Below are 45,155 nucleotides of genomic sequence, written 5' to 3'. Positions count from 1 at the left end.
CGCCCCCGGGGGGGGGGGGGGGGGGGTGGGTGTCTTGGGGGTGCGGGCGCGCGGGCCCCCGCCCCGGCGGGGCGCCCCCCCCCCCGCGGGGGGGGGGGGGGGGGGGGGCCCCCCCCCCCCCCCCCCCCCCCCGACCCCCGACCGCAGGAAGGAACACCGCCATGTGCCAGACCGCCTCACAGCCCCGGCAGTTCACCGCAGCCGATCCCCGCTCGGATGCCTCGCCGATGGTCGACGCCATCGTCATCGGCAGTGGTTTCGGCGGTGCGGTCGCCGCCGCCCGTCTCGCGCAGGCAGGGCGCTCGGTGCTCGTGCTCGAGCGGGGACGCCGCTTCTCGCCCGCCGATTTCCCACGGGGTGACCAGCTCTCGGACGGCTGGCTGTGGAACGCCGGACACGGCATCTACGACATCCGATGGCTGGACCGCATGCTCAGTATCCAGGCGGCAGGTTGGGGCGGCGGATCGCTCGTCTACGCCAACGTCTTCGCACGGCCCGCCGCCGAGGTGTTCGCCGACCCGCGCTGGGACGAAAGTCGCGCCCCGCTCGACCCCTACTACGACCTCGCCGCCCACATGCTCGAGGTGTCGCCTGTCACCGCCGACCCCGCCACCGGCGACATCCCCGGCCGCGTGACGGCGCTCGAAGGCCTCGCCGCTCGAATCGGTCGCCCCCGAGGCACCATCCGACCCAACCTCGCCGTCAGATTCACGGACGACCCCGAGGCGACGGTCACCAACCGATACGGGGTTTCCCAGCGCGGCTGCTCGTTCTGCGGCGAATGCGTCGTCGGATGCACGCGGGGTGCGAAGAACAGCCTCGATCTGACCTACCTCGCCCTCGCCGAAAGACACGGCGCACGAGGAGTCACCGGCGCCGAGGTCGACCGGATCGAACCGCTGGACGACGGCTACCTCGTGAGCTGGTGTGAGCACGGCACAGGGCAGCGACGGCAGAGAAGCGCACGGTTGGTGATCGTGGCGGCCGGCGCTGTGGGAACAACCGAACTCCTGCTTCGTCAACGTGACGTCCTCCGCACCCTGCCCCGCCTGTCGCCGCGGCTCGGCGAGGGGTTCTCCGGCAACGGCGATGCCCTCACCTTCCTCAGCCGCCCCCAGCGAGACCGTGGCGAGCAGCGCGGCCCCACCATCACCACAACCACCATCCTGGACGTCGAAGAGGACGGCTCACCGGTCTGGTTCCAGGTGCAAGACGGTGCCGTCCCCGAACCGCTGACCACGCTGCTCTCGAACGTGATCCGCGAAGCGCTGCCCGGCGGCACGCGTCACCACCGAACCGCGGCGCGTCGGCGACGCGACACGCTCGCGCTCCTGCTCATGGGCCGAGACTCCGCAACCGGCAGACTCACGCTGGACCGTCGTCACGAGGCCACGGTGGCATGGGACGCGAAAGCGAACCGGCGCCTCACCCGCGCACAGTCTCGGGTGGGAAAGGTCGTCCGGCAGCACCTCGGTGGCCGCGCCTACGCCAGCCCCATCTGGTCTCTGCTGCGCACCCCGATCACCGTCCACCCCCTCGGCGGGGCACCCCGGAGCGACCACGCCCAGGACGGCGTCATCGACCGGTACGGCAACGTACACGGCTACCCCGGGCTGGTCATCCTCGACGGTGCCGCCGTTCCCGCCGCAACCGGCTCCAACCCGTCCGCCACGATCCTCGCCCTCGCCGAACGCAGCATCGAGCACACCATCCGCACGACCGGCACACCCGACTGGCGCGCCCCCGAATGGGACGAGGTCCGCCCTACCCCCGCCCCCGAAGACGAAGCGTTCGCCGCCATGGCACAGCTCAGAATCCGTCACGCAGGAGACGGACTCCGCTTCCGGGAACGACTCACGGGCACCGTCCAGCTCGGCCAGCAGGTGCAGGCGACACTGCACCTGGCGGCCGAGATTCCCAGCTGGGATCGATTCCGGGCGAGCTCACGGCATCCGTTGACCATCACCGGAACACTCGACATCGCCGGGGTAGCCACCCACCAGCCGGTGCGCGGTCGACTGGAGCTCTTCCCCGACGGGGAAGACAAGGCCATGCGGTATGTGTTGGACAGCCAAGGAGACGACGACCTCCCCATCCGGCTCGTCGGCCACAAGGCGGCGCCGACCCTCCACAGCGCCTGGCGACCGCTCACCACGCTGCATCTCGAGCTCGACCTTTCACGAGCCACCGATCGGGAGGCTCGCATTGCCCTCGGGACGGCCCGCATATCCGTCATCGACGTCCTCCGACTGCTCCGCTCCGTCGAGGGAATGGCATTCACCGGAAGCCGACGGAGAAGAGTCGCTCGACGTTTCGTCGCCTTCTTCGCCCTCCGAACACTGGGGAAGGTGACCACCGGATGCCGCCGGCGCCCGCCATCTCGACCAGCCCACGACGGCCGGCGCCTCGACGAGGAGCACACGCGCCGCGGCATCCTCGGTGATCGCGTCCACGAAAGCGTGGCAGTCCGCGCGCAGGGAGCGCGGAGGCCGGTCGACTCTGCGTCTGCTCGAGCGACGACAGCGGCAGCAACCCTCTCGTGACCGGCTCGCTTTCCGCGAAGGGCACATCGCGAGGCGGGCGATGACGTAGACAGCCGCCGAGGCCAGATGAGCTCCGCCGAGCGCGGGACCGTGGCCCTCGTGGCTCGTAGGGGATTGCTGCGCACCACCGCTCGGGATTGCGCCGGAGATCCCCCCGCGAGATGGTCAGCTCTCACGGAGCGGGGGCCGACGGTGCAACAAGATCTGCTCGCTCGCAGCGACGTAGCCATGGAAAAGGTCGATCACATCGCCCAACCGCTGCTGCGCGGCTGAGCCCTCTCGCACAAGACCGCGGCCGGCTTCCAGTGCGCTCACGAGCGCACGAGTGCGTTGCTGCGAGGACGCGAGCAGAGAGTCGAGACCCCCAGCCGCCTCGATGAGGATTCGCCTGCTCCCGGGCTGAGGGAGCGAGCGCGCCAAACCCCAGGAGATCAGTTCGCGAGTGGATGTGCTGATCTGCCCTTTGCTCAGGCTCACGCGATCGGCGAGGTGATCCAGCGACACCGGGTCCTCCTCGAGAAGGAGTGCCCCGTACACCCGGCCCGTAGCCCGCGAGAGGCTCCATGACGCCATGAGGTCGCCCACCGCGTTGATGAAGTCCGCGTCGGCGGTCATCGCTGGCCCTTCAGGGAGGTGAGGAATCGCGTGATGGCCGCCGTCACCGCTTCTGGGGCGTCCTGGCTGGGGACGTGCCCGGCGCCTGGAATCAGGACCTCACCGATGCCCTCGTGCGCGGCCCAGGCGGGCATTGCCTGAGCGATATTGCCCGTACCGTCCTCTTCCCCCCGGATCAAGAGCAGCGGTACGGGCGTGCGGTATCCCGGATCCGGGGCGACGAAAGACGTCGTCGCGGCCCAGATGGCCAGAAAGTCATTCTTCGGCACATGGGAGAATGCGCGACGCAGATCCGCTTGGGCGGCGGGGGTCACCGCGGAAGCCCGTGCCATGACTCCCGGCAGCGACCCCGCAGGGATGAGCCGAAGACCGGGCGCAGCGAGCTTCAGCAACCTCCGCTCCCACCAGCTCAGGGGACCGGTATTCCACGTGGAGTCGATCACGATCAGCGCCGAGTACGCGGTCGGTCGACGACGCACGAGCTGCTGGGCGATGTTGCCGCCGAGGGAGTGCCCGATCAGCGTCGGCTCATCCAGGTCGAGAGTCCGGATGAGGTGTTCGACATCGGCAACGAACTGTGGCCCCGTGATCTCGGCCGTGTTGGGCCGAGATCGTCCGTGCGCTCGCATGTCCCACGTCACAACCCGGTGCCCATTCGCCCGCAAGGCGTCTACCTGGTCGTCGAACATCACATGGTCGGCCCCCGCACCGTGGAGAAACAGCACCGACGAACCGCTTCCGCCCCCATCGTCGACGAGCACATCACAACCACCCAACGGCACCCGGTGGGACATGTTCACCATATTCCAAATGTAGCGAACCTAGGTCCTGTGCGCGCTGGAGGATGCCGTTCACGTGCTCAGGCGCGCCGCGCGCGACGCTGGCGAGCCCGGCGGGGGAAGATCCGTCGAGCCATCCGACAGGAGGCTCGCCACGGGTGCGTCAGATGTCGGGGCTGGTGAGGTACCGCTGCAGCGTGGGGGCGATCGCGGCGATGAGTTCGTCACGGGGCATGTCCACGAGCATGGGCACTCGCAGGATGTACCGGGCGACGGCGACCCCGAACAGGTGGGATGACGTCAGCGCGATGCCTCTCATGCGGCCCTCCCGTCCGGGTGGGAACGGCGTCGTCTGCTGGACGCGGCCGCCGATGACGTCGAGCAGCATGCCGATGCCGTGGGTCGACGTGATGGCGGTGCGCACGAGCCCCTCGAAGATCGGGCGTGTCTGCTCGTCCTCCCAGAGCGAGAGGTAGGTGTCGGCGACCCGCACGCCGATACTCTCCGGCGGCCCCGCGAGAGCTTCCGCGATCCGCTGCGGAATCACGGTGCGGTCGGCCACCGTGGTGGCGAACAGCGCCTCCTTGTCGCCGAAGAAGTGCCGGATGAGGCCCGGGTCGACCCCGGCTCTCGCGGCGATGGAGCGGACCGAGACGGCTTCGAACCCCTGCGCGGCGAACAGGTCGCGAGCGGCATCCAGGATCGCCTCGCGCGTGCCGCTGCCCGCGCCTCGCCGCCCGGGGGAGCGCTGCGGAGGGGTGTCTTTCGCCGTAGTCATCGCCTGACTCTACCCCGCGAGGAATTAATTCCCCACGCGAGGAATTACTGCGCTACGCTGTCGTCGCATCGACGAAAGGACGCGCCATGACCAGCAATCCCGTGATCGACGTGACGTCGCTCACCAAATCATTCGGGCGCTTCCGGGCGCTCACCGACATCGACCTCGAGGTGCGCGCGGGGGAGGTGCATGGGTTCCTGGGCCCCAATGGCGCGGGAAAGTCCACGACCATCCGGGTCCTGCTCGGGCTGCTGCGCGCCGACGGCGGTTCCGCGCGCGTGCTCGGAGGCGACCCGTGGCGGGATGCCGTGGCTCTGCATCGGCGTCTGGCGTACGTTCCCGGTGACGTCTCGCTCTGGCCGAGCATGAGCGGGGGTGAGGCGATCGACTTGCTGGGCGCACTTCGCGGTGGTCTGAACGAGTCGCGCCGGAAAGACCTCGTCGAGAGGTTCGAGCTGGATCCCACCAAGCGCGGGCGTCAGTACTCGAAGGGGAACCGGCAGAAGGTCGCCATCGTCGCGGCTCTCGCCTCCGATGCCGAGCTGCTCATCCTCGACGAACCCACGAGCGGGCTCGATCCCCTGATGGAGGCGGTGTTCCAGGACGTCGTGGCGGAGGCGAAGACGCGCGGAGTGACCGTGCTGTTGTCGAGCCACATCCTCGCCGAGGTCGAGACCCTCGCCGACCGCATCTCCATCATCCGTGCCGGTCGCACGGTGCAGACGGGGACCCTGGGGGAGTTGCGTGGTCACGCCCGCACGGCGATCCACGCCACCGTCGCCCAGCCGCCGAGCGCGGCGGCGCTCGCGCTCCTCCACGACGTCCACGTCGAGGGCTCCCACCTGCGCGCGACCGCGGACGCCGCCCACATCGGTGAGGCGGTCACGGCGCTCGCTTCGGCCGGCCTCTCGGCGTTGACCGTCGAGCCGCCGTCGTTGGAGTCGCTCTTCCTGCGCCTGTACGAGTCCGAACCCGAGGCGGAGGTCGCGCGATGAACGGCACGGTCGCGGGCACCGGTCCGCTGCTTCGCGCTTCGATCCGCTACGACGGGCGCCGCTCCTTCGTCCCGTGGACGGTGGTGGTGACCGTGCTCGCGGCATCCTCGGTTCTGGTCTTTCCGTGGATCTTCCCCGAGGAGGCCGACCGCGCCGCGCTGGCGACGGCCGTCGGCGCCAACCCTGCCCTGAGCCTCATCCTCGGGCCGGCGTTCGATCTGACCACCAGCGATGGCTTCGCCGCGTGGCGATCGTTGGCGCTCGGGGGCTTCCTCGCCGCGTTGGGCGCCATCTTCACGGTGGTGCGGGCGACACGCGAGCAGGAGGACTCGGGTCAGGCGGAGCTCCTCGCGTCGGGTGTGCTGGGCCGGGCGTCGCGTCTGCTCACCGGGGTGGCGATGGCGGCGATCGGGTCGCTCCTCGTCGGGGTCGTCGCCGCGGGTGCCACCGTGGCGTGCGGGGGAGATGTCGTGTCATCGCTGCTGCTCGGCGCGACGTTCACCGCGACGGGGTGGATGTTCACCGGCGTCGCGGCGGTGGCGGGGCAGGTGGGGTCGGAGGCGCGCACCGCGAGCTCGTTGGCGGTCGGGGTTCTCGGCGTGCTGTTCGTGCTGCGCGGGTTCAGTTACGCGGTCGAGGCGCCCGAGTGGACGCTGTGGGCGAACCCCCTCGGGTGGATGACGGAGACGCGACCGGCCAGCGGCGATGACGCGTGGCCGTTGGTGTGGGCGGTGGTGTTCGCGGCCGCGTTGGTCTCGGTGGCGTTCGCGCTGCAGGCGCGTCGGGACTTCGGGCAGGGGGTGATCGCGCCGCGGCCCGGCCCCGCGCGGGGGCGTGTCCGCTCGACCGGAGCGCTCGCCGCGCGGATCAACGCGCCGTCGGCGGTGGTGTGGGTGGTCGCGTTCCTCGCGCTCGGGCTCGTCTTCGGGTACTTCGTGACGTCGATCCAGGATCTGCTCGGCGACAATCCCGCCGTCGCGCAGGTGCTCGCGGCCGGGGCCACCACGTCGGACGAGCTGGTGTCGGCGTTCCTGCTCACGGTGGTGAGTCTCCTCGGCATCCTCGCCGCGATTCCGGGTGTGCAGGTCGTGCTGCGGATGCGAACCGAAGAGGTGGCGGACCGCGCAGAGCCCGTCCTCGCCGCGGGAGTCCACCGCTCGACGTACCTCGGGAGCAACCTCGTGGTGGGGCTCGGTCTGTCCACCGCGTGCGTCGTGCTCGCCGGGCTCCTCGTGGCGGTTCTGGCGGCGGGCGCGGACATCGGGATCACCTTCGGGGATGCCATCCAGCAGTCGCTCGTGTCACTGCCTGCGGTGTGGTCGCTCGTCGCGGTCGCTGCGGTCGTTTTCGCGGCGCGACCGCAGGTGGCGGTGGCCGCGTGGGTGGGTGTCGTCGCCGCGTTCGGCCTCACGATCCTGGGACCGACGTTCGATCTCAGCGATGAGGTTCTGGCCATCAGCCCGTTCTGGCACATCCCGGTGATCGAGGAGGGGGCCGACCTGACCGGCGTGTTCGGAACCGTCGCCGTGGTCGCGCTGCTTCTCGGGCTCTCGTTCGCCGCGTTCCGGAGGCGCGATATCGCTCGGTGAGCGGTGCCGCGCGGAGTCGGGGGCGGGGCGGGGAGAGCCGACTAACCGCGCCCTTCGTTCCTGCGGCGTCGGAGCTTGAACAGCTCGCCCGTCCGCACGATGCGCAGCAGGGTGACGAGCAGGAGCCCGCCCGCGAGGTTCAGGCCCAGAACGGGCAGGAACCACAGCAGCCAGTCGAGGTAGGTGATCGGCGCCCCGCTGATGATCGCGCCGAAGGCGAACAGCGAATCCAGGATCGAGTGGAACAGCTGAAAGCCGGCGAGGACGAATCCGCCGGCGATGGCCGCCACGATCTTGGCGGGCTCGGATTCGGTGCCGGCTTGCATCCTCGTCATGAGCGTGATGACGGCACCACCGAGAATCGCCAGGGCCGCGAACTCGAGGCTGAAAGGCGCGTCGACGAAGTGCTGTGCGGTTTCGGCGAGCAGCGGATGCCAGTCGGGAAAGGCCGCGACGATGATCGCCATGATCAGCCACCCGCCGATCAGGTTGGACAGCAGCGTGCCGCCCCAGAGCTTCAGCATCTGCGCCGCGGTGCCCTCGCGGGCCACGAGCGCGGCGACCGGCATGAGGAAGTTCTCGGTGAAGAGCTCGCTGTGGGCGAGGAGCAGGGCGATCAGGCCGACGCTGAAGCCGAGCCCCGCCAGCAGATGGTCGCCCGTCTCGTGAAGGATGCCGAGGTAGACGAGCACACCGATGCCCACCTCGACCCCGCCGAGGAATCCGGTGACGAGGGTCGCGCGGAAGGTCCGGTGCAGCCGCTCCGCGCCCTCGCCGACGACCTCCTCGAACTCGACCTCGATCTCTTCCTCGACCGCCGCGTCGTTGGAGCCGTCCTGGCGTCGTTGCTCTGCACGTGCTTCGCGCGATTGGCTCATCGGGCCATCCTCGCAGTCGCACGTCGCGGTAGGGCCGCGGGGGCACCCGCCGCCGCGCACCGCTCGCGACAACCCCGTCTACGGCACCCAGTACCCCACCGTGCAGAGCAGTCGCGTTTCGTCGTCGGCGTCCGCAGGCGGCTCGATGGCCGGAGGGAACACGCCCCACTGCCGCCACTCGTCGGCGTGCGGCACGACGTGCTCGTCGAGTCCGGCGATGAGCTCGGGGGAGAGGTGGTACGGGATGCCGAAGTGCTTCGCGATCGACCAGGCCTGGAACGCGCGATACATCGACAGGTGTGCGAAGCCCTCCGCCGCCGGGTAGTCGCCGTAGGTGAACCGGAACGTCTCGGCGAAGTCACCCGCGCGCACCGCGGCCGTCGCGGCGTCGTTGAGAGCGTCGTAGGAGGCGATCGGGTCGTCGCCGAGGAGGTCGGCGTCGACGAACGGGTCGCCGTCGGCGACCGCGCGGCCCGCGATCACGTCGGGAATCCACGCCTCGTCGTAGGCGTGGCATCCGATGATGTCGACCAGCGTGGGCGACGGGAGTTGCGTCCACTCCTGCGGCGCGGGCGCCGAGAAGTCGGCGGGATCGATTCGGTCGATGACGTCGCGCAGCGCGGCGTCGGAGTGAAGGAAGAGTTCGTCCGGTTTCATGGCGCCGACCGTACTCCCGGGGGCCGACACGGATCAGGCCCCGGGAGCACGTCGCTCCGCGCTCGCCGCGGGCGAGGAGAGTCGGCATCTCCGGCGGAGTCGCGAGGAATTGGCATCCCGAATCATGTTCTGTGCGGGATGACGAGGGCAACGACCGTCAGGCGGCGCTCGACCTGCTTGACGCGGTCGCCTCGCGCGAGAAGATGCTCGTCCCCAACATGGGTGGGCACACGTACGCCCCGGCGTTCCGCGACACCGTACACCGCCGAATCTTCGCCTGTGCCGGGGACCGGCGACGGGGAGCGGGAACGGTGGCGAGGAAGGTTCCCGTGAGCCGACGCGGTGGTGGCGAGCGCCGACTGCGCATACCAAGCGCCAGGGCAACATCGGCAATAGGACTTGAGGTCGTGGCTGGGGGATCAGGCAACGAATCGGTAACGACCTTTTGCGTCAACGCGTTTGACGCTCCTACGGTCACATCAAACGTTTGACGCGGGTTCTCGCCGTAAGCGTCAAACGATTGATGTCGAAGGAGCCGTCGTGATCACGTTGAAAGACCTCGCTGCTGCGGTGGGCGTATCGCCCTCCGCCGTGTCGCTGGTGCTCAACGACCGCCACGCCGGCCGAGTGAATGCGACGACAGCGGCCCGCATCCGTGTGATGGCTGCAGACATGGGGTACATCCCCAACCAGCTCGCGCGAGGACTCAAGACCAAACGCACGCACACGATCGGGGTGTTGTCCGACCAGGTCGCCAGCGTGCCCTTCGCTGGGCGGATGCTTGAGGGGGTGCAGAGCGAGGCATGGGACAGCGGTTACCTCGCGATGATCATCGACACCACCGATCGGGCCGAGATGCTCGACCAGTCGTCGCGCGCTCTGCTACAGCGCGACATCGACGCCGTGATCGTCGCAGCGCAGTTCCATCGTCAGGTCGATCTCCCCGTCATTCCGCCGACCCTGCCGGTGGTGGTGCTCGACGGGTTCGCCGCCGCTGACGCCGTGGCGGACGGCGTGGTTCCCGATGAACGCGGCGCCGCCTTCGACGCCACGACCCACCTGATCGGACACGGCCACACGCGCATCGCGTTCTGCACGGTGCAGAGCGGAACCTTCGTCGCCACGGAACTGAGGCGCGCCGGATACCAGGATGCCCTTGACGCTGACGGCATCGTGGGCGACCCGTCGCTCATCGTGGATCTGCCCGAACCCGCCACCGCCGCGGCGTATGCGCCGGTACGACGGCTCCTCGAGCGTTCCGACCGGCCTACCGCCGTGTTCTGCTTCTCCGACCAGATCGCCTTCGCGGTCTTCCAAGCGGCGGCCGACCTCGGCCTACGCATCCCCGACGACCTGTCTGTCGTGGGCTTCGACGATCAGCGGTTCATCGCCGATGCCCTGCGACCGGGGCTCACGACGATGCGCCTCCCCCATCACGACATGGGCGCATGGGCGGCCCGCCGGGTAATCGACCGCATCCACGGCAGGGTGTCGGCGCCGCCCGGCGTGACGACGTTGTCATGCCCCCTCATCGAGCGCGGGTCCGTGGGTCCTCCGCCCCGAACCTAGCCACGACCCCGAACCGTCCGACCGTGCACGCGCATGGCCGGTATCCGGCGCGCCCGCGGAACGCGGCCGCCCCCATCAGAGGAGAGAAATGAAAGCGACCAAGCGCAGTGCGGCGCGTGTCGGACTCGGCATCCTCGCCGCGACCGTCGTGTCCGTCTCACTCGCCGGATGCGCCGGCTCCGGCGCCGACTCCGGCGACAACACCTTCACGATCCTGCAGTACGAGAACCCCGACTCCGCTCAGGGACAGGGCTGGGCGCTCGCGCTGGAGTTGTTCAAGGAGAAGCACCCCGATGTCGAGGTGGACTATCAGACCACCAGTTTCGACGCTGCCCGCCAGAACTCGAAGATCACGCTCACCGGCGGAAACGTCCCCGACGTCATCGAGTTCAACAAGGGCAACGCCGATGGGGGCCAGCTCGCGGCACAGGGACTGCTCGAGCCGCTCACCGACGTCGTCGCCGAGCGCGGGTGGGACGAGAAGATCACCGGCGCCATGCAGGCCTTCGCCCAGTACGACGAACAGGGACTGGCCGGATCGGGCGACTGGTACGGCATCCCGAACATCGGCGAGTACGTGATGTTCTACTACAACAAAGATCTGTTCGCGCAGGCGGGTATCACGGAGGAGCCGACCGATCTGGCGAGCTTCGAGGCGGCCATGGACAAGTTGGTCGCCGCGGGAATCACGCCGATCTCGTCGTCGGCGGCCACGAGCCAGGGCTTCAACCAGATGTGGGTCTGGTACTCGCTCGTGTCGGCGGCCGCCGACCGGAAGTCGATCGACGACTTCATGTTCCTCCGTGAGCCGGTCGATTTCTCGGCAGCGCCCTGGATCGACGGGGCGAAGAAGTTCGAATCGTGGATCGACAAGGGCTATGTCGGTACAGAGCTCGGCGGACTCAACTTCGAGCAGGCGACCGTCAACTTCTTGAGCGGCGAAAAGGCCATGCTGATCTGGAACCAGGGCGAATTCGCGCGCATTCGCGAGCAGGCACCCTTCGAGTGGGGCTACTTCACGCTGCCCGGCGCGAACATGCAGATGGGCTCGAGCGGCCACCTGTGGGGTGTGCCCGCCAACGCGACCAACAAGGAGCTCGCGTACGACTGGATCGACATCACCCTCAGCGAAGAGGTGCAGAACAAGATCGGCCAGCTCGGCGGACTTCCGCTCGCCGGTGACGCCTCCACCATCGAAGACCAGTTGACGCGCGAGTACACCGAGCGCTTCAACGAACTGCTGGATGCCGACACCCTGAGCTTCTACCCGGACTACCCCGTGCCCGGCTTCCTCGACTTCATCCAGTCGGGGATGCAGGCGATGTCCAACGGCAACACCTCCGCCGACGAGTGGACCGCCAACCTGCAGAAGTTCTATGACGAGGGCCGCGAGACCGCGCTCGCCGGCTGACCCCCGGGCCCGCCCGCTGGCGCGGGCGGGCCCCCTTCCCGGAGACACCACACCATGAGCGACACAAAGCGCGCCTCCTTGGAGCGACGGGGTACCTACTGGCTCTACCTCTTACCCCTGGCAGCCGGGTTCCTCGTCGTCGTCGCGGCGCCGTTCGCGATGAACGTCTACACGAGCCTTTTCCACTGGAAGGGCGGGCAGAGCCCGATGCGGTGGGCGGGGCTCGAGAATTACGCGACCCTTTTCGCGGACGAGACGTTCTGGCGCTCTTTCCAGAACAGCATCGCGATGATCGTCGCCATCACCGTCATCCCCACCCTCATCGGCATCCTGCTGGCCGCCCTCCTGTTCGACTATCTGGGGCGCCGCTTCGGCGATCGCGCGATCGCCGTGCTGCGGGCGACGTATTACCTGCCGCAGATCCTGCCGATCGCGGTCGCGGGGTTCATCTGGTCGACGATCCTGAATACGCAGCAGGGCTCTTTGAGCGTGCTGCTCGAGAGCATCGGGATCGCGTCGCCGCCGGACTGGCTCGGCGACCCCGCGATCGCGATCTACTCGGTCATGCTCATGCTGGTCTGGCTGCAGATCGGCTACCCGGTCGTCATCTTCATGTCTGCTCTGCAGCGCGTCGACCCGGAGTTATATGAGGCGGCGGAACTCGACGGTGCCGGGTGGTGGCGGCGATTCCAGGCGATCACCGTTCCGCAGATTCGCCCCGAGATCTTCGTCGTGGTCCTGACGGCGACCATCGCCGCGCTGAAGGTCTTCGCTCCGATCCTCATCCTCACCGGGGGAGGGCCCGAGAACTCCACCGTGGTGCCCTCGTACTACGCGTACCGCAGCTTCTTCGAACTGTCCCGCGTGGGCTACGGCTCCACCATCGCCACGGTCATGTCGGTCGTGATCTTCATCGTCGCCGCGGTGATGCTCACCTGGCAGCACCGCGAGAGCCGGAAGGAACGCCGCTGATGTCGGCCACCATCACTCACCGCACCCCTCGCCGGAGCCTTGCGAACTGGGCGATGCTCGTCGTCGCCGGCATGTGTTCGTCGCGGGCTGTCAACCGAGGGGTTTCTTTCCGCGGAGCAGGCGCTGGTCCTGCAGACGATTAACGGGTTGCGGGATGCCGCTCAGCATCACCTGTTGGAACTGTCGGAGGGCCAGCTTTACGTCCACGCGCAGTCCGGGGTTACGTTGTTCCGAGACCTCCTTCGTGCGGTGTTTGACGAGAATCTGGCCACTCTGCTTCCAGAGCGTGCCCTGCCGATCTCGACCATTGCGCCGATCGACCCGATCACGATGTTCGCCGAAGAGGTCGAAGAGGTGCGACGCCTGCTAGCACCTGGCCGCCGGAGACGCGCAGAAGCCGCTGCGAAGCTTCGCGGGCTTGCGATCGTGAACGGCGCGCTGGAGGGTGAGTTTATTCAGCCAAGCGAGAGGCAGTTGTCCCGGCTTGGTGAGAGGCTGATGTCAGGTTCGAGCTTCGATGACCTCTTCCCGGGAATTTCTGTCGTCGCGTTCAACGCCGATGGAGAGGGCGCTGACGTCAGCCTGCGCATAACAAAGAATGAAGGGATCCCGGTTCACTTGGTTCCTGAAGGAACCTCTGCCGGTGGTGTTATCGCAGTCAAACGGGTCGATGAGCTCGGCTTCTACAACCTTTCACACAGCGATCTTGCGAGGAAGCTCAAGCTCTCGCCGATCAAGACGACCGCAGCGATCGCGGTTTTGGATCTCAAAGACGATCCGGACTGCTCGAAGGCCTTCAAGATTGGGCGCTCTGTGTTCCAGCGCTACTCGCAGAAGTCGATTGAGCGCATCAAGACACTTATGGAGGATCGCGGCGTCGACGATGTGTGGGCCCAGTACCGGGAGTTGCGGGCGGCGAAGCGAAAGCAGTAGAGCAGCTGCGGCGTGGTTTGCGTTAGGAGCCTGCGTGCGTGCGTGGCTCCCTTTGCTATGGCGTATAAGGCCGAAGGGTCGCAACACCTGCGGCAGGTGTTGCCCTCGCGGGTGCGGCATCGGCTGGATTCGGTCGAGGTGTCGGCGGTGGGCAGCCAGGGGAGGCGCGATCGCTTTCATGTCCCTCGGCATGTTGCTCCCGCTCGCGCGGGCGGTTCGCGGCTGGGTCGCGGTGCGCTACGACTGCCTGCCGCGGAGCGGGGGCGAGGCCCAGCCTCGGCGGAACGAGCCCGACCACCCCGTGGCATCGGATGGCCGCTGGTACGTGCTCGGGCGGGATCTCGAGCGGGATGAGTAGCGGGTTTGCTCGGCGGATCGTTGCGACCCCGAGTGGCTCAAACGGTGCTCCGCCCGTGCCACGGGTCGTGCAGGGCTGTGACATCGGCGCATCCGTTCATGGGGTCGCGCACGAATGAGGGCTCTGCCGCGGGAAAGTGCCGTTCCACGAGCCGGCGCGGGACGTGCTCCCCTTTGCGGGCGACGGCACCGTCGCCGCAGTCAACGACGAGTGCGGCATCCTTGAGGCGGGGCGTGGTGGTGGGGTGCGCTCGCCGCATCGTTCGGGAGGTTGATAGCGATGGAGGTCTTGAGGCGGCCGGAGCTGGCGGGGGCGTTCGTGGTGTAGGCGACGCACTTCGCATGGGCAGGCTCTTTCGCGGAGGAGTCCCGGCGAGGAAGCTGACGGGATGACCCAACCCCTCCGCTATGGCATCAACGTCTCGCTCGACGGGTGCGTCCACCACGAGGCGGGCCTGCCCCCGGACTCCGAGTCCATGGCGTTCTGGACAGACGAGCTACGCCGCTCCGACACGCTCCTCTACGGGCGCGTCACGTTTGAGCTGATGGAGGGCGCGTGGCGGCGGCCCGCGTCGGGACAGTGGCCCGACTGGATGGATGCCAGCGAGGTCGCCTTCGCGGAGGTGATGGATCCGATGCGGAAGGTCGTGGCATCCACCGCCCTCGACACAGTGGAGTGGAACGCCGAACTCCTCCGCGGGGACCTCTTCGACGCGGTGCGGCGGCTCAAGGAGCAGCCAGGGCGGGGGATCTCGCTCGGGGGCGTGCGGCTGCCGGTGGCGCTCGCCGCGGCGGGGCTCATCGACGAGTACACGTTCGTCGTGCATCCGGTGATCGCCGGTCGCGGACCGCGGCTGCTCGACGGCGTGGAAGTGACGCTCGAGCTGATCGAGCGGCGGGAGTTCCGGTCCGGGGTCACGGTGCAGCGGTACCGGCCCGCGGCGTAGCGGGGGCCCCGCGCACCGTGCCGTGCTGCGAGCCCGGGATGGAGTACGCCAGGCCGAGCGCGCGCCCCGCCATCTTCCCCAGCTAGTCCGTCGTGCTCTCGTCGATCACCCACATGCGACGCAGGGGGATGGTCTCCTTGATCGCGTCGGGCATGACCTCGTAGTGCTTAAGCAGTCGGTCGACGATCTCCTCGGCATCCCATACCGCGACTCGAAGGCGCTGCGCGTCGACCTTCGCCTGGGCTTGCGCGGTGAGGCCGCCCATCGCGACGAGGAGGCCATGGTCTGCCTGATGCTGGCCGACCACACCTCCAAGTTGGTCGAGAACCTCGGACCCGACGCGGCTGGTCTGCGACTTCACCTGCACGATGATGGTGGGTGCGGAAATGCCGAGGACTCCCGAGCCGGCGATGATGTCGATGCCGCCGTCCGCCCCTTTCGGCGGGACCTTGCAGGTCATGCCCTCGGCGCGCAGGATCTCGGCGACGAGATCTTGGAGCGCGTGCCCCGCGAACTTCTCCTTGATCAGGGTGAGTATCCGGTCTCGCGAATAGCGGATGATGTCTTGGCCGTTACTCGCGATCGCTTCGTCCGTATCGACGACGTCATCAGCCGTCTTCGACATTGCCAACGAGACCCCCGGTCGTGCGCCAGGGTCGGTTTCTGCGCCCCGCAGCACCCTTCCCAGCCGGAAGGCCGCGTCATTTCGACTGATCTGCACAACCGTGCTGAAGGCACCGAGCGAGTAGAGCAGATCCTGGTTGATCGCTGCCCGTGCCACGTCGGGACGCTTCCAATGGACGGCTCGAACGTGGTTCAGAACGCCGGTCCCGGGCAGATATTGGTAGGGGCCGGTCACGACGCCGAACGCGAGCCGGCCCACGCTCTTGAGCGGGAGCACGACGATATCGCCGATTGACATCCGATTCGCGAAGGCGTTGAGCTGTGCCGCGTAGTTGCCGACCGCTTTCTCGCCCTTCTCGGGCATCGCCGGAGAGACAAGCGCCCGCATGGCGGGCAGGTCCTTCGCCACGGACAGGTCGCCGACCTCGCTGAAATCGACCGCGGTGTAACCTTTCTCAAGCATCCAGCTGTCGAACGCGTAATTCTTCGATCCCCGAACAAGCCAAGCCCTCGGCTCCGTCGTCCCCATTGTCCGAGCTTATCGACTGCGTCGACGAGCCCAGGGGAGTGCGGCGCGGGCGAACCCGCACCGCACTACGCCAGTCACTCTGCGGCGACGGACACACTCCACGTCACGCCGAACCGGTCGGTCAGCATCCCGAACCCGGCGCTCCACGCCGACGCGGCGAGGGGCTCGATGATCGTGGCATCCGCCGCCAGGGCATGCCAGTAGCCCTGCAGCTCGGCGAGCGTGGGCGAACTGATCGAGACCAACAGGGCCTGTTCGGTGATCGTCGTGTTGTTCTCGCGGCGGGTGGAGCCGCCGGCGATGCCGCCCTCGGTCTGGTCGGGGATGTCGTACGCCATGAGGTGGAAGCCGTGGTCGGCGGCGACGAGGCCGAACACGACCTTGTCGGCGCTGGGGATCTCGGCCGGCATCCCGAAGTCGGCGTACGTGTTGATGATGGAGTGGCCGCCGAAGACGGACTGGTAGAACTCCCGCGCCGCTCGCGCGTCGCCGCGTCGACGGGGCGATGGCGGGTTCAAGTGCCGAGTCGATGAGGCGCGCTGCCGACGTCTACTTCGCCTCGCTTTCGATGAACGGGGGCACTCAGAATAAGTTCTGAACTATACTGGCTTCCATGCTCACCGCGACCCGCCCGTCCCATGCATTTCAATCTTCCGAACTGAGTCGGAATGCGCGAGAGGTGTTCGCTGCGGCCGAGGACCATCCCGTCGATGTGACTCGACGGGACGGCGAGGATCTGGTGCTGATGAGCCGTCGCGAAGCCGACTCGCGATCCAAGCTCCTTCAGCTCGCAGGAACGCTCATCGCGGTTGCCACTGATGACGAGGGCTCGCTTGTCGAGCGAATGGCGAACCACCTCCCCTGGATGCTTGCCCTGAAGCCCAAGGACCAGGAGCAGTGTGCTCGAGAACTGCTATCGGCCGCGCGTGCGTCATTCGCTACAGGTCAGGCCCACCTGGCCATTGCTGAACTGACGGCATGGTACGAAACCGCGACGGCACTCGCCGCTGGTCTCACCCTCTCGGACATAGAACCCTTCGACCAGCCGATTGCTGCGGAGCCGATGGACGCGGAGACCGCCGTCTGAGATGGCGGCGGCAAAGTCGAAGAAGTCACCCAAGACCAAAAGCGTCCCAGAGCCGCTTCGGTCACACGAGTACGCCATCTTCTACGGCGACGAGAAAGCCGCTCGGGGGTGGAGGGATCTCAAAGCGACGATCCCCGGTCCCCTCGCGACCGTTCATGCGTTCCTGACGCGGTCGCCGCAGAGCGTCACGCCAACGAACTACAGACTGAAGGCGGAACTGTCGACCTGGCGAGGCCCAGATGACCGCGTGCATGACGTTTGGCAGCACAAGCCCACCGCGCAGGGAACTGCCCGAATCTGGTTCTACGTGGACGGACGAATGGTGGTTCTCCTCAAGGTCTTCACGGCTCATCCCAACGCAACGAAATAGTGGCCGCCGGGACGCGGAGAAAGTAGGGCGGTTTCCGCCCTAGACCGGAAACACTGTGGATGCCATGACGACGACCGCGCGGCTGCTCACCCTTCTCAGCGCAGCGACCGGAAGGTCTGGCGGATGTCGTCGACGAGCAGCTCGGGCTGCTCGAGCAGGGCGAAGTGCCCGCCGCGGGCGACTTCCGAGAAGTGCACGAGTGAGGGGTACCGACGCTCGGCCCAGCGACGCGACCGACGGACGTACTCGCCCGGCATGACGCTGAGTCCGACGGGTACGGTCAACGGCGCCTCGATGGTGCCGGGGCTCGACCAACCGCCCCGGCCGGACTCCCAGTACATCTGCGCGGCCGAGGCGCCGGTGTGCCCGGCAGCCAGTACAACATCACGTCATCGATCATCTCGTCGAGCGAGAAGAGGGCTTCGGCGTCGCCGTGCTCGTGGTGCGAGCCGCCCACGTCCTGGAACATCGCGTAGATCCATGCCGCGAGTCCGACGGGGGAATCGGTCAGGGAGTACCCGATGGTCTGAGGGCGAGTCGCCATCTGCTGCGAGTAGGCCGACAGCGTCGTCGCTCGTCATCAAGCGCCGGTCTGCATTGTCGACACGAAGTACAAAGTGCTCACTGACGGCACGGGAGCGCCGCAGAGCGGTGACGTCTATCAGATGGTCGCGTACGCCCTGGCGTTGAACGTTCCGACCGCGCACCTAATCTACGTTTCGGGTGATGTGGTCTCACGGACGATCGCCGTGCCGGCGGCGCGTGTCGACATCTGCGTGCACGCAATCACGCTAAGTGGCGATGTCATGGCGCTTGAGGGAGAGATGGTGCGGTTGGCGGAAGCAGTTGGGCGGTGACCGTGACGGCCAGTGCGGCGGAGCGTCCTATTCCTCGTCTCAGACCAGGTGATCGATTCGAGACGAAGTGCGGACCAGGGCGTGTTGCTAAACGCTGGACGGAGGCGTGTGCGTGAGCCTCGAGTGAATACGCGCTGTGAGGGCTCGGATGAGGTGTGAGCTGTGACTGGCCCGTTGTTCCCGGTGGCGAAGTCGACGGGTCGTCCGCCGGTGGATCGGCGCATCTGACCCTCAATATGAACGCGAACGCCGTGAATGTAAAGCTTTAGCTCTCTGGTTCCGGCTTGATCGCGTCGGCGGCTTCGTCAAGCTGCTCCAACATTTTTTGGGGGTCTCTCACGATGTCGTCGTCGAGCCGCTTCAATGCGATGTCCCTTGAGTTCACAACACGAGCGCGAGCGTGCGTGTCACCATTCTCGTCTTCCCATTGAACGTACTGGAGCGGTTCGGATTCGAAAGAGAAAGACTTCAGGTGCTTCGTCTTCTCGGCAAGGTTTGCGACCGACTCCATGTGAGTCGCCGTGTTCTCCGCCTGAAACTTTTCGGTCGTCGCCCCTTCAACAAGGCCGACTAGCTGCATGGCGACAATGCGGGCTTTCTTTTTATCCGCCATCATCTTGGTCCACTGCTTGAATTTGATCCAAACAGAACCAGGTTCAGCTTCGACAACTTCGACGCGTTGCACGCCCAGGTGTCGAACGAAATCACGGTAGGCCGCGATGACATTGAGGACTTCTGCGGCATCCGACGACGCAATGTACATCCGGCCCTCGACGGCATGAAGGGTATTCTCGACTGTTGGCGTAGGTGCTTTGGTGCGAGACGAGGCGGACTGCCTTTCATACATCCGCTTACCAACACCAAATCGATAGCGCCTAGCTATTTCCACCGAGGCATCCACCTTGACGAGGTTTCCATCAATTCGAACGTAAAGCTGGTTGCCTCTGCGAATGAGTTTGGCGTCCTCGCTCGGTCCCTTCGCCACCCCGGCCCGCTGGTGATCCTCAGGTGTGTTGTCGGCCATACGAGCACTGTAACGACAGCCAGGCCTTGAATGAGGGCAGATCGTGTCGCTTCTTCACTAGATTGAGGTGATGTCCGCCACGCCCTACCCGAGCCCAGTTCTCGTCGGGGTGATCACTTCTGCCGATAGCGCTCCGTGGTACGGCGTCCCGGCCGTGGCCGGCGTCTTCCTCTTACTTGGTGGCTACCTCACCTACCTGCTGAACCGAGTCAACGAAAAACGACGCATCAAGACGGAACGTGACAACGCGCTAACTGAGGAGCTGATGGAACACGCGGCCGAGCTGATCGCCCTCGGGCGTGAGTTCAGCGCCCTGGGCCAGAAGACCATCTCGACGTCGCTCCCCGAGTTCTTCCCCGAGTTGGTCGAACGGAGCACCGATCTCATCGGCAGGCACAGCGTCGTATACAACCGCTTTCGCCTGGCGATGCCTCAGAGCATCCAGAAAGCAGTCGTCGCTTACTCGACCGCATGCATCGCACTGACGGTGCCCCCGTTTGACAAGCCTTCGATGACGATGCGACTGGAGCTCCACGTCCGGACCGAGCAGGAGCTTGTCAACGCGCTTCGACGGCTTCGGGGCCTAACTGACCTGGAGACCACTGAGGCCAGGGGAAGCCAACAGCGCAAGGAGTCGTTCGCGGACCGTGCATCGGCGGAGATGATCAGGACGCTGGAGGAGCATTCGGTCGATGTTGCGAACGACACCGAGGAGGACCTACGGCGGCCTCGGGACAATCGCCCTGACGAGCGCAGAGCCCAGTAGTCGATGCCGATAGGTTGAGCGAGTGCCTGCGCCTACGCCCACTCTCACGCCTACGCCCGAACCGTTCCTCGTCAAGATGGTCTCTGATGGGGCAACTTTTGGGACTCTTCGTTTGTCGGCGTCCTGGGGGCGCTTGTAGGCGTCGCCATCGGTGCGCTGCTCACATTCTGGCTCGGTTGGTTACAAGACGCGAGGACAGCTAAGAGAGACCTCTCCCGGCGGTACCTCGATGAGATCAAGACCAGCAGTGCCGTCATCGTGCGGGCCGCAGCCGACGTGATCTACCACCTTATTGAATGGGAATCGCTACTCGCGCAGGACTCACTCTCTCAAAGACGGAGGAGCACGCAGGACGCTCTTGGTAAGTACCCCGATGTCCTCGTCAAAGGTTGGGATGCCATTCGACAGTCCTCCTACGAGTACCAATTGATCGCTCCGGCGAATCTGCGAGACCTAGCGAGCGCTATAGAGGAAGCCGCTCGTCAGGCGACCTACGCAGAAAACGACATCAAGAAGGTTCGCGCAGCAAAGGCCGTTTTGACGGAGGCGACTGACAATCTGAGAAGAACAGTAAGAGGCGTCCTGGGTGTACCGGAAACGAAAAAGAGCGCTTCTGAGAGCGCTCCTGAGAGCGCTCCTTCTGAGTGAAGTGAGGGCGAGGCGCCCGCGGCCGCGGTGCCGCTCGACGTTCTGCTGACGCTGGCGCAGGCGGTGCGCGACCGGGTCACGCTGCGGTTCGATTACCTGCCGAGGGGCGAGGGCGACCCCCAGCCGCGACGGGTCGAGCCGCACCACCTCGTCACCTCGCACGGCCGGTGGTACCTGCTCGGATGAGATCTCGACCGCGACGACTGGCGACTCTTCGCCGCCGAGCGGGTGCGCCCGCGCGTGCCGCACGGTGCCCCCTTCGTGCCGCAGGTTGTGCCCGGGGTGACGTCGACGCCTTCGTTTCGGGCCGTTTCAAAGGATCGGATGCTCAACGAGTGCCCGTGCCGTGAAGCCGTCGTCCTGCACGCGTCCGCGCATCGCGTCCGGTCCTCCCCAGCGATGGAACGGTCACGGCGGTCGGTGACAGCCGTTGCACCATTGAGGCGGGATCGTGGTCGTGGTGTGCGCTGGCGGCATCCTTCGGTCGGTTCGAGGTGGCGATGGAGGTCATCGGGCCGCCCGAGCTAGCGGAGGTGTTCGCGGCGCACGCGGAGCGATTTGCGCGCGCAGGAGGAGGCTCTTCCGCCGGAGGGGGCAGGCGAGGAAGCTGAGGCAATGCCCCAACCCCTCCGCTATGGCATCAACGTCTCCCTCGACGGGTGCGTCCATCATGAGGCGGGCCTCCCACCGGACGCCGAGTCGATGGCGTTCTGGACCGACGAGCTGCGCCGCTCCGACACGCTCCTCTACGGGCGCGTCACGTACGAGCTGATGGAGGGCGCGTGGCGTCGACCCGCGTCGGGCCAGTGGCCGGACTGGATGGATGCCAGCGAGGTCGCCTTCGCGGAGGTCATGGATCCGATGCGGAAGGTCGTGGCATCCACTTCTCTCGACGCCGTGGACTGGAACGCCGAGCTCCTCCGGGGCGATCTCGTCGAAGGGGTGCGGCGGCTCAAGGAGCAGCCGGGGCGGGGGATCTCGCTCGGGGGTGTGCGGCTGCCGGTGGCGCTCGCCGCGGCGGGGCTCATCGACGAGTACGCGTTCGTCGTGCATCCGGTGATCGCCGGTCGCGGCCCGCGGCTGCTCGACAGCGTGGAGCTGACGCTCGAGCTGGTCGAGCGGCGGGAGTTCGGTTCGGGAGTCACGGTGCAGCGGTATAGGCCCGCTCACACTCCCGGGACCAGCACCTCGGCGAGGTAGGCGCGCAACCGGGGAACATCGATCGTCAGTGTGCGCCAGACGCGGTGCGGATCGAGGTCGTCGTACTGGTGAGCGGCGAAGTTCCGCATGTCGATGATCTGCCGCCACGGCTGCTCCGCGAACCGCTCGCGTATGGCAACCGGGATCTTCGCGACACCCTCACCGATACGGATCAGCCCCATCTCCGCCGCCCACTGCGCCTGGACGTCCTTGAGAAACGAGCTCTTGCCGCCGGCCACGATCTGCGCGATCACGTCACAGACCGCGACGACTCGAGCCGCGGCATCCCGAGCCTTCTGCGCCTCAGCGGTCACACCGGCACCGCTTCTCGCAGGATGCGGTCGCGAAGATCACCCCGAAGAGCGTCGGATGCCACGACGTCGACCTCCGCGTGCAGGAGATCTGCGAGGGCGAGGCGGAGCCCGATTTCGTCGAGCAGTCCGGCCTCGGGCGTGAAATCGACGAGGAGATCGATGTCGGAGAACTCAGTGGCCTCGTCGCGGGCAACGGATCCGAAGACGCGGGGGTCGGTGGCGTGATACTCCACGACAATCCGACGGATCTCGTCGCGGTGGCGGAAGACCCGGTCGCGGAGGTTGCCCGCGAGCGCTCGCCGAATGCGGTCGAGAACCTCGGCGCTCGGCTGGCGGCGACCGTTCTCATAGGCCGAGATGTTCGGTTGCGGCACCTGAGCGGCACGGGCGAGTGCGGCCTGGCTCAGGCCAGCCGCTCGTCGTTCCGCGCGGATGTCCACATCGACAGAATACCGCAGGGGTTATCGCCGTCGATATGTCCGCGGGGCGGTGCCACCGTGGCGACCCCGCCCCGCGCGGTCTTCAGGACCTAGCGCGCGCGGCGCGTGTGGTCGGTGCAGCGCACCCGGTCACTCCGCCACGACCGAAACACTCCACGTCACGCCGAAGCGGTCGGTCAGCATGCCGAACCCGGCGCTCCACGCCGACGCCGCGAGGGGCTCGACGATCGTGGCATCTACCGTCAGGGCATCCCAGTAGCCCTGCAGCTCGACGAGCGTGGGCGAACTGATAGAGACGAACAGCGCCTGGTCGGTGATTGTCGTGTTGTTCTCGCGCTGGGTGGAGCCGCCGCCGACGATGCCGCCCTCCGTCTGGCCGGGGATGTCGTATCCCATGATGCGGAAGCCGTTGTCGGCGGCGACGAGGCCGAACACGACCTTGTCGGCGCCGGGGATCTCGGCCGGCATCCCGAAATCGGCGTACGTGTTCACGACGGAGTGCCCGCCGAAGACGGACTGGTAGAACTCCAGCGCCGCACGCGCGTCGCCGCGGAAGTTCAGGTGAGGGGTGGTCTGCACGGACATGTCTGCTCCTTAGGTCTCGGGCCGGATCGGCTCGTAAGACCACCCTCGCAACCGTCTAGGTCGGTTTCTGTCCTAGACCGGAAATACCCTGGATGCTATGACCACGACATCGCGGCTCCTCACCCTGTTGTCGCTGCTGCAGACGCGGCGCGACTGGCCGGGGTCGCTGCTCGCCTCGCGGCTGGGCATCAGCGATCGCACAGTGCGGCGTGACGTCGATCGCCTTCGCGAGATGGGCTACCGCATCGAGGCGACGATGGGCCCGGACGGCGGGTATCGTCTCGACTCCGGCGCCGAGCTGCCCCCGCTGCTCTTCGACGACGACCAGGCGCTCGCCGTGGCGGTGGCGCTGCGCACCGCACCGGCGCTCGGGGCGGGAATCGGCGAGGCGGCGATCCGCGCGCTCGCGACGATGCGCCAGGTCATGCCGTCGCGCCTTCGGCACCGCCTCGACACCCTCGAGGTCACGACGGTCGCGCGGCCGGGGGAGGTGGCATCCGATCCGATCTCACTCGACGTCCTTGTGACGCTCGCGCAGACGATCCGCGACCGGGTGACGCTGCGGTTCGACTACGGCGCGGACTCCCCGCGGCGGGTCGAGCCCCACCACCTCGCCGTCTCGGACGGCCGGTGGTACCTCGTCGCGTGGGATCTCGAGCGCGACGACTGGCGGATCTACCGGGTCGATCGCATCCATCCACGCATCCCCCACGGCGCCCCGTTCACCCCGCGCACGGTGCCGGGCGGCGACGTCGACGCGTTCGTCTCGGCCCGGTTCAAGGGCGCGGATGCCAACGCCTGGCCGTGCCGGGGAACGGTCCTGCTGCACCTCCCGGCGCGCGACGTGCTGCCTTTCGCCGGCGACGGAACTGTCACGGCCGTGGACGAGCAGAGCTGCACGCTCGAGGCGGGATCGTGGTCGTGGGGAGCGCTCGCCGCGTCGTTCGGGCGGTTCGAGGCGGCGATGGAGGTCGTCGGGCCGCCGGAGTTGGCGGAGGCGTTCGCGGTGCAGGCGGAGCGGTTCGCGGGGGCGGGACGACGCTCCGGGAATCACGGCGCCAGCGAGGTGCACGCGTAGTCGCGTCCTCGTCCGCGCCGTCTGCCCGCGGACGAGGACCACGACGTCTCTCAGGCCGCGGGGGCGACGAGCTTCGTGAACGGCATGGCGGGACGCACCTTGCGGTCGGCGAACTTCCACGCGCCGTCCTCGCGCACGAGCTCGTCTTCGTAGACGCACACCGTGCCGTCGACGACACCGTTGTTCTCGGCGAAGAAGAGCAGGTACGCGGTCTGGGTGGCGGTGTCGCCGTCGACCTCGATGAGCTCGTTCATCGTCAGGTGGCGCATGGCGCCGAACGTCGCCCGGCAGAGCGGGACGAACGCGGCGAGCTCGGCGTGGCCGCGCGGGGTCTGGCCGGGGATGAGGGCGTGGAACACGCCGTCCTTCGAGAAGGTCGCCGCCCACTCCTCGGGCGTTCCTTCGTCGACGGCGTAGTTGTAGCGCGCGCCCAGGGCGCGGATCTCCTCGATGGACTCGACGAGCGAGGGCGAGGAGGTGTCGGTGATCGTCATCGTGGCTCCTTGACTGCGGGGTGGGGGCTCGGGAGTGGCCCGGGTGGCCTCAGTCTGCGCCGGGCGTTCGGGGCTCGACATGTGCGAGGGCGCACCGCCGATCAACCACCGTGCACGGGGCCGCGCCGCTACGCGCGCGAATCGAGGCGGGCCCACACCCGCTGGAAATGCGACGAGTCCGCGAACCCCCACCGGCGTGCGAGCGCCGAGGGGCTGGCATCCGGAGTCGCCCGCACGTCCACCGCGCACCAGAGCGCGCGTCGATCCATCACGGTCTGCATGAAGCTGCGCGGCTGCCCGGCGAACAGCTGATGGAGCTTGCGCACCGAGATCCCGAAACGTTCCGCGGTGTCGGCCGGCGTGACCGGACCCACCCGGATCGCGGTGTCGACGTGACGCAGAATGCGAGAGCGCAAGACCTCGTCCGACGAGACGTCGGCGGTGCTCTCGGCGCCGGCGGCGAGCAGCCGTGCGAGCGCACCGAGGATGCCGGGGTCGTCGCGCTCGGCGGGCCGCTCGGTGTGCAGGGCGACCAGAAGATCCGCCGCGATCCGCGCGCGGTCCCCGCGCGCGACCCACGGCTCGGTGTCCGGCGCGCACCATGGTTCCAGAACGAACGCGGGCAGTTCGGCGCACAGCGCACGAGCGGCGACACCGGGAGCGACCGTCAGCGCCGAGTCGGGGGGAACGACGGCCATCTCGCCCGCACCCAGACGGATGGTCGCGGCACCCGTGCGGACCTCGGTCTCGCCGTGCCACGCGAGCACGACGACATGGATGCCGGAAGTCGACATCGGAGTCGACGCCGTGATCATGCGCGTCTCGAGCGTCCGCACGGCCGCCACGGGCGGGGACATCACGCCGCGAGCCGGGTGCGGCGGTAGTCGCCCGGTGCGCGACCGGTGTGGGCGCGGAACGCGCGGTGCAGGTGGGACGTGTCCGCGAAGCCCCACGTCGCCGCCAGCTCGGTGAGCGTGGCGCGGCTGCCGGCATCCAGGTCGCGGGCCACGGACTCGACCCGCATCGCGAGCACCGTGCGACCGAACGAACGATCCGTCTGCTCGAAGAGCTGGTGCAGCTTGCGGACCGAGATGTGGAACCGTCGGGCGACGTCCGCGGGCTCCACGGGCCCGTCGCCGAGGGCGTCGCGCACGTACGCGCAGATGCGTTCGCGCAGCTGCGCGTCGACCTCGGCGTGCGACGGCATCCCCCCGGGGGTTCCGGATGCCGCGGCACCGAGCAGGAGCAGGAACGCATCGACGAGCGCCTCACGTCGGTCGTCGGGAGTGTCGTCGCCGCCACGGGCCAACCCGGTCATGACACCGGCGAGAAGACGCCCCGCCCCAATGTCGGCCGCGAGGCGCATCGAGGTCGGTGCCTGCGCCACCATCGCGGCATCCCGCGCGGGGACCCGCACGGACACGGCATCCCAGTCGTCCGTGTACGTCAGACGGAAGGGGCGGCGTGCGTCGAAGATCCCGATCGTCGCGGCACCGAGGTCGCACTCCCGACCCTCCTGCTCGCCGACGCAGCGGCCGCGGACGATGAGGTTGACGAACCACACCTCCTCGTCGCTGCGGCGCACCTCGGCCGCACCGTGCACGTTGTGCTGAGCGCTCGAACGGATCGTCGCGATGTTGAGCGGCCCGAGCGGCTGGGTCGTCACGTCTCCCCGCAGCAAGGCCCCGCCACCCCAGCGCCCGCCGTCGACCGGCTCGGGTCGCAGCGGAGTGAACGCCGTCGTGAGGGTCTCACGCCAGAAGGCGTGACGTTCACGCGGGCGGATGTCACGCAGGCTCCATGTCGAGGACACGGGCGGCCACCTCGCAATCACTCCACAGACGTCGTCGGTTCACACCATCGCATCCGACCATCACGCGCGTGTTTCCACGGGGTGGGGGAGCGTAAACGACTTCTCTCGACCGCGCCGGGCGGCCGAGAGCACGCCGAAATCTCCGCGACACCTGGGCGGAGGCTCCGCGAAGCGCTGCACGGAGGTCGACCATTCCTGCACCGCCGTCCATGTCGCCGCATCCGGTCGCCGCCGACAGTGAGGTCACACCTCGAGAAAGGAACCATCATGGATTTCGCCGACAAGACCGTGGTCGTCACCGGAGCCGCCGGGGGCATCGGGAGCGCGGCCGTGAAGATCTTCGCGGAGGGCGGCGCGAACGTCGTCCTCGTCGACATCGACCCGCAGGCCCTCGAGCGCACGGTGACCGAGCTCGATCTCGACCCCGACCGCACCGAGACGGTGGCGGCCGACGTGCGATCCGAGGCCGAGGTGCAGAAGTACGTCGAGATCGCGCGCCACCGCTTCGACACCATCGACGTGTTCTTCAACAACGCGGGTGTGGAAGGAGCGACGGGTCCTCTGACCGAGACCACGTCCGCCACGCTCGACCTCATCCTCGACGTCAACGTCAAAGGACACTTCTTCGGCCTCAAGCACGTCATCGCGGCGATGACCGAACAGGGAACCGGAGGAGCCATCGTCAACACCTCGTCGATGGCGGGAGTCATCGCGTTCCAGGGGCTCGGCGTCTACACCGCGTCCAAGCACGCCGTCATCGGCCTCACCCGGGTCGCCGCGGAAGAGGCGGCACCGGCGGGCATCCGCGTCAACGCCGTGTGCCCCGGCCCGGTCAACACGCGCATGATGCGGGAGATCGAACAGGGCATGTCGCCGGACGACATCCCCGGCGTGCAGGCGGCGTTCGCGAACCTCGTCGCGCTCAAGCGCTACGCCGAGCCGTCCGAGATCGCGGAGGTCGTCGCCTTCCTGGCATCCGACAAGGCCTCGTACGTGACCGGCAGCATCTACACGATCGACGCCGGCATGACCGGCATGTAGGACGCGAGGTCCGACCGGGCGGACGACCTCGAGCGCCGGCCCCGGGATGCCGGCGGCTCACGCCCCCGTGAACCACCCGTCCGCGCCGAGGTCCGATCCCGCGCGCGGCATGTACTGGTCGAAGTACACGCGGGCGACCAGCTCGCGGCGGCTGGTGACGCCGGCCTTGTCGAAGATCGACTTGAGGTGGTCCTGCACGGTGTACGGCGAGACGTGCATCGACGCGGCGATCTCCTTGGTGTCGGCACCGCGCAGGACGGCCCCGACCACCTCGCGCTCGCGGAGCGTCAGCGCGAAGGCCGCGGCCACGATGTCGATGACCTCCTGCGGGCGGGCTTCCTCGATCGTCACGACCACCTCGCCGGCGCGGTCGCCGAGGCCCCCGAGCGGTGCGGCGTGCAGCACCAGCCACACGCCGTCGGCCGTGCGCGTGCGGGTGCGTGGCATCCGGGGGAGCGTCCCCGCGGCGAACCGGCGCGCGCCGCTGACCAGCGCCTGGATGTAGCTGAGGGGGTCCGCCCCGGGCGCGGACAGCTGCGCGAGACGCTCCTGCGCGCCGGGGCTCGACTGCACGACGCGGTCCGCGGCGTCGATGATCAGCACCGCCGGGCCCGTCGGGTGTACGGCCTCGCGGCGGGCGAGCTGCGAGAGCAGACCCGTCCGGATGCCACGCGTCAGCGCCGGCGCGATATCGGTCAGCAGCTGCAGCTCACCGGCGTCGAAGACCGCGTCGTCGCTGCCGCGCAGGATCGACAGGGTCGCCCAGACACCCCCGCGATCGGCGAACACCACCCGCGCCTCATCGACGTAGCCGAACCGCGGGACGACGAGGTCGGCCATGCGTTCGAGGCGGTCGACCTGACCGCCGGTGGTCGCATGGATGCCGACGGCGACGTTCCCCGCCGACGCCATCTCGTCGTAGTGGGTGGGGTCGGGCTCACCGCCGTACTCGATGCGCGCCCACGCCACGTCGGCATCGTTCCGGCCGTGCAGATCGCCGAGTTTGTGGGTGCTGGAGATCATCGACGTCGCCGGATCGGTGCTCGAGAAGCAGCCCGCGACGAAGGGGATGACGCTCAGCAGTGCGGCGGCGGACTCCTCCATGAAGTCCGCGAGCGGCAGACCGGCGCGCGACAGCACATCGATGTCGCTGCGCGCGCGTCCGGCGGCCAGAGCGGTGACCATGCCAACAGTGTGCTCCGCTCGGGGCTTCGTCACCATCCCAGGATTCTGGGGGGCCGGAAATCCCCTCTCGTCTGGAATGGATGCCGATGACGAAGGGGAGCAGAGTCATGGCGTCACCCACCCGAACGAACGGTCTTCACCATGTCATCCATCACCGAAACCCCTCTCGACGACAGCGCCGCGAAGCTGCGCGATGCCCTCGGATCCCGCGTCATCCTCGCCGGTGACGCCGACTACGACGCCGTGCGGTCGCCGTGGAACGTCGCCGTCGATCAGCGTCCGTTCGCGGTCGTCATCCCGGAGTCCGCGGAGGAGGTCGTCGCCGTCGTCCGCGCGGCGACCGCCGCCGGCCTCCGCGTCGCCGCGCAGTCCACCGGTCACGCGGCACCCGGGCTGTCCGAGACGGACCTCTCCGACGTCGTGCTCGTGCGCCTCACCGCCCTGCGCGGAGTCACCGTGCACCCCGAGGCCCGCGCCGCGATCGTGCTCGGCGGGTCGCACTGGAACGACGTCATCGCCGCCGCGGCACCGTACGGCCTCACGGCGCTGCACGGCAGCGCCGGCGACGTGTCGGTCGCGGGGTACTCGCTGAACGGAGGTGTCTCGTTCTACGCCCGCGCTCACGGGCTCGGCGTCAACGCCGTCCGCGCCGTGCAGATCGTCACGGCCGACGGCTCGCTGGTCCGCGCGAGCGCGCACCAGAATGCCGACCTGTTCTGGGCCGTCCGCGGCGGCTCGGGTTCGTTCGGCATCGTCGTCTCGCTCGAGATCGACCTGCTGCCGTACGCCGACGTGTTCGCCGGGATGCTGCTGTGGGATGCCTCGCACACCGCCGCCGTGAGTCGCGCGTGGGCCGCGTGGACGGCATCCGTCCCCGAATCCGTCACCTCGACCCTGCGCGTGCTGCACCTGCCGCCGCTGCCGGAACTGCCGCCGTTCCTCTCGGGCCGGTCGGTCGTCGTGGTCGACGGAGCCGTGCTCGAGTCCGACGCCCGCGCCGACGAGCTGCTGCGACCCCTGCGCGACCTCGCGCCCGAGATCGACACGTTCGGGCGCATCCCGTCCGCTGCGCTGGTGCAGGTGCACATGGACCCGCCGCAGCCGACCCCGGCGGTGACGCGCCACCGCGTGCTCGACGCGTTGCCCGACGACGCCGTCGCCGCATTCGTGGCGGCATCCGCGGATCCGGGGCTGTTCGTCGCCGAACTCCGACACGTCGGCGGTGCCGCCGCCCGTCCGGTGCCGGGCGGCGGGGCGGTGTCGGCGGTCGCCGGCGAATACATCGTCCACTCGATCGCGGTGCCGCCCGTGCCCGAAGCGCTGCCGGGGGCGCTGACCTCGGCGACGGCGCTCGTCGACGCCTTCGAGCCGTGGGCCGCGGAGACCCTGGCGCTGACGTTCCTCGACGGGGGAATGGATCGCGCGCCCGGGTTCGGAGCGTCGCTCGATCGCCTGCGCGCGCTCAAGGCGCACTGGGACCCGCGGAACGTCTTCGCGGCGGCCAACCCGGTATAGGCGGTCACGGGCCGAGCCGGGGAGGGTGTCATCCGTCGCCCTCCCCGGCGGCGCGAGAGAGGAAACGGACGGCGTTCGCGGGGATGCGATTCGCGCGGACGTTTATGGACTCGGAGCGGAAACAACCGCGCAATACCGGACTCCGAAACTGATGGGCGTTCATTGCCCGTTCACATTCGATTCGAAGGTTCCCGTTTGTCTCACTCCTTTTCGTCGCGGAGGGCCGTCCGGCTCTCCGCGGCCGCCGCGCTCTGCTCCGGTCTCGTCCTCAGCGCCGCACTGACCGCGCCGTCCGCGTTCGGCGCGACGACCCCCACGCAGACCGCGCCGGCCGTCGTCGACCTCAGCATCACCGACGCGCTCGCACTGCTCGAATCCGGCGCCACCACATCGGTCGCCCTGACGCAGCAGTACCTCGACCGCATCGCCGCCTACGACGACCCCTACGGCGATCAGCCCGGTCTCGCAGCCGTCATCCTCGCCAACCCCGACGCGCTCGCGACCGCGGCCGAACTCGACGCGGAGCGCGCGGACGGCATCATCCGCGGGCCACTGCATGGCATCCCGATCCTGGTGAAGGACAACTACGCCACGTTCGACATGCCCACCACCGCGGGCAGCGCCTCCCTGCACACGTACCAGACGAAGCTCGACTCGACCGCGGTGCAGCGCCTTCGCGACGCCGGAGCGATCATCCTCGCCAAGACCAACATGGCGGAGTTCGCCTGGCACGGCACCTACACGCTCAGCTCCGAGCGGGGACGCACCAACAACCCCTACAACCAGGCGAACAGCGCCAGCGGATCCAGCGGAGGCACCGCCGCGGCCGTCGCCGCCGGCTACGCGCCCGCCGGGCTCGGCACGGACTCCTGCGGCTCGATCGTCGGGCCGAGCGCTCACCAGAGCCTCGTCGGCTACCGGCCGACCATGGGCCTGACCAGTGTCACCGGCATCGTGCCGCTCTCGCTCCGCCAGGACGTGTCGGGCCCGATGACCACGACCGTCACCGACGCGGCGCTGCTGATGGAGGTGCTCGCCGGTTACGACCCGACCGACCCGCAGACGGTCATCGCCAACGAGCAGGACAGCACCTCGTATGTCGAAGGCCTGAGCGACACCGCTCTCGAGGGCAAGCGCATCGGCTACGTGCGGTGGGACTACGAGGAGGACCCGGCTCGCCCCGGACTCGCCGAGACCACCGCGCTCATCGACCAGGCCGTGCAGGACCTGGCCGCACAGGGCGCTGAGATCGTCGAGGTGCCGGACTTCACGCGCGAGTTCGTCTCGGGAACGTTGAAGAGCGGCGGCTGGATCGACATGCGTTCGGACATCGACGAGTTCTTCGCCACGACGGAGGCGACGTGGCCCGAGGGCCTCGCCGCCCTCACCGAGCCGCTGGATGCCTTGACGTTCTCCGACGTGATCGCCGACGGCAAGTCCTCCCTGACGCAGGGGGACATCGACTACTTCCTCGGCAACGAGGACATCCCGAACCCGGCCTGGGAGGCGGCCGGCGCCGAGCAGCAGGCGGGCAAGCTCGCGATCGACCAGTACTTCATCGACCACGACCTCGATGCCCTCGCGATGCCGACCAGCGCGACGTCGGCCACGCCCGACTGGGCGGGCACGACGTTCTGCGACGTCGGAGCGAACACGGGGATCCCGACCGTCTCGCTTCCCGCCGGCTTCACCTCGACGGGTGCCGCCGTGGGCCTCGAGCTGGCCGCTCCGCGGAGCCAGGACGCTGCGCTGCTCGCGATGTCGTACGACTACGAGCAGGCGACGCTGCACCGCGTCGCGCCGGCCTCCACGCCGGAGCTGCTGGCCGTGGAGCCCACCCCGGAGCCGACCGCCTCTCCGACCGCGTCTCCGACGGTCGCGCCGACCGCCACTCCGACGGTCGCGCCGACCGCGGAACCGACCGCTCAGCCCACCGCGAGCGCGGTTCCCGTTCCGGGCTCGACGTCGGAGCCCGCGGCCCTCGCGCGCACCGGGGCGCAGAGCACGACCGGCCTCGCCGCCCTCGCGTTCGCGCTGATCGCGGGAGGGGCGGCTGCCCTGGTCCTCACGGTGCTCCGACGCCGGACGGCGCAGAAGTAGAACCCGTCCAGGGGTGGGGTCGGCGGTCGCCGGCCCCGCCTCTGCGTCAGAGCGTGTGCCACTCCCCGGCTGCGGCCACGCAGCGCTCGATGAGCGTGGCATCCGCGGGTTTCCGTTCGATGGTCGCGCGATAGTAGATCGGCCCGATCGTCATGGCCGCGGCATCCGTGGCGTCTCCCCGAAGGGAGAGTTCCCCGTGTCGCGCTGCTTCGCCCAGGGCAGCCGTCAGACGCTCGGAGAGAACGCTCGCAAACCCCTCACGCCGGGTGTCCATGGCCGCGTCCCACAGGGCCGTGTTGACCAACGTCGACGTGACGGCGCGCACGTCGTCCTGATCGAGTTGTCCGGCGATGGTCGTCAGCTCCCGGGTGAGCCACTCCCGGTAAGGCGACGCGGCGTTCTCGAAGAACGGCAGGGGAACGGTCGCCATGGCCTCGGCCAGCAGCTGATCGGTCCGCGGCCAGTGGCGGTAGACGGTCGCTCGCCCGATGCCGGCGTGATCGGCGATCTGGTTGTGCGTGACCGCTGCCGGCCCGTGCTGAAGGAGCAGCTCGCGTGCGGCGTTCACGATCGCCTCGCGGCTGCGCCGGAAGCGGGGGTCGGACTCGCTGCTCATGACTCGAGTCTATGAGATGTCTTGACTCATAAGTCGGCGCATGCCAGAGTCGGCGTTATGAGACAAAATGTATCGCAGATGACCATCGCCGTTCTCGGCGCGACGGGCGCGACCGGACGGCACGTCGTTGCTCGCGCGCTGGAGGACGGACACCACGTGCTGGCTTTCGTGCGCACGCCCGGCTCGTTCCGCCCGTCCGAGCGTCTTCGCGAGGTCGAGTGGACGGATATCGCCGATGCGGACACGCTCAGCGGTGCCCTTCGCGGAGCCGACGCCGTCATCAGTGCGCTGGGAGGCGCGAGCACCGGACCGACGACCGTTTGCACGGATGCCATGCGCACCGCGGTTCCCGCCATGAGAGACGCGGGCGTCGACCGGCTGATCGCCGTCAGTGCCCACGGAGTGCTCGAAACCCGGGACCGGACTCTGTACTCGCGGGCGGTGTGGTCGGCCGTCGGGGAGCGGATGAAGGACAAGGAGGCGATGGAACATCTCATCGTCGCCTCCCCTCTGAAGTGGACGATCGTCCGCCCGCCAATGCTGCGGGACACCCCGGCATCCGGTTCCTACACGACAGGCGATCGGCTCCCCATCAGACTCTGGCACTCCATCGGACGCGAAGATCTCGCCGACTTCCTCGTCCGCGAAGCGGAGAATCCCGCCTTCGTTCGCCGCTACCCCCGTCTCCGCCGATGACCGCGGCGAAGAACGGCGTCGCCGTCGTGACCGGCGCGACCGCAGGGATGGGACGCGTCCTCGCGCTCGCGCTGGCGCGCCGGGGCATGCACGTCGTGACGGTTGCTCGGGCGCCGCAGCGCGCGCGAGAACTGCGCGACGAGATCGCACGGGACGGCGCCGGTTCCCTCGAAGTCATCCCCGGCGACCTGTCGCACCGCGCCGGCATCCACGCGGCGACGGCCGCAATTCGTGAGCGCCACGACGTGATCCAGCTCCTGATCAACAACGCCGGAGCGCACTACGGCAAACACCGACTCTCGGCCGACGGCATCGAGATGCACGTCGCGGTCGACTACCTCGCCGCCTACGGGATGACGGTCCTGCTGGCGTCGGAGTTGAGGAGTGGCCGAGCGCGCGTCGTCAACGTCGCCTCGGACACGCTCCGCGATACCCGGCGACTCAAAGCGGGAGGTCGCCCCCGTCCCGCGACTCTCGACATCGACGCGCTGGGCGATCTCGCCCTTCTCAACCCGATCGCCGGCTTCGTGCCCTTCGAAGCGTACGCGCGGGCCAAGCTGCTGACGGTGATCGCGGGGTACGCGCTCGCACGTACCCTCGCGGGCGAGGTGTCCGTCAACGCGGTGCACCCGGGTATCGTCGCCACCGACATCATCAGAGATGTCATGCCCGCGGCTCTCCGACCTTTCGGCGGGCTCCTCCGCCGGGCGATGCTGACGCCAGAGCAGGGGGCGGCCGCGGCACTCCGGCTCGCGACCGACCCCGACCTGGACGGCGTCACCGGACGCTATTTCGTTCGCGACACGGACACGCCCACGCCGCCCGTGTCGTACAGCGTCGACGTTCAGACGCGACTGCGCGCCACGACCGACAGGTTCCTGGAGTCCGGAACTCAGTCCTCGAGGAACGGGTAGTCCGTGTACCCGCGCTCGTCCGGCCCGTAGACGGAGGGCTGGTGGACCTCGTTCTCGGCGGCGCCGCGCTCCCAGCGCGTGACGAGGTCGGGGTTGGCGATCGCGGGGCGGCCGACGGCGACCAGGTCGGCGATGTCGTCGTCGATGGCGGCGATGGCCTCGTCGCGTGTGGTGACGATCGAGAAGCCGGAGTTCACGATGAACGTGCCGCCGAAGGTGCGGCGCAGGTCCTGAATCAGCTCGCCCGCGGGGTCGTGGTGCAGCACGCTGAGATACGCCAGGCCCAGGGGCGCGAGGCCGGCGATGAGCGCCTCGTAGGTGGCGCGGGTCTCGGCGTCGTCCTTCTCCCACACGTCCTGGATGTTGTGGGCGGGAGAGATCCGGATGCCGACACGACCGGCGCCGATCTCGGCGGCCACGGCCTGTGCGACCTCGATGACGAAGCGGGCGCGGGCCTCGGGCGACCCGCCGTACCCGTCGGTGCGCTGGTTCGACGCGGGGGAGAGGAACTCGTGCAGCAGGTAGCCGTTGGCCGAGTGCAGCTCGACGCCGTCGATTCCGGCATCCACGGCGCGACGTGCGGCGGCGACGAACTCGTCGCGCACGGTGGCCAGTTCAGCGGTCTCGAGCGCGTGCGGCACCGGATAGGCGACCTTCGTGCCGTCGGCCAAGCGCGTCTCGCCCTCGATCGCGATCGCCGAGGGGGCGACGATGCGGTCGGTGCCGGTGATGAGCGGATGCGTCACGCGTCCGCCGTTCATGAGCTGCATGAAGACCGCACCGCCCTCGGCGTGCACGGCATCCGCGACCTTCGCCCAGCCGGCCGCCTGCGCGTCGGTGACGATGCCCGGCTGACCGGGGTACGCCCGCGACTCGGCGCTCGGGTAGACACCCTCGGTCACGAGCAGGCCGATGCCCGCGCGCTGCGCGTAGTACTTCGCGACGATCGGGCCGGGAACGCCGTCGGCGCCGGAACGCAGGCGGGTCATGGGAGCGAGCGAGACGCGATTGCGGACGTCGACATCGCCGACGGTGGTGGGGCTGAACAGGCTCACGGGTGTCCTTTCGGGGGGAAACAGGGCCGCCCCTCCCCAACCCGCTGCGGACGGAGGCTATTCCACATCGACGCCCTCCGGTGGAGACCCCGCCGTACGATGGTGCCTCCCGAGCCCCACCGGAGGACCGCGCGATGACCGAGAACCCCCTCGCCCACCGGCTCGACTACACGCTCGCCGAGCTCGACGACGACGCCCTCGCGGCCTCGCCGATCGCGCTGTTCCAGCGGTGGCTGGCGGATGCCGCCGACCTGCCCGAACCCAACGCGATGGTGGTGTCGACGGTGGATGCCGAAGGCTCACCGACCTCGCGCACCGTGCTGCTGCGCGGAATCGATGGCGACGGCGCACTGTGGTTCTTCACGAACCGGCAGTCGCGGAAGGGGCGCGCGCTCGCCGAGAACCCGGCCGTGTCGGTGCTGTTCCCCTGGTACGCGCTGCAGCGGCAGGTCATCGTCCTCGGCACCGCGACGCCGCTGCCGGCGGAGCGCGATGACGCGTACTTCGCGTCGCGTCCGCGGGGGTCGCAGCTGTCGGCCTGGGCGAGTCACCAGTCGGAGACCGTGGCATCCCGAGCCGCGCTCGAGGAGCAGATGTCCGCCGTCGAGGCGCGGTTCGCGGACGGAGCGCCCGTGCCGCGGCCGCCGCACTGGGGCGGGTACCGCATCGAGCCGCGGGAGATCGAGTTCTGGCAGGGGCGTCCCTCGCGGCTGCACGACCGGATCGTGTTCACGCGCGACGGGGACGGGTGGGCGGCGGTGCGGCGGCAGCCGTGACGCCCGGTTAGATCCGCGGCACCGCCCCGCCCGCGACCCACGCGCGCAGCGCGGCGAGGCGTGGCTCGTCGAGGCCGGCGGTGTCGACCGTCTTCACGCCGCCGATGCCATCGGCATCCTTTTGTCCCGATCGGCGGGCCAGGCCGTCCGGCATCCGGTGCGCGGTGAGATCGAGTGTCGCGTCGACGACCACGACCTCGTCGCCCGCGGAGAGATTGCGGACGCGCTGGACGAGCGCCTGCACCTTCCAGTGCTCCCACAGCACGTTCGGTCCGGTATCGACGGGTCCGTCCGTGGGCGCGGCCGGGAGCTCGGTGGCATCCGGGAATCGGACGGCATCCGCGAGACCGAGGTGCTCCGCGAGGGACCCCAGGGCTGCGGGGTCGGTGAGGCGGCGCGTGTTCCAGACGATGTCGGCGCCCGCCTCGGCCAGCTCGCGGATGCCCTCCACCAGGGGGAGGCGAAAGAAGAACCGATCGTCGGGGGTCACTGCACCGTCGTCGGGAACGGGGAGTGGCGCGTACTCCCGACCCTCTTTCATGGCCGCGTGATCGCGGGCGGGGGAGTCGATCTCGACAAGCAGCACTCCCTCGACGCCGAGCAGGATCGTGTGGCGGCTCATCCCGGCAGTCTGCCAGGCGTTCGATCCGGCGGGTTTGTTGCCCGCGCCAACTTACCTCTTGCGCTCCGGGGCGATGTGGCTTAGTTTTGCCGTCGAAGCGCTTCCCGGAAGCGCTTAGACAATGCTACGAAGGAGTCGCGATGGCCAAGATCGACGAGGTCGCCCGTGCCGCGGGTGTGTCGATCAGCACGGTCTCCTACGCGCTCAGCGGCAAGCGTCCGGTGTCGGCCGAGACGCGGCGCCGCATCCAGGCCGCGGTGCACGAGCTCGGCTATAGCCCCAACGCCGGCGCCCGGATGCTCGCCGGCAGCCAGACGAACATCTTCGCGCTGTCCGAGCCGCTCCGCGCCGACAGCCACGCCCCGAGCCACATGGCCTTCATGCACGCGATGACCGTCGCTGCCCGCCGCAAGGAATACGACATGCTCCTGCTCACCGACGAAGACGCGTCGGCCGGCATGAAGCGGGTCGCGGCGAGTGGACTCGTGGATGCCATCCTCGTGCTGGACGTCGCCCCCGACGACCCGCGCGTCGAGATCGCCCGCGCCAGTGCGACGCCGACGTTGTTCGTCGGCATCCCGAACGACCACGCCGACCTCGTGTGCGTCGACCTCGATTTCGAGAGCGCCGCCGTCGCCGCGGTCGATCGCCTCGCCGACGCCGGCCATCGGGAGATCGGCCTCATCGGCGGGTCGCGCCGCGCGTACGAGAAGTCCAACTTCCCGCCCCGCGTGCGGACGGCCGTCACGGAGCGCGCGACCGAGCGCGGGATGAACGCCCGGGCCGTGGCATCCGGCGAGGTCGTCACCGACCGGAGTCACGTGCGCCGATCGGTGCGGGAGTTCGTCGCCGCGGGCGTCACCGGCATCGTGCTGCACGCCCCGGAAGAGGTGCTGCAGGTCGCGCTCGTCGAGCTCGCGGCCCTCGGCAAGAGCGTGCCGCGCGACGTGTCGATCGTCTCGGTGGGCAGCAGCTTCGACACCGATGCGCTCCCCACGCCCGTCGACTCGATCCCGCTCGTGCCCCAGAGCTCGTGCGAGCTCGCGGTCGACCTCGCCATCGAGCTGATCGCCGGTCGGCCCGTGGCATCCGGTCTTCACCTCATCCCTCCCGCCTACCTCGAGCGCGGCTCCGTCGCCGCGGCTCCTCCCGCCTGACCCTCCCAACTCCACAGCCTGCGCCGTTCGCCCATCATCGAAGCGCTTCGACAACATTTCGATGACCCGGCCGCGACGCATCCGCCCCCGCTAGCGGACACCCATGAACCAGCGGATCACAGTGAAAGGAGTGCCAACGATGGCACGCACGAACGCCCAACGACGCGCGACCCGAGCCCTCACGACCCTCGGCTCGATCACCGTCGCCGCCCTCGCCCTCTCGGCCTGCAGCGGGGGAGGCGACTCCGGTTCCACCGACGGCGAGGGCCAGACCCTCACCCTCTGGCACTACGAGGGCGCCGACAGCGCCATGGCCAAGGCCTGGAACGCAGCGATCCCGATCTTCGAGGAACAGACCGGCGCGACGGTGAAGGTCGAGGAGAAGTCCTTCGAGCAGATCCAGAAGACCGCCAGCCAGGTGCTGGACACGGACGCCGCGCCCGACCTCATGGAATTCAACAAGGGCAACGCGACGGCGGGCTTTCTCGCCAGCACGGGGCTCATCTCCGACATCGGCGACGCCGTCGCCGAGTACGGGTGGGATGCCAAGCTCGCCCCATCGCTGCAGACCACCGCGAAGTACACCTCCGACGGTGTCATGGGTGGAGACACCTGGTACGGCGTGCCCAACTACGGCGAGTTCGTCGGCGTCTACTACAACCTCGACGCCTTCGCCGCCGCCGGTCTGGAAGTGCCCACGACGTACGACGAGTTCGTCGCGGTGCTCGACGCCTTCGTCGCGAAGGGCATCACGCCCCTCGCCGAAGCCGGGGCCGAGTACCCGCTGGGACAGCTCTGGTACCAGCTCGCGCTGACCGAGGCCGACCGCTCGTGGGTCGACGACTACCAGCTCTACAAGAACCCCGTCGACTGGAGCGGCACCGAGGTGGAGTACGCCTCCGAGACGCTCAAGGACTATGTCGACAAGGGCTACATCGCCACGGACGTGTCGTCGGTCAAGGCCGAGGACGCCGGCGTTTCGTTCATCAACGGCACCTCGCCGATCTTCGTGTCGGGGTCCTGGTGGTACGGCCGTTTCGCGAGTGAAGCAGGCTTCGACTGGACGCTGTCGGCCTTCCCCGGGTCGAAGCTGTCGCTCGGCTCGTCGGGCAACCTGTGGGTCGTCCCCGAGCGCTCGCAGAACAAGGACCTGGCGTACCAGTTCATCGACATCACGATGAGCCCCGAGATCCAGGCGATCATCGGCAACAACGGCGGCGTGCCCGTCGCTGCGGACACCGCTGACATCACGGATGCCAAGAGCAAGGAGCTCATCGACACGTTCAACGGCATCCTCGACGAGGACGGTCTGTCGTTCTACCCCGACTGGCCCGCGCCCGGCTTCTACGACGTCCTCGTGCAGGAGCTGCAGGGTCTCGTGACCGGCAGTCAGGATGCCGCCACGACGAACGCCAACCTCGGTGAGAAGTACGACGAAGGCACGGCGGACTTCCGCTGATGGCCCTCTCCACGCGATCGGCTGCTCGGGTGGCACTCCCGCCCGAGCAGCCGGCCATCCCCCAACGCAGCGGCGGCACCGCCGGGTACTGGATGTACCTCCTGCCCGGCTTCGTGCTGCTGCTGGTCATCGTCATCGTCCCGCTCGTGTGGAACGTGTTCCTCACCTTCACCAAGTGGCGCGGCGTCGGCGCCCCCGAGTTCATCGGCCTCGACAACTGGACGAAGCTCCTCTCCGACGAGGACTTCTGGACCTCCTTCACCAATTCGGTGTGGATGGTGCTCGCGATGGTCGTCGTTCCCACGGTCGTGGGGCTCGCGGTCGCGGCACTCCTCTTCGACGTCGTGGGCCGCAAGTTCGGCGGCAAGGTCGGCAGCTTCCTCCGCGCCACCTACTACCTGCCGCAGATCCTTCCCGTCGCCGTGGCCGGCATCGTCATCGGGTGGATCGTGCGCCCCGGCGACACCGGCGCGCTGAACCAGATCCTCGGCGGGCTCGGCATCCCGTCGTACGACTGGCTCGGACAGATGCCCTCGGCGCTCATCGTGCTCATGGTCGTGCTCGTGTGGGTGCAGATCGGGTACCCGGTCGTGGTGTTCATGGCCGCCCTGCAGCGCGTCGACCCCGAGCTGTACGAAGCCGCGGAACTCGACGGAGCCAACTGGTTCCAGCGGTTCTCCGCGATCACCATGAGCATCATCCGGCCGGAGATCTTCGTCGTCACCCTGACCTGCACGATCGCGGCGCTGAAGGTGTTCGGCCCCGTCTACGTCATCACCCAGGGCGGGCCGGCCGGGTCCACCATCGTCCCGGCGTACTACGCCTACCTCGAGTTCTTCACGAAGCGGAACGTCGGCTACGGCGCCACGATCGCGACGGTGCTGACGATCCTCGTCGTCATCGTGTCGATCGTGTTCATCCGCGTGCAGACCTCGCTCGAACGCAAGGAAAGGGCGGGACTGTGACCACCACCGCCGTCATCACCACAGGGCGTTCGCCGCGGCGCGGAGGACGCGGCGGCATGACACGTCGGCGCCCGGTCGACTGGCTGTTGCTCGCGCTCGTCGTCGTCGGCGCGCTCCTCGTGCTCGCGCCGTTCTACCTCGTGCTGGTGAACTCGTTCAAGTCGCCGGTCGACTACGCCACCTCGGGGCCGCTCACCCTGCCGCAGCAGCTCGACTTCGGCGGCATCGTGGACTTCTGGAACCGCGTCGACTTCCCCCGCAAGGTCGGCAACTCGATCCTCATCTCCGGTGTCGTCGCGCTGCTCGCCGTGCTCATCTCGGTGCTCAACGCCTTCGCGATCGGCATCGGCCGGGTGCGTGGCCGCACCGGGATCGTGCTGCTGTTCCTGCTCGCGAACCTGCTGCCGCAGGAGGCGCTGCTGTACCCGCTGTACTACATGTTCAAATCCGTCGGTCTCTACGACAACGTGCTGTCGGTCATCATCGTGTTCACCGTCATCCAGGCCGCGTTCGGCACGTACCTGCTGTCGTCGGTGTACGGGACGTTCCCGCGCGAGATCCTGGAGGCCGCCGCGATCGACGGCGCGACGCGGTGGCAGATCCTCTGGCAGGTCGTCTTCCCGATCAGCCGCCCGACCCTCTCGGTGCTCGTCATCTTCTTCTTCATCTGGACGTGGAACGAGTTCCTCATCCCGCTGACGTTCCTGGCATCCAACGACAACCAGACCGTGCCCGTCGCGATCAGCGTCCTGCAGGGCGACCGACTGATGGACGTCACGACGATCAGCGCCTCGGCGCTGTTGGGGATCATCCCGACGCTGATCTTCTTCCTCATCTTCCAGCGCACGCTGACACGCGGCATCACGGCAGGAGCAGTCAAGTAATGAAGTTCACCGATGGTTTCTGGCTCATGAGGCCGGGTGTCACCGTCGACTACGCCGCCGAGGCGTACGACATCAGCCCGGCGGAGACCCCCGATGGGCCCGGCATCGTGGTGCACGCTCCGACGAAGGTGATCGCCAAGCGCGGCGACGTGCTCAACCGGTCTGTCCTCACCGTGACGCTGTCGTCGCCGCTGGACGGCGTCGTGCGCGTGCGGATCGTCCACCACGACGGGGCGCGCAGCTCGGCCGGGTTCGCGTTGCCGGGGGCGGTCGCGGGCGGCGGGTCGGTCGAGGTGACCTCGGCGGGTGGCATCCTGACCGCGGGGCGGCTCACCGCGCGGGTGGCGCCGGGGGCGCCGTGGGATCTGTCGTTCGAGGTCGACGGGGAGCGTGTCACCGGCAGCGGATTCCGGTCCGTCGGGCGGGTGAGACTCGCCGAGGGTGCGGACGTCGAGAGCGGCGTGATCTCGAACGCGGGGGCCGACACGGGGGTGCCGTTCTCGCGCCACTTCGTGCACGAGCAGCTGGACCTCGGCGTCGGCGAGGCAATCTACGGCCTGGGTGAACGGTTCGGACCCGTCGTGAAGAACGGGCAGACCGTCGACATCTGGAACGCCGACGGCGGGACCTCGAGCGAGCAGGCGTACAAGAGCGTGCCGTTCTACGTCTCGTCCGGCGGCTACGGCGTGCTCGTGAACGACCCCGGGCACGTGTCGTTCGAGATCGGGTCCGAGAACGTCGAGCGCGTGCAGTTCTCGGTCTCGGGCGAGGCGCTGGAGTACCTCGTGTTCGCCGGGCCCACCCCGAAGGACGTGCTCGAGCGCTACACCGCCCTCACCGGTCGCCCGCCGGTGGTGCCGGCATGGTCGTTCGGCACGTGGCTGACGACGTCGTTCACGACCGACTACGACGAAGCGACCGTGACCTCGTTCATCGACGGCATGGCCGAGCGCGACCTGCCCCTGTCGGTGTTCCACTTCGACTGCTTCTGGATGCGCGAGTTCAATTGGACCGACTTCACGTGGGACGAGCGGGTGTTCCCGGATCCGGATGCCATGCTCCAACGCCTCCACGACCGTGACCTGCGCGTGTCGGTGTGGATCAACCCGTACATCGGGCAGCGTTCGCCGCTGTTCGCGGAGGGGGTCGCGAACGGGTACTTCGTTCGGCGACCGGACGGCACGCCGTGGCAGTGGGACCTGTGGGTGCCGGGGATGGCGCTGGTCGACTTCACGAACCCGGATGCCGTGCGCTGGTACCAGTCGTACCTGCGGCGGCTCATCGCGCAGGGGGTGGACTGCTTCAAGACCGACTTCGGCGAGCGGATCCCGACGGACGTCGTGTGGCACGACGGTACGGATCCCGAGCGGATGCACAACCTCTACGCGCAGCTGTACAACGCCGCGGTGCACGAGGTGCTCGTGGAGGAGCGGGGCGTCGGCGAAGCCGTGCTCTTCGCCCGCTCGGCGACCGCGGGCGGGCAGACCATGCCCGTGCACTGGGGCGGCGACAACTCCTCGACGTTCGCGTCGATGGCCGAGACGCTGCGCGGCGGCCTGTCGCTCGCGTGGAGCGGGTTCTCGTTCTGGAGCCACGACATCGGCGGCTTCGAGGGCACGCCCGACCCGGCCGTGTTCAAGCGCTGGGTCGCGTACGGGATGCTGTCGTCGCACAGCCGTTTCCACGGCTCGGACTCGTACCGGGTGCCGTGGGCGTTCGACGACGAGGCCGTCGACGTGACGCGCCGGTTCTCCCGACTGAAGCTGCGGCTCATGCCGTACCTGTACGCGGCGGCGCGTTCGGCCGCGGCCACGGGTGTGCCCGTGATGCGGCCGATGGCGCTGGAGTTCCCCGACGATCCCACGACGCTGCACCTCGACCGCCAGTACATGCTCGGCCCGGACCTGCTCGTGGCGCCGGTGTTCTCGGCATCCGGGGACGTGACGTTCTATCTGCCGTCCGGCGAGTGGACGCACCTGATGACCGGGGAGCACGTCGCGGGTGGCGGGTGGCGTCGGGAGACGCACGGCTTCGACTCGCTGCCGCTGTACGTGCGGCCGGGCGCCGTGCTGCCGTGGGGCGCGCGGGAGGACCGGCCCGACTACGACCACCTCGACGGGCTGACGCTGCGCGTGTTCCCCGGCGGCGAGGGGGTGGCCGAGGTGACGGTGACGGCCCCGGACGGGCGGGCGGAGACGTTCCGCGTGGACCGGGCGGAGGTCACCGAGTAGCGGCCCGGGCGGGGCCGCCGTTCACGGCCCCGCCCGTACGCTGGCGCCATGCGTTCCCTCCGCGAGGTCGCGCCCGGGGTACTTGTCGCCACGAGCCGCATCATGCAGACGACGTCGACCGTGGTCGTTGCTTCCGGTCGGGCCCTTCTCATCGATCCGGCGTGGATGCCCGACGAACTCGACGCCCTGGCCGCCGAGCTCCGCGCACGCGGGCTCACGGTCGCCGAGGGGTTCGCCACACACGCGCACCACGACCATCTGCTGTGGCATCCCGATTTCGGTTCGGCGCCGCGGTGGGCCTCGGCGCGGACGGCCGCGCTCGCGCGCGACGAGCGGGATGCTCTGGTCGCAGCGCTCGGGGCGGAGTTCCCCGCCGAGTTGGTCGAGTTGATGGGGCGGGTGGATGCCGGCTCCCCGGTGTTCGACGTCGAGCTCATCATGCACGACGGGCACGCTCCCGGTCACACGGCCGTGTGGCTGCCGGGGCCACGAGTGCTCGTCGCGGGCGACATGCTCAGCGACGTCGAGCTGCCGTTGCCGTTCGACCCGGATGATGTTCCCGCGTATGAGCGGGCGCTCGAGATGTTGGAGCCGTACGCGCGCGCCGCGCGGATCGTCGTCCCGGGGCACGGATCGGTCGGCACCGACGCGTTCGCGCGGTGGGAGGCCGACCGTCGGTACCTCGCGGACGTGCGACGGACCGGGGAATCGAACGACCCGCGGCGCGCGAACCCGGGGATGGAGGAGGAGTACGCGCGTCTGAAGAAGGTGCTGGGGTAGTCGTGAAGCACCTGCGCGCGGACATGCCCGGCACGCGCGGCGCGAGGGCGCCGTGGCCCGCGGGCGCTGTGCTGAGGCGGGCGGAAGCGTCCGTGGTTCAGAACGGTGCGGCGTCGAGATGTTCGGGCGGAGGCGCCGAGGCGGGCTCGTCGGGCAGGAACCTCACCGCCGGTGTGTAGGGCAGGGGATCATCCGCATAGACCCGCCCGGTCGGCGAGGTCCACTCGAGCACCCCGCCGGGGAGTTGTCTGACCTTCCACCGCGTGAACTGCTTCTGGCTGTGATGCCTCTGGCAGAGGTGAGGCTG

46 protein-coding genes and 3 pseudogenes are annotated in these 45,155 nt (G+C 68.6%); 27 read left to right on the top strand and 22 right to left on the bottom strand.

Features of this window, described 5'->3' with window-relative positions:
- Positions 1-161: 161 nt before the first annotated feature.
- Positions 162-1,676 (top strand): annotated as a pseudogene (locus LL239_RS18170) (GMC family oxidoreductase N-terminal domain-containing protein); the annotation flags it as partial.
- Positions 1,677-2,177: 501 nt separating this feature from the next.
- Here the strand turns inward: LL239_RS18170 and LL239_RS18165 are convergent.
- The 4 genes from LL239_RS18165 to LL239_RS16570 all read right to left on the bottom strand — a co-directional run bounded on the left by LL239_RS18165 (position 2,178) and on the right by LL239_RS16570 (position 4,715).
- Entirely contained in the window at positions 2,178-2,570 is a 393-nt protein-coding gene (locus LL239_RS18165; protein ID WP_374197644.1) for a hypothetical protein, read from the bottom strand.
- A 138-nt stretch (positions 2,571-2,708) separates the two neighbouring features.
- Positions 2,709-3,158 (bottom strand): GbsR/MarR family transcriptional regulator, encoded by a 450-nt coding sequence (locus LL239_RS16580; protein ID WP_228164494.1) that lies wholly within the window; start codon positions 3,156-3,158, stop codon positions 2,709-2,711.
- A complete protein-coding gene (locus LL239_RS16575; RefSeq protein WP_228164493.1) occupies positions 3,155-3,961 on the bottom strand; it encodes an alpha/beta fold hydrolase in 807 nt (268 codons plus the stop codon). The genes LL239_RS16580 and LL239_RS16575 overlap by 4 nt, the downstream gene beginning before the upstream one ends.
- A 139-nt stretch (positions 3,962-4,100) precedes the next feature.
- The gene (locus LL239_RS16570) at positions 4,101-4,715 is read right to left on the bottom strand and encodes a TetR/AcrR family transcriptional regulator (RefSeq protein WP_228164492.1); all 615 of its coding nucleotides are present in this window, start codon (positions 4,713-4,715) and stop codon (positions 4,101-4,103) included.
- Positions 4,716-4,801: 86 nt separating this feature from the next.
- On the opposite strand from LL239_RS16570, the gene LL239_RS16565 reads away from it, so the two are divergent.
- Together LL239_RS16565 and LL239_RS16560 are read left to right on the top strand one after the other, a co-directional pair.
- Positions 4,802-5,710 (top strand): ABC transporter ATP-binding protein, encoded by a 909-nt coding sequence (locus LL239_RS16565; RefSeq protein ID WP_228164491.1) that lies wholly within the window; start codon positions 4,802-4,804, stop codon positions 5,708-5,710.
- The gene (locus LL239_RS16560; RefSeq protein WP_228164490.1) at positions 5,707-7,299 is read left to right on the top strand and encodes an ABC transporter permease; all 1,593 of its coding nucleotides are present in this window, start codon (positions 5,707-5,709) and stop codon (positions 7,297-7,299) included. Before LL239_RS16565 ends, LL239_RS16560 begins: the two co-directional genes overlap by 4 nt.
- A gap of 41 nt (positions 7,300-7,340) precedes the next feature.
- On the opposite strand, the gene LL239_RS16555 is transcribed toward LL239_RS16560, so the two are convergent.
- A complete protein-coding gene (locus tag LL239_RS16555; RefSeq protein WP_228164489.1) occupies positions 7,341-8,177 on the bottom strand; it encodes a formate/nitrite transporter family protein in 837 nt (278 codons plus the stop codon).
- Positions 8,178-8,255: 78 nt separating this feature from the next.
- On the bottom strand, positions 8,256-8,834 hold the full coding sequence (locus LL239_RS16550; protein WP_228164488.1) for a hypothetical protein: 579 nt from the start codon (positions 8,832-8,834) through the stop codon (positions 8,256-8,258).
- A gap of 540 nt (positions 8,835-9,374) precedes the next feature.
- Between LL239_RS16550 and LL239_RS16545 the strand changes: the two genes are divergently transcribed.
- The 6 genes from LL239_RS16545 (at position 9,375) to LL239_RS16520 (ending at position 15,023) form a co-directional block, all read left to right on the top strand.
- Positions 9,375-10,403 carry a LacI family DNA-binding transcriptional regulator gene (locus LL239_RS16545; RefSeq protein ID WP_228164487.1) on the top strand — a complete coding sequence of 343 codons (1,029 nt, stop codon included), beginning with the start codon at positions 9,375-9,377 and terminating at the stop codon, positions 10,401-10,403.
- Positions 10,404-10,491: 88 nt separating this feature from the next.
- The gene (locus tag LL239_RS16540; RefSeq protein ID WP_228164486.1) at positions 10,492-11,814 is read left to right on the top strand and encodes an ABC transporter substrate-binding protein; all 1,323 of its coding nucleotides are present in this window, start codon (positions 10,492-10,494) and stop codon (positions 11,812-11,814) included.
- Between the two features lie 54 nt (positions 11,815-11,868).
- Positions 11,869-12,786: a carbohydrate ABC transporter permease gene (locus LL239_RS16535; protein WP_228164485.1), complete on the top strand. Its 918-nt coding sequence runs from the start codon at positions 11,869-11,871 to the stop codon at positions 12,784-12,786.
- Positions 12,787-12,960: 174 nt separating this feature from the next.
- Positions 12,961-13,719 (top strand): hypothetical protein, encoded by a 759-nt coding sequence (locus tag LL239_RS16530; RefSeq protein ID WP_228164484.1) that lies wholly within the window; start codon positions 12,961-12,963, stop codon positions 13,717-13,719.
- Between the two features lie 190 nt (positions 13,720-13,909).
- Entirely contained in the window at positions 13,910-14,077 is a 168-nt protein-coding gene (locus LL239_RS16525; protein WP_228164483.1) for a WYL domain-containing protein, read from the top strand.
- A 388-nt stretch (positions 14,078-14,465) separates the two neighbouring features.
- Positions 14,466-15,023 carry a dihydrofolate reductase family protein gene (locus tag LL239_RS16520; RefSeq protein WP_228164482.1) on the top strand — a complete coding sequence of 186 codons (558 nt, stop codon included), beginning with the start codon at positions 14,466-14,468 and terminating at the stop codon, positions 15,021-15,023.
- Between the two features lie 82 nt (positions 15,024-15,105).
- Here the strand turns inward: LL239_RS16520 and LL239_RS16515 are convergent, their stop codons facing one another.
- Positions 15,106-16,176 (bottom strand): restriction endonuclease, encoded by a 1,071-nt coding sequence (locus LL239_RS16515; RefSeq protein ID WP_228164481.1) that lies wholly within the window; start codon positions 16,174-16,176, stop codon positions 15,106-15,108.
- A 74-nt stretch (positions 16,177-16,250) separates the two neighbouring features.
- A complete protein-coding gene (locus tag LL239_RS16510) occupies positions 16,251-16,694 on the bottom strand; it encodes a VOC family protein (protein WP_228164480.1) in 444 nt (147 codons plus the stop codon).
- A 95-nt stretch (positions 16,695-16,789) separates the two neighbouring features.
- Between LL239_RS16510 and LL239_RS16505 the strand changes: the two genes are divergently transcribed.
- Positions 16,790-17,263, top strand: a complete 474-nt coding sequence (locus tag LL239_RS16505; protein WP_228164479.1) for a prevent-host-death protein — start codon at positions 16,790-16,792, stop codon at positions 17,261-17,263.
- A 465-nt stretch (positions 17,264-17,728) separates the two neighbouring features.
- On the opposite strand, the gene LL239_RS16500 is transcribed toward LL239_RS16505, so the two are convergent.
- Complete coding sequence (locus LL239_RS16500) at positions 17,729-17,917, bottom strand: hypothetical protein (RefSeq protein ID WP_228164478.1); 189 nt, start codon at positions 17,915-17,917, stop codon at positions 17,729-17,731.
- Positions 17,914-18,177, bottom strand: coding sequence for a hypothetical protein (locus tag LL239_RS16495; protein WP_228164477.1), 264 nt, complete (start codon positions 18,175-18,177; stop codon positions 17,914-17,916). Before LL239_RS16495 ends, LL239_RS16500 begins: the two co-directional genes overlap by 4 nt.
- A gap of 46 nt (positions 18,178-18,223) precedes the next feature.
- Between LL239_RS16495 and LL239_RS16490 the strand changes: the two are divergent.
- A pseudogene (locus LL239_RS16490) lies at positions 18,224-18,490 on the top strand (5-methylcytosine restriction system specificity protein McrC); the annotation flags it as partial.
- A gap of 265 nt (positions 18,491-18,755) precedes the next feature.
- On the opposite strand, the gene LL239_RS16485 reads toward LL239_RS16490, so the two are convergent.
- Entirely contained in the window at positions 18,756-19,514 is a 759-nt protein-coding gene (locus LL239_RS16485) for a hypothetical protein (RefSeq protein ID WP_228164476.1), read from the bottom strand.
- 70 nt (positions 19,515-19,584) lie between these two features.
- On the opposite strand from LL239_RS16485, the gene LL239_RS16480 reads away from it, so the two are divergent.
- The 3 genes from LL239_RS16480 to LL239_RS16470 all read left to right on the top strand — a co-directional run bounded on the left by LL239_RS16480 (position 19,585) and on the right by LL239_RS16470 (position 22,128).
- On the top strand, positions 19,585-20,280 hold the full coding sequence (locus LL239_RS16480) for a hypothetical protein (protein WP_228164475.1): 696 nt from the start codon (positions 19,585-19,587) through the stop codon (positions 20,278-20,280).
- Positions 20,281-20,955: 675 nt separating this feature from the next.
- Positions 20,956-21,114: a WYL domain-containing protein gene (locus LL239_RS18090; protein ID WP_228164474.1), complete on the top strand. Its 159-nt coding sequence runs from the start codon at positions 20,956-20,958 to the stop codon at positions 21,112-21,114.
- A 429-nt stretch (positions 21,115-21,543) separates the two neighbouring features.
- The gene (locus LL239_RS16470) at positions 21,544-22,128 is read left to right on the top strand and encodes a dihydrofolate reductase family protein (RefSeq protein ID WP_228164473.1); all 585 of its coding nucleotides are present in this window, start codon (positions 21,544-21,546) and stop codon (positions 22,126-22,128) included.
- Here the strand turns inward: LL239_RS16470 and LL239_RS18085 are convergent.
- The 3 genes from LL239_RS18085 to LL239_RS16455 all read right to left on the bottom strand — a co-directional run bounded on the left by LL239_RS18085 (position 22,095) and on the right by LL239_RS16455 (position 23,467).
- Positions 22,095-22,442 (bottom strand): HepT-like ribonuclease domain-containing protein, encoded by a 348-nt coding sequence (locus LL239_RS18085; RefSeq protein ID WP_228164472.1) that lies wholly within the window; start codon positions 22,440-22,442, stop codon positions 22,095-22,097. The genes LL239_RS16470 and LL239_RS18085 overlap by 34 nt on opposite strands.
- Positions 22,439-22,882 (bottom strand): helix-turn-helix domain-containing protein, encoded by a 444-nt coding sequence (locus LL239_RS16460; RefSeq protein WP_228164471.1) that lies wholly within the window; start codon positions 22,880-22,882, stop codon positions 22,439-22,441. The genes LL239_RS18085 and LL239_RS16460 overlap by 4 nt, the downstream gene beginning before the upstream one ends.
- A 129-nt stretch (positions 22,883-23,011) precedes the next feature.
- Positions 23,012-23,467, bottom strand: coding sequence for a VOC family protein (locus tag LL239_RS16455; protein WP_228164470.1), 456 nt, complete (start codon positions 23,465-23,467; stop codon positions 23,012-23,014).
- Between the two features lie 97 nt (positions 23,468-23,564).
- Here LL239_RS16455 and LL239_RS16450 point away from each other — a divergent pair, with 97 nt between their 5' ends.
- On the top strand, positions 23,565-24,545 hold the full coding sequence (locus tag LL239_RS16450; RefSeq protein ID WP_228164469.1) for a helix-turn-helix transcriptional regulator: 981 nt from the start codon (positions 23,565-23,567) through the stop codon (positions 24,543-24,545).
- 50 nt (positions 24,546-24,595) lie between these two features.
- On the opposite strand, the gene LL239_RS16445 is transcribed toward LL239_RS16450, so the two are convergent.
- The 3 genes from LL239_RS16445 to LL239_RS16435 all read right to left on the bottom strand — a co-directional run bounded on the left by LL239_RS16445 (position 24,596) and on the right by LL239_RS16435 (position 26,852).
- On the bottom strand, positions 24,596-25,039 hold the full coding sequence (locus LL239_RS16445) for a nuclear transport factor 2 family protein (protein ID WP_228164468.1): 444 nt from the start codon (positions 25,037-25,039) through the stop codon (positions 24,596-24,598).
- Between the two features lie 128 nt (positions 25,040-25,167).
- A complete protein-coding gene (locus tag LL239_RS16440; RefSeq protein ID WP_228164467.1) occupies positions 25,168-25,899 on the bottom strand; it encodes a hypothetical protein in 732 nt (243 codons plus the stop codon).
- The gene (locus tag LL239_RS16435; protein ID WP_228164466.1) at positions 25,896-26,852 is read right to left on the bottom strand and encodes a helix-turn-helix domain-containing protein; all 957 of its coding nucleotides are present in this window, start codon (positions 26,850-26,852) and stop codon (positions 25,896-25,898) included. Before LL239_RS16435 ends, LL239_RS16440 begins: the two co-directional genes overlap by 4 nt.
- A gap of 267 nt (positions 26,853-27,119) precedes the next feature.
- Here LL239_RS16435 and LL239_RS16430 point away from each other — a divergent pair, with 267 nt between their 5' ends.
- Complete coding sequence (locus LL239_RS16430; protein ID WP_228164465.1) at positions 27,120-27,893, top strand: SDR family NAD(P)-dependent oxidoreductase; 774 nt, start codon at positions 27,120-27,122, stop codon at positions 27,891-27,893.
- A 57-nt stretch (positions 27,894-27,950) separates the two neighbouring features.
- On the opposite strand, the gene LL239_RS16425 is transcribed toward LL239_RS16430, so the two are convergent.
- Positions 27,951-29,078, bottom strand: a complete 1,128-nt coding sequence (locus LL239_RS16425; protein WP_228164464.1) for a helix-turn-helix transcriptional regulator — start codon at positions 29,076-29,078, stop codon at positions 27,951-27,953.
- A gap of 141 nt (positions 29,079-29,219) precedes the next feature.
- Between LL239_RS16425 and LL239_RS16420 the strand changes: the two genes are divergently transcribed.
- Both LL239_RS16420 and LL239_RS16415 read left to right on the top strand, forming a co-directional pair.
- On the top strand, positions 29,220-30,593 hold the full coding sequence (locus LL239_RS16420; RefSeq protein WP_228164463.1) for an FAD-binding oxidoreductase: 1,374 nt from the start codon (positions 29,220-29,222) through the stop codon (positions 30,591-30,593).
- Between the two features lie 195 nt (positions 30,594-30,788).
- Complete coding sequence (locus LL239_RS16415) at positions 30,789-32,693, top strand: amidase family protein (RefSeq protein WP_267189362.1); 1,905 nt, start codon at positions 30,789-30,791, stop codon at positions 32,691-32,693.
- A gap of 46 nt (positions 32,694-32,739) precedes the next feature.
- Here the strand turns inward: LL239_RS16415 and LL239_RS16405 are convergent, their stop codons facing one another.
- The gene (locus tag LL239_RS16405; protein ID WP_228164462.1) at positions 32,740-33,309 is read right to left on the bottom strand and encodes a TetR/AcrR family transcriptional regulator; all 570 of its coding nucleotides are present in this window, start codon (positions 33,307-33,309) and stop codon (positions 32,740-32,742) included.
- 78 nt (positions 33,310-33,387) lie between these two features.
- Here LL239_RS16405 and LL239_RS16400 point away from each other — a divergent pair, with 78 nt between their 5' ends.
- Positions 33,388-34,005, top strand: coding sequence for an NAD(P)-dependent oxidoreductase (locus tag LL239_RS16400; protein ID WP_228164461.1), 618 nt, complete (start codon positions 33,388-33,390; stop codon positions 34,003-34,005).
- The gene (locus tag LL239_RS16395; protein WP_228164460.1) at positions 34,002-34,919 is read left to right on the top strand and encodes an SDR family NAD(P)-dependent oxidoreductase; all 918 of its coding nucleotides are present in this window, start codon (positions 34,002-34,004) and stop codon (positions 34,917-34,919) included. Before LL239_RS16400 ends, LL239_RS16395 begins: the two co-directional genes overlap by 4 nt.
- Here the strand turns inward: LL239_RS16395 and LL239_RS16390 are convergent.
- On the bottom strand, positions 34,898-35,974 hold the full coding sequence (locus LL239_RS16390; RefSeq protein WP_228164459.1) for an alkene reductase: 1,077 nt from the start codon (positions 35,972-35,974) through the stop codon (positions 34,898-34,900). The genes LL239_RS16395 and LL239_RS16390 overlap by 22 nt on opposite strands.
- A gap of 134 nt (positions 35,975-36,108) precedes the next feature.
- Here LL239_RS16390 and pdxH point away from each other — a divergent pair, with 134 nt between their 5' ends.
- Positions 36,109-36,750, top strand: coding sequence for a pyridoxamine 5'-phosphate oxidase (pdxH, locus tag LL239_RS16385; RefSeq protein ID WP_228164458.1), 642 nt, complete (start codon positions 36,109-36,111; stop codon positions 36,748-36,750).
- Positions 36,751-36,757: 7 nt separating this feature from the next.
- On the opposite strand, the gene LL239_RS16380 is transcribed toward pdxH, so the two are convergent.
- Positions 36,758-37,372, bottom strand: a complete 615-nt coding sequence (locus LL239_RS16380; RefSeq protein ID WP_228164457.1) for a hypothetical protein — start codon at positions 37,370-37,372, stop codon at positions 36,758-36,760.
- A 140-nt stretch (positions 37,373-37,512) separates the two neighbouring features.
- Here LL239_RS16380 and LL239_RS16375 point away from each other — a divergent pair, with 140 nt between their 5' ends.
- The 6 genes from LL239_RS16375 to LL239_RS16350 all read left to right on the top strand — a co-directional run bounded on the left by LL239_RS16375 (position 37,513) and on the right by LL239_RS16350 (position 44,848).
- On the top strand, positions 37,513-38,529 hold the full coding sequence (locus tag LL239_RS16375; protein ID WP_228164456.1) for a LacI family DNA-binding transcriptional regulator: 1,017 nt from the start codon (positions 37,513-37,515) through the stop codon (positions 38,527-38,529).
- Positions 38,530-38,668: 139 nt separating this feature from the next.
- On the top strand, positions 38,669-39,988 hold the full coding sequence (locus LL239_RS16370; RefSeq protein WP_228164455.1) for an ABC transporter substrate-binding protein: 1,320 nt from the start codon (positions 38,669-38,671) through the stop codon (positions 39,986-39,988).
- Positions 39,988-40,953, top strand: a complete 966-nt coding sequence (locus LL239_RS16365) for a carbohydrate ABC transporter permease (RefSeq protein ID WP_228164454.1) — start codon at positions 39,988-39,990, stop codon at positions 40,951-40,953. Before LL239_RS16370 ends, LL239_RS16365 begins: the two co-directional genes overlap by 1 nt.
- Positions 40,954-41,009: 56 nt before the next feature.
- Positions 41,010-41,837, top strand: a complete 828-nt coding sequence (locus LL239_RS16360) for a carbohydrate ABC transporter permease (protein ID WP_228164496.1) — start codon at positions 41,010-41,012, stop codon at positions 41,835-41,837.
- Entirely contained in the window at positions 41,837-44,068 is a 2,232-nt protein-coding gene (gene yicI, locus LL239_RS16355; protein WP_228164453.1) for an alpha-xylosidase, read from the top strand. Before LL239_RS16360 ends, yicI begins: the two co-directional genes overlap by 1 nt.
- A 48-nt stretch (positions 44,069-44,116) precedes the next feature.
- Positions 44,117-44,848, top strand: coding sequence for an MBL fold metallo-hydrolase (locus LL239_RS16350; protein WP_228164452.1), 732 nt, complete (start codon positions 44,117-44,119; stop codon positions 44,846-44,848).
- Between the two features lie 97 nt (positions 44,849-44,945).
- On the opposite strand, the pseudogene LL239_RS16345 reads toward LL239_RS16350, so the two are convergent.
- Positions 44,946-45,155: pseudogene (locus tag LL239_RS16345) on the bottom strand (HNH endonuclease); the annotation flags it as partial.

This window comes from Microbacterium testaceum (assembly GCF_020781835.1).
GTDB lineage: Bacteria > Actinomycetota > Actinomycetes > Actinomycetales > Microbacteriaceae > Microbacterium > Microbacterium testaceum_H.
Note: the sequence above shows the minus strand (reverse complement) of the source record. Positions and strands in the feature narration are given on the sequence as shown.

Coding starts and splice junctions, on each gene's coding strand:
- LL239_RS16575 (WP_228164493.1), bottom strand. CDS start 3,961: ATGGTGAACATGTCCCACCGGGTGCCGTTGGGTGGTTGTGATGTGCTC.
- LL239_RS16400 (WP_228164461.1), top strand. CDS start 33,388: ATGACCATCGCCGTTCTCGGCGCGACGGGCGCGACCGGACGGCACGTC.
- LL239_RS16445 (WP_228164468.1), bottom strand. CDS start 25,039: ATGACGATCACCGACACCTCCTCGCCCTCGCTCGTCGAGTCCATCGAG.
- LL239_RS16560 (WP_228164490.1), top strand. CDS start 5,707: ATGAACGGCACGGTCGCGGGCACCGGTCCGCTGCTTCGCGCTTCGATC.
- LL239_RS16515 (WP_228164481.1), bottom strand. CDS start 16,176: ATGGGGACGACGGAGCCGAGGGCTTGGCTTGTTCGGGGATCGAAGAAT.
- LL239_RS16570 (WP_228164492.1), bottom strand. CDS start 4,715: ATGACTACGGCGAAAGACACCCCTCCGCAGCGCTCCCCCGGGCGGCGA.
- LL239_RS16450 (WP_228164469.1), top strand. CDS start 23,565: ATGACCACGACATCGCGGCTCCTCACCCTGTTGTCGCTGCTGCAGACG.
- LL239_RS16505 (WP_228164479.1), top strand. CDS start 16,790: ATGCTCACCGCGACCCGCCCGTCCCATGCATTTCAATCTTCCGAACTG.
- LL239_RS16495 (WP_228164477.1), bottom strand. CDS start 18,177: ATGGCGACTCGCCCTCAGACCATCGGGTACTCCCTGACCGATTCCCCC.
- LL239_RS16550 (WP_228164488.1), bottom strand. CDS start 8,834: ATGAAACCGGACGAACTCTTCCTTCACTCCGACGCCGCGCTGCGCGAC.
- LL239_RS16525 (WP_228164483.1), top strand. CDS start 13,910: ATGTTGCTCCCGCTCGCGCGGGCGGTTCGCGGCTGGGTCGCGGTGCGC.
- LL239_RS16470 (WP_228164473.1), top strand. CDS start 21,544: ATGCCCCAACCCCTCCGCTATGGCATCAACGTCTCCCTCGACGGGTGC.
- LL239_RS16555 (WP_228164489.1), bottom strand. CDS start 8,177: ATGAGCCAATCGCGCGAAGCACGTGCAGAGCAACGACGCCAGGACGGC.
- LL239_RS16380 (WP_228164457.1), bottom strand. CDS start 37,372: ATGAGCCGCCACACGATCCTGCTCGGCGTCGAGGGAGTGCTGCTTGTC.
- LL239_RS16420 (WP_228164463.1), top strand. CDS start 29,220: ATGTCATCCATCACCGAAACCCCTCTCGACGACAGCGCCGCGAAGCTG.
- LL239_RS16405 (WP_228164462.1), bottom strand. CDS start 33,309: ATGAGCAGCGAGTCCGACCCCCGCTTCCGGCGCAGCCGCGAGGCGATC.
- LL239_RS16480 (WP_228164475.1), top strand. CDS start 19,585: ATGTCCGCCACGCCCTACCCGAGCCCAGTTCTCGTCGGGGTGATCACT.
- LL239_RS16565 (WP_228164491.1), top strand. CDS start 4,802: ATGACCAGCAATCCCGTGATCGACGTGACGTCGCTCACCAAATCATTC.
- LL239_RS16455 (WP_228164470.1), bottom strand. CDS start 23,467: ATGTCCGTGCAGACCACCCCTCACCTGAACTTCCGCGGCGACGCGCGT.
- LL239_RS16425 (WP_228164464.1), bottom strand. CDS start 29,078: ATGGTCACCGCTCTGGCCGCCGGACGCGCGCGCAGCGACATCGATGTG.
- LL239_RS16485 (WP_228164476.1), bottom strand. CDS start 19,514: ATGGCCGACAACACACCTGAGGATCACCAGCGGGCCGGGGTGGCGAAG.
- LL239_RS16430 (WP_228164465.1), top strand. CDS start 27,120: ATGGATTTCGCCGACAAGACCGTGGTCGTCACCGGAGCCGCCGGGGGC.
- LL239_RS16580 (WP_228164494.1), bottom strand. CDS start 3,158: ATGACCGCCGACGCGGACTTCATCAACGCGGTGGGCGACCTCATGGCG.
- LL239_RS16535 (WP_228164485.1), top strand. CDS start 11,869: ATGAGCGACACAAAGCGCGCCTCCTTGGAGCGACGGGGTACCTACTGG.
- LL239_RS16370 (WP_228164455.1), top strand. CDS start 38,669: ATGGCACGCACGAACGCCCAACGACGCGCGACCCGAGCCCTCACGACC.
- LL239_RS16360 (WP_228164496.1), top strand. CDS start 41,010: ATGACACGTCGGCGCCCGGTCGACTGGCTGTTGCTCGCGCTCGTCGTC.
- LL239_RS16520 (WP_228164482.1), top strand. CDS start 14,466: ATGACCCAACCCCTCCGCTATGGCATCAACGTCTCGCTCGACGGGTGC.
- LL239_RS16540 (WP_228164486.1), top strand. CDS start 10,492: ATGAAAGCGACCAAGCGCAGTGCGGCGCGTGTCGGACTCGGCATCCTC.
- LL239_RS16395 (WP_228164460.1), top strand. CDS start 34,002: ATGACCGCGGCGAAGAACGGCGTCGCCGTCGTGACCGGCGCGACCGCA.
- LL239_RS16365 (WP_228164454.1), top strand. CDS start 39,988: ATGGCCCTCTCCACGCGATCGGCTGCTCGGGTGGCACTCCCGCCCGAG.
- yicI (WP_228164453.1), top strand. CDS start 41,837: ATGAAGTTCACCGATGGTTTCTGGCTCATGAGGCCGGGTGTCACCGTC.
- LL239_RS16350 (WP_228164452.1), top strand. CDS start 44,117: ATGCGTTCCCTCCGCGAGGTCGCGCCCGGGGTACTTGTCGCCACGAGC.
- LL239_RS18165 (WP_374197644.1), bottom strand. CDS start 2,570: ATGTGCCCTTCGCGGAAAGCGAGCCGGTCACGAGAGGGTTGCTGCCGC.
- LL239_RS16375 (WP_228164456.1), top strand. CDS start 37,513: ATGGCCAAGATCGACGAGGTCGCCCGTGCCGCGGGTGTGTCGATCAGC.
- pdxH (WP_228164458.1), top strand. CDS start 36,109: ATGACCGAGAACCCCCTCGCCCACCGGCTCGACTACACGCTCGCCGAG.